General features: G+C 46.0%; 44 protein-coding genes (2 of these 44 only partly in view). 25 read left to right on the forward strand and 19 right to left on the reverse strand.

The window, feature by feature from the left end; translation table 11 throughout:
• Positions 1-1,373: the 3' portion of a 5-methyltetrahydropteroyltriglutamate--homocysteine S-methyltransferase gene (metE, locus tag SDE_RS03415; protein ID WP_011467121.1), read on the forward strand. Its footprint begins 925 nt before the window's first position; only the last 1,373 of its 2,298 coding nucleotides appear in the window; its start codon lies beyond the left edge, outside the window; the stop codon is at positions 1,371-1,373.
• Positions 1,374-1,602: 229 nt separating this feature from the next.
• Here metE and SDE_RS03420 read toward each other — a convergent pair whose 3' ends face one another.
• Positions 1,603-1,923: an MliC family protein gene (locus SDE_RS03420; protein ID WP_011467122.1), complete on the reverse strand. Its 321-nt coding sequence runs from the start codon at positions 1,921-1,923 to the stop codon at positions 1,603-1,605.
• A gap of 19 nt (positions 1,924-1,942) precedes the next feature.
• The gene (locus SDE_RS03425; protein WP_011467123.1) at positions 1,943-2,818 is read right to left on the reverse strand and encodes a pirin family protein; all 876 of its coding nucleotides are present in this window, start codon (positions 2,816-2,818) and stop codon (positions 1,943-1,945) included.
• 455 nt (positions 2,819-3,273) lie between these two features.
• On the opposite strand from SDE_RS03425, the gene SDE_RS03430 reads away from it, so the two are divergent.
• On the forward strand, positions 3,274-4,071 hold the full coding sequence (locus tag SDE_RS03430) for an SHOCT domain-containing protein (protein WP_011467124.1): 798 nt from the start codon (positions 3,274-3,276) through the stop codon (positions 4,069-4,071).
• 11 nt (positions 4,072-4,082) lie between these two features.
• On the opposite strand, the gene SDE_RS03435 is transcribed toward SDE_RS03430, so the two are convergent.
• From SDE_RS03435 to SDE_RS03455, 5 genes are all read right to left on the reverse strand, one after another.
• Positions 4,083-4,745: a hypothetical protein gene (locus SDE_RS03435; protein WP_011467125.1), complete on the reverse strand. Its 663-nt coding sequence runs from the start codon at positions 4,743-4,745 to the stop codon at positions 4,083-4,085.
• A gap of 58 nt (positions 4,746-4,803) precedes the next feature.
• Positions 4,804-5,283 (reverse strand): hypothetical protein, encoded by a 480-nt coding sequence (locus SDE_RS03440; protein ID WP_011467126.1) that lies wholly within the window; start codon positions 5,281-5,283, stop codon positions 4,804-4,806.
• Between the two features lie 215 nt (positions 5,284-5,498).
• Positions 5,499-7,292, reverse strand: coding sequence for an alpha/beta hydrolase (locus SDE_RS03445; RefSeq protein WP_011467127.1), 1,794 nt, complete (start codon positions 7,290-7,292; stop codon positions 5,499-5,501).
• Between the two features lie 365 nt (positions 7,293-7,657).
• Entirely contained in the window at positions 7,658-8,032 is a 375-nt protein-coding gene (locus SDE_RS03450; protein ID WP_011467128.1) for a hypothetical protein, read from the reverse strand.
• A gap of 316 nt (positions 8,033-8,348) precedes the next feature.
• On the reverse strand, positions 8,349-8,885 hold the full coding sequence (locus SDE_RS03455; protein ID WP_011467129.1) for a DUF2058 domain-containing protein: 537 nt from the start codon (positions 8,883-8,885) through the stop codon (positions 8,349-8,351).
• A 224-nt stretch (positions 8,886-9,109) separates the two neighbouring features.
• On the opposite strand from SDE_RS03455, the gene dbpA reads away from it, so the two are divergent.
• From dbpA to SDE_RS23255, 4 genes are all read left to right on the forward strand, one after another.
• Complete coding sequence (gene dbpA / locus SDE_RS03460; protein ID WP_011467130.1) at positions 9,110-10,504, forward strand: ATP-dependent RNA helicase DbpA; 1,395 nt, start codon at positions 9,110-9,112, stop codon at positions 10,502-10,504.
• Positions 10,505-10,518: 14 nt separating this feature from the next.
• Positions 10,519-10,881: a DUF1304 domain-containing protein gene (locus SDE_RS03465; protein WP_011467131.1), complete on the forward strand. Its 363-nt coding sequence runs from the start codon at positions 10,519-10,521 to the stop codon at positions 10,879-10,881.
• A 331-nt stretch (positions 10,882-11,212) separates the two neighbouring features.
• Complete coding sequence (locus tag SDE_RS03470) at positions 11,213-13,816, forward strand: glycoside hydrolase family 9 protein (protein WP_011467132.1); 2,604 nt, start codon at positions 11,213-11,215, stop codon at positions 13,814-13,816.
• Positions 13,817-14,395: 579 nt separating this feature from the next.
• Complete coding sequence (locus SDE_RS23255; protein ID WP_011467133.1) at positions 14,396-16,072, forward strand: cellulose binding domain-containing protein; 1,677 nt, start codon at positions 14,396-14,398, stop codon at positions 16,070-16,072.
• Between the two features lie 148 nt (positions 16,073-16,220).
• Here SDE_RS23255 and SDE_RS03480 read toward each other — a convergent pair whose 3' ends face one another.
• Positions 16,221-18,239 carry an OPT family oligopeptide transporter gene (locus SDE_RS03480; protein ID WP_011467134.1) on the reverse strand — a complete coding sequence of 673 codons (2,019 nt, stop codon included), beginning with the start codon at positions 18,237-18,239 and terminating at the stop codon, positions 16,221-16,223.
• Between the two features lie 215 nt (positions 18,240-18,454).
• Positions 18,455-20,164, reverse strand: a complete 1,710-nt coding sequence (locus SDE_RS03485) for a carbohydrate-binding protein (RefSeq protein ID WP_011467135.1) — start codon at positions 20,162-20,164, stop codon at positions 18,455-18,457.
• A gap of 428 nt (positions 20,165-20,592) precedes the next feature.
• Here SDE_RS03485 and SDE_RS03490 point away from each other — a divergent pair, with 428 nt between their 5' ends.
• Positions 20,593-21,684: a polysaccharide deacetylase family protein gene (locus SDE_RS03490; protein ID WP_011467136.1), complete on the forward strand. Its 1,092-nt coding sequence runs from the start codon at positions 20,593-20,595 to the stop codon at positions 21,682-21,684.
• On the opposite strand, the gene hemB is transcribed toward SDE_RS03490, so the two are convergent.
• Positions 21,681-22,682 carry a porphobilinogen synthase gene (hemB, locus tag SDE_RS03495; protein ID WP_011467137.1) on the reverse strand — a complete coding sequence of 334 codons (1,002 nt, stop codon included), beginning with the start codon at positions 22,680-22,682 and terminating at the stop codon, positions 21,681-21,683. The genes SDE_RS03490 and hemB overlap by 4 nt on opposite strands.
• Positions 22,683-22,956: 274 nt before the next feature.
• Here hemB and SDE_RS03500 point away from each other — a divergent pair, with 274 nt between their 5' ends.
• Both SDE_RS03500 and SDE_RS03505 read left to right on the forward strand, forming a co-directional pair.
• Entirely contained in the window at positions 22,957-24,654 is a 1,698-nt protein-coding gene (locus SDE_RS03500; protein ID WP_011467138.1) for an alkaline phosphatase, read from the forward strand.
• Positions 24,655-25,213: 559 nt separating this feature from the next.
• Entirely contained in the window at positions 25,214-26,737 is a 1,524-nt protein-coding gene (locus tag SDE_RS03505) for a cellulase family glycosylhydrolase (protein WP_011467139.1), read from the forward strand.
• Between the two features lie 69 nt (positions 26,738-26,806).
• On the opposite strand, the gene SDE_RS03510 is transcribed toward SDE_RS03505, so the two are convergent.
• Complete coding sequence (locus SDE_RS03510) at positions 26,807-27,700, reverse strand: LysR substrate-binding domain-containing protein (protein ID WP_011467140.1); 894 nt, start codon at positions 27,698-27,700, stop codon at positions 26,807-26,809.
• A gap of 166 nt (positions 27,701-27,866) precedes the next feature.
• Here SDE_RS03510 and SDE_RS03515 point away from each other — a divergent pair, with 166 nt between their 5' ends.
• From SDE_RS03515 to SDE_RS21115, 3 genes are all read left to right on the forward strand, one after another.
• Complete coding sequence (locus SDE_RS03515; protein ID WP_011467141.1) at positions 27,867-28,643, forward strand: ferredoxin--NADP reductase; 777 nt, start codon at positions 27,867-27,869, stop codon at positions 28,641-28,643.
• Between the two features lie 291 nt (positions 28,644-28,934).
• The gene (locus tag SDE_RS03520; protein ID WP_011467142.1) at positions 28,935-29,654 is read left to right on the forward strand and encodes a SapC family protein; all 720 of its coding nucleotides are present in this window, start codon (positions 28,935-28,937) and stop codon (positions 29,652-29,654) included.
• Between the two features lie 307 nt (positions 29,655-29,961).
• Positions 29,962-32,529: a sensor domain-containing protein gene (locus tag SDE_RS21115; RefSeq protein WP_011467143.1), complete on the forward strand. Its 2,568-nt coding sequence runs from the start codon at positions 29,962-29,964 to the stop codon at positions 32,527-32,529.
• Between the two features lie 11 nt (positions 32,530-32,540).
• Here SDE_RS21115 and SDE_RS03530 read toward each other — a convergent pair whose 3' ends face one another.
• Positions 32,541-34,148 carry an NAD-dependent malic enzyme gene (locus SDE_RS03530; protein ID WP_011467144.1) on the reverse strand — a complete coding sequence of 536 codons (1,608 nt, stop codon included), beginning with the start codon at positions 34,146-34,148 and terminating at the stop codon, positions 32,541-32,543.
• Between the two features lie 393 nt (positions 34,149-34,541).
• On the opposite strand from SDE_RS03530, the gene SDE_RS03535 reads away from it, so the two are divergent.
• The 3 genes from SDE_RS03535 to SDE_RS03545 all read left to right on the forward strand — a co-directional run bounded on the left by SDE_RS03535 (position 34,542) and on the right by SDE_RS03545 (position 38,748).
• The gene (locus SDE_RS03535; RefSeq protein ID WP_158303851.1) at positions 34,542-37,274 is read left to right on the forward strand and encodes a PAS domain S-box protein; all 2,733 of its coding nucleotides are present in this window, start codon (positions 34,542-34,544) and stop codon (positions 37,272-37,274) included.
• Positions 37,275-37,367: 93 nt separating this feature from the next.
• Positions 37,368-37,802, forward strand: coding sequence for a response regulator (locus tag SDE_RS03540; RefSeq protein ID WP_011467146.1), 435 nt, complete (start codon positions 37,368-37,370; stop codon positions 37,800-37,802).
• A gap of 22 nt (positions 37,803-37,824) precedes the next feature.
• Complete coding sequence (locus SDE_RS03545; RefSeq protein WP_011467147.1) at positions 37,825-38,748, forward strand: diguanylate cyclase response regulator; 924 nt, start codon at positions 37,825-37,827, stop codon at positions 38,746-38,748.
• A gap of 35 nt (positions 38,749-38,783) precedes the next feature.
• Here the strand turns inward: SDE_RS03545 and SDE_RS03550 are convergent, their stop codons facing one another.
• On the reverse strand, positions 38,784-39,251 hold the full coding sequence (locus SDE_RS03550) for a Dps family protein (RefSeq protein ID WP_011467148.1): 468 nt from the start codon (positions 39,249-39,251) through the stop codon (positions 38,784-38,786).
• Positions 39,252-39,467: 216 nt separating this feature from the next.
• On the reverse strand, positions 39,468-40,190 hold the full coding sequence (locus tag SDE_RS03555) for a PEP-CTERM sorting domain-containing protein (RefSeq protein ID WP_011467149.1): 723 nt from the start codon (positions 40,188-40,190) through the stop codon (positions 39,468-39,470).
• 435 nt (positions 40,191-40,625) lie between these two features.
• Between SDE_RS03555 and SDE_RS21120 the strand changes: the two genes are divergently transcribed.
• Positions 40,626-45,206 (forward strand): two-component regulator propeller domain-containing protein, encoded by a 4,581-nt coding sequence (locus tag SDE_RS21120; protein ID WP_011467150.1) that lies wholly within the window; start codon positions 40,626-40,628, stop codon positions 45,204-45,206.
• A 114-nt stretch (positions 45,207-45,320) separates the two neighbouring features.
• Complete coding sequence (locus SDE_RS03565; RefSeq protein WP_011467151.1) at positions 45,321-46,100, forward strand: DUF481 domain-containing protein; 780 nt, start codon at positions 45,321-45,323, stop codon at positions 46,098-46,100.
• Positions 46,101-46,177: 77 nt separating this feature from the next.
• Here SDE_RS03565 and SDE_RS03570 read toward each other — a convergent pair whose 3' ends face one another.
• Together SDE_RS03570 and SDE_RS03575 are read right to left on the reverse strand one after the other, a co-directional pair.
• Complete coding sequence (locus SDE_RS03570; RefSeq protein ID WP_011467152.1) at positions 46,178-47,281, reverse strand: phosphoribosylaminoimidazolesuccinocarboxamide synthase; 1,104 nt, start codon at positions 47,279-47,281, stop codon at positions 46,178-46,180.
• A gap of 126 nt (positions 47,282-47,407) precedes the next feature.
• The gene (locus SDE_RS03575) at positions 47,408-48,568 is read right to left on the reverse strand and encodes an HD-GYP domain-containing protein (RefSeq protein WP_011467153.1); all 1,161 of its coding nucleotides are present in this window, start codon (positions 48,566-48,568) and stop codon (positions 47,408-47,410) included.
• A 210-nt stretch (positions 48,569-48,778) separates the two neighbouring features.
• Here SDE_RS03575 and SDE_RS03580 point away from each other — a divergent pair, with 210 nt between their 5' ends.
• From SDE_RS03580 to SDE_RS03590, 3 genes are all read left to right on the forward strand, one after another.
• On the forward strand, positions 48,779-50,374 hold the full coding sequence (locus SDE_RS03580; protein ID WP_011467154.1) for a methyl-accepting chemotaxis protein: 1,596 nt from the start codon (positions 48,779-48,781) through the stop codon (positions 50,372-50,374).
• A 162-nt stretch (positions 50,375-50,536) separates the two neighbouring features.
• The gene (locus SDE_RS03585; protein ID WP_158303852.1) at positions 50,537-51,313 is read left to right on the forward strand and encodes a transporter substrate-binding domain-containing protein; all 777 of its coding nucleotides are present in this window, start codon (positions 50,537-50,539) and stop codon (positions 51,311-51,313) included.
• A gap of 374 nt (positions 51,314-51,687) precedes the next feature.
• A complete protein-coding gene (locus SDE_RS03590) occupies positions 51,688-53,403 on the forward strand; it encodes a DUF4153 domain-containing protein (RefSeq protein ID WP_011467156.1) in 1,716 nt (571 codons plus the stop codon).
• Positions 53,404-53,527: 124 nt separating this feature from the next.
• Here the strand turns inward: SDE_RS03590 and SDE_RS03595 are convergent, their stop codons facing one another.
• A complete protein-coding gene (locus tag SDE_RS03595) occupies positions 53,528-53,821 on the reverse strand; it encodes a YebG family protein (RefSeq protein ID WP_011467157.1) in 294 nt (97 codons plus the stop codon).
• Positions 53,822-53,913: 92 nt separating this feature from the next.
• Positions 53,914-54,246, reverse strand: coding sequence for a hypothetical protein (locus tag SDE_RS03600; RefSeq protein ID WP_011467158.1), 333 nt, complete (start codon positions 54,244-54,246; stop codon positions 53,914-53,916).
• Between the two features lie 147 nt (positions 54,247-54,393).
• Here SDE_RS03600 and SDE_RS03605 point away from each other — a divergent pair, with 147 nt between their 5' ends.
• From SDE_RS03605 to SDE_RS03620, 4 genes are all read left to right on the forward strand, one after another.
• Entirely contained in the window at positions 54,394-54,945 is a 552-nt protein-coding gene (locus SDE_RS03605; RefSeq protein ID WP_011467159.1) for a tRNA-uridine aminocarboxypropyltransferase, read from the forward strand.
• Positions 54,946-54,960: 15 nt separating this feature from the next.
• On the forward strand, positions 54,961-55,764 hold the full coding sequence (locus SDE_RS03610) for a polysaccharide deacetylase family protein (RefSeq protein ID WP_011467160.1): 804 nt from the start codon (positions 54,961-54,963) through the stop codon (positions 55,762-55,764).
• 19 nt (positions 55,765-55,783) lie between these two features.
• Positions 55,784-56,368 carry a thioredoxin family protein gene (locus SDE_RS03615; RefSeq protein WP_011467161.1) on the forward strand — a complete coding sequence of 195 codons (585 nt, stop codon included), beginning with the start codon at positions 55,784-55,786 and terminating at the stop codon, positions 56,366-56,368.
• A gap of 156 nt (positions 56,369-56,524) precedes the next feature.
• The gene (locus SDE_RS03620; protein ID WP_041324155.1) at positions 56,525-56,767 is read left to right on the forward strand and encodes a DUF6316 family protein; all 243 of its coding nucleotides are present in this window, start codon (positions 56,525-56,527) and stop codon (positions 56,765-56,767) included.
• A 44-nt stretch (positions 56,768-56,811) separates the two neighbouring features.
• On the opposite strand, the gene SDE_RS03625 is transcribed toward SDE_RS03620, so the two are convergent.
• Entirely contained in the window at positions 56,812-57,132 is a 321-nt protein-coding gene (locus tag SDE_RS03625) for a DUF3301 domain-containing protein (RefSeq protein WP_011467163.1), read from the reverse strand.
• A gap of 361 nt (positions 57,133-57,493) precedes the next feature.
• Between SDE_RS03625 and SDE_RS03630 the strand changes: the two genes are divergently transcribed.
• Positions 57,494-57,671, forward strand: partial view of a hypothetical protein gene (locus SDE_RS03630; protein ID WP_011467164.1) — the beginning only. 758 nt of this gene lie beyond the right edge of the window; the window shows 178 of its 936 coding nt (coding positions 1-178); it begins with the start codon at positions 57,494-57,496; the stop codon falls past the right edge of the window.

Here is a 57,671-nt window from a genome sequence, read left to right on the forward strand (position 1 = left end):
TACTCGCGCAATTAAAGCCCGTTAAAGAGCGGCTGGGCAATGGCTTATGGTTGGCGCCAAGTTGTTCGCTGTTGCATACGCCGGTAGATTTAGATAGCGAAGAGGCGTTAGATGCAGATATTAAAAACTGGTTGGCGTTTGCCAAACAAAAACTGCAAGAACTAAATATTTTGCAGCGCGCATTGGATAACGGCGAGACCAGTGTGGCGGAAGCGCTAGTACACAACGCTGGCGCGATTGCCGCGCGTAAAGCATCTGCAAAAGTAAACAACGCCAAGGTGCAGTCGCTAGTCAATAATATTAGCCCAAGCTTAAGCGAGCGCGAGTCACCCTTTGCTACGCGAATTGAAAAGCAACAGGCGAAATACAATTTACCAACACTGCCAACTACAACCATTGGCTCTTTTCCGCAAACAAGTGAAATACGAAAAAACCGCAAAGCGTTTAAAAGTGGGGAAATAAGCCAACAGCAATACGATAGAACCCTGCGGGCAGAAATAGCGCACGCAATAGAGTTGCAAGAAAAAATAGGTATCGATGTATTGGTGCATGGCGAAGCCGAACGCAACGACATGGTGGAATATTTTGGTGAGCAACTAGACGGCTACGTGTTCACCCAGTTCGGTTGGGTGCAGTCCTACGGCAGTCGCTGCGTAAAACCGCCAATTATATTTGGTGATGTTTCTCGCCCAAGAAAAATAACCGTAGACTGGGCCGAGTATGCCCAATCGCTAACCTCTAAGCCCGTAAAAGGCATGCTTACTGGCCCAATTACCATGCTGCAATGGAGCTTTGTGCGCGATGATCAGCCGCGCAAAATAACGGCTCAGCAAATTGCCTTGGCCCTGCGCAGCGAAGTGAATGATTTGGAAGCCGCAGGCATAACGATTATTCAAGTGGATGAGCCCGCGCTGCGCGAAGGTTTACCTCTGCGCAAAAAGGATTGGCAAAACTATTTAGATTGGGCTGTTGAGGCGTTCAAAATATCTACCGCAGGTGTGGGCGATACAACGCAAATACACACCCATATGTGTTACGCCGAGTTTAACGATATTATTCAAGCTATTGCCGATTTAGATGCAGATGTAATCACCATAGAAACATCTCGCTCGAATATGGAGCTGTTAAGCGCATTTGAACAATTTAATTACCCTAACGACATAGGCCCAGGCGTGTACGATATTCACAGCCCCAACATACCGGCTACAGAGCAAGTTGTGGGGTTAATTAAAAAAGCGGCAGAAAATTTACCGTTGCAACGCTTGTGGATAAACCCCGATTGTGGTTTAAAAACCCGCAAGTGGGAAGATGTAATACCAGCGCTAGAGAATATGGTGAATGCTGCTAAACAGTTGCGCGCAGAAGTGGCTTAGCGGTAACTTTAGTTGGCACTAAAGTTACTGTGTATAGTGAAAGTATAAAACGGCAATAAATAATTAGCGGAAAAGCTTTAGTAGGAAATTAGATTTTTCGCACGTGCTAGTGTTAAGCGTGTGCGTGCGGAAATTTTATTTATAGAGCGAATTTGTAGAGCTTGATACAGGCTTTAGTGCATGGTTTGATTTTTTTTAGTACACGGTTTGATTGTAGATTAGCGCTAAATTATTGCGCGTTGCAATCAAGTGGTGCCATGCGACCTATTTCTAAAATGATATTGTCGCCCTTACCGCGTATGCTAATTTTGCCGTTGCTATAAAGAAAGCCCGAGCCGGTGGGTTGTTGCGCGAGTGTGTGCTGTTCGCTGTTGCGAGTAAGTATGGCGGCACTTGATGTAAAAAGTACGTCAATGCTTTCGCCGCGTTGGCAATGGTAAGTAACGGTGGTACTTTTCTCTTCTTCTTTGTTTTGCTCATCATTTACTTTGCTGCAAGCAGTAATAGTAAAAAGCGCTAATATTAAAGTAATAGGTAATATGGTTTTCATTTTTTCTCCAAAGCTATTGTTAGGGGAGTGGAATAAATTCAATTTCATCCCCTACTACCTTGTCGAACTGCTGTAGTTGCCATTGCTTTTTTGCTGCATCTATTCGCGCTTGGCTGCTAGACACAAAATTCCACTCAATAAATCGTTTACCTACAGGTGAGCCACCTAAAATCGCAATGCGTGATTCTTCTTCTGCAGTAATATGAACATTTGTCGTATTGCGTAGTACGGTAAGTGAATGTGCAGCGAGCGGAGTGTTATCTATACACAATTTACCGCTCGCGATATAAACCGCACGTTCGTCGGCAGTGGGCAGCGCCAGTGTTTGGCCCGCTTGCAGGTGGGCTTCTACATACAGGGTGGTGGCAAAGGTTTTAACGGGGGAGGTAACGCCATAGGCAGAGCCGATCATTACGCGCAATGGCACACCGTTTACGGTTAGTTTGGGTAAATCAGCAGATGGGTAATGGTAAAAGGCTGGGTCTGTTTCTTCGTGCTCCTCTGGCAATGCTAGCCAAAGCTGTAAGCCGTGCAGGCTATGTTGCACGCTATTTACTTCTGGCCGCTCTCGCTCAGAGTGGGTAATACCTTTACCTGCAACCATAAGGTTAAGGTCACCGGGGCGAATGGCTCGTTTATTGCCAAGCGAATCGCGGTGAAGAATTTCTCCGTCAAATAAATAGGTCACGGTCGCTAGGTTAATATGCGGGTGAGGGCGTACATTCACGCCACTGCCAGCGGGAAAAACAGCTGGGCCCATATGATCGAAAAAGATCCAAGGCCCCACAGCTTGGCGCTTGGCCGAGGGCAAGGTTCGTCGCACAGTGAATTCGCCTAAGTCTTTTTCTTTAGGGGTAATAATAAGTTCGATCGCGTCGCTTAAATTCGGATTCATTGCTTGCCCTGTCATTGTGCTTTGTAGGTGGTGTGTTGTTGGTTTGTCGGTCGAAAGTACACTGGCTTAAGTTTGTATGGGAGCATTTACAAGTTTTACGACCCTAAATGCACCATAAAGATCCGCAATTCACACTTTATACAAGGTTTGCCACTTTTTACAGTTTGGTTTAACTGCAATTTTCTGTATTTTTTTGCCATTACCCGCAGGCAGAGCAATAAACAGTAAGTGGGGTATTTCGTAATCCCGAATAATAATTAAAAACTGTCACATCTATTTAGCATTAATGAGCGTATACTGAGCTTACATCTCTTCTTCGTTTCGCCTTTTCACGCGTTCACACTCTTCTTTAAGTACGAATTACTGTTTGTCACGCTTAACCACATCGCTGCGGTTTGCCATATGCAATGTGCATTGCAGCGCTATATAAATGATATGAATTTAGGACCGTTACCATGCAAAAACTCACAGATGTTGGTCAGACCCTTGTTAATAATATTAGCTCTCGCTATGGGCTAAGTAATGATGCCGTTATTCATATGTTGGTTGCGGTAAATAATGGCGGCGGTTCGATGGCGCAATTTTGCTGCCCTGAGCTGGGCGGTTCGGGCCAGTGGATGCGCGGCGGAATGACAATGGTTGGCGATATGTTTAACCACGGTTTAAAGGCTACAGTCGATAACCTGTGTAACGAGCTTGCTAATGTATTGGCCAATAATCAGGTTTTTCCGGTGGTGCCAGCGGGCACCCCTGGCAGCAATCAGTGGTGGCCAGCGCATTTAGGCAGCCCTTTTAGCAGTGGTGGGCAAAATAATATTCGCTATGCGGTGTTTCCTAATCGCTTGGCGGTAGAGCTATATGGGCAGGTATCTGTTTACGATACGCTTAATCATAATATTGGCGGGGTGAGCCAGCAGCAAGGCGGGGATACTTCGCTAACGTTTAGTAGCCAGTTCGGTACTATTTCAGTGTCTAGCCTACCATTGCTGTCGGGGCCGGGAATTGCGCCTGCACCGCAAACCAATTTTGCTCAAGCTAGCTCAAGTAATAGCAATAGCTATACGGCTAACAATGTAAACACCGATGTAAGCGTAGATATGGCTGGTGGGCAAATAGATGCGAGTAATCAGCCCGCAATGGATGTAAATACAGCGTTAGATTACATAGGTAAGCTAGCGCAATTGCGCGATAGTGGTGCGCTTACCGATGAGGAATTTAATGCGAAAAAAACCGAGCTTTTGCAGCGAGTTTAAAAACTGGTTTGTTATTGGGTTAGCATTAATTTGTATAACTGCGTGCAGTTTTGAATAAACTGTTGCAGTTCATGTGGCTCTACTCGTGATCTTTGTTTGTAAATGAGGAGCGTATCGCCTTGCCCTTCTACACTAAGTTTTGCGTGTTTTTCAAAATACTGAATAACATTGCGGTTAAATAGCTGGCGTATTTGCGCTTCGTTAGACCCGCGCAGCAAATATGATTTGGAAAAGCTGGGGTGGTTGTCGAAGTCGATATCGCTGTAGCCAAATACCTGACCTATTTTATGAAAAAAGTTTTCTGGGTTTAACTCAAAATTAGGTAAATTCAACTGCTTGTTTGTAACCGCAAATACGGTTTGCATATGAGTGGTTGAGTTTTTACCACTGCCCGTTACATAACGGTAGCCGAATACACATACTTCTTCATTGATATCTTTTCGCCACAATTCGTTTAAAAAGGATTGTGAGCGGCCGCGGTCGAACAAGGCGAAATTATTGAATCGTTGCGTGGTTTCTACCCTTGGCGGGTGTGAAAACTGCATGCCTAGGCTGCGCGCTTTTTCGGTAAGTGCCTGCGTGCGTAGCTTAGCTTTATGTCGCCCAACGAAAAAAGTTATTACGGCTATAGCAATAAATAGTAATAAAAACTGGTAGTTGCTTTGTTCTTGCATGGCTAATCCATTGTTAAGTTGGGTTGTAATGCTATTTTTTAGAGTGAGTTCGGTAGAACTATTTCAGTTTGCCTAGACGTACTTTGTACAGTACAGCCTCTTCTTCGAAAGAGAGCATTCGGCGCGAAACGGCCAAGCATATAAGAAAGCTAAAGAAAGGCATAAAAAATGAATAGACGGTAATCTGCTGTAGGGTAAATGCTAAGGCAACTATAGCAGCAACGATTAGCGATGGAATAATACGCATAACCATGGAGAATGGGCGAGCTAGAAATTTAATTGTAAAACCAGCAACTACGCTAGGAATAAGAAAGGCAAACATTGGTATACGTGGAAACCCAGAAGCCCATATCGCCCAAAATATAAATGGCGGTATGACCAAAGCAAAAAACACACATAGCAGAAAGCTCTGTTGTCTTTTTAGTCTAGCAAGTATTTGATATTCGCAGGCGTACTCAGGCTCGAGGTCGCTGGTTGGCGTAGCGTAAACTGCAGGAGAGATGGGGGTGTGATCGTTATTGTTAGATGGCGTTGTCATTATTTAATGTCCTAATCCTTTACCTGTGAGCGCTTTATAAATGCCCCATCGTACGACTAAATGGATTAATTTTAGTGGCGGCTCACAGTTCGAAGCATCTTCCGTGGGCTATTGTATAAAAAGTACATTTTACCAGTGGTAGGTTTGCCTGGCCAGATAGGCTGTCGAGCGGTTGACTAGGGTGCGATACGCACCCTGAAAGGAAAGTGATTTGATTACTGCTTGATATTGCGGAGCAATCTATTTAGGCGTTTACGAGCGTGCAGCTTGTGGTGATTTGAATGGACGCTATTAACCCAGTGTTTGCGTTGGCGTTCTATATTCGCAGGTGCTTTTATATCAGCCGTAGCTATATCTAAACTTAAATTAAATGGCGCTATCGATGGTTCGCACACTGTTCCGTGCTCTGGCAATTTGCCATTTATAAGAAACTCCGAACTCGCTTCATCTGCGCATTGCGAAGATAGAAACGACACATGTCCCCAGCCTTCTACGGGTAGCAAGTGAGAATTTGGCATTAATCGATTAAGTGCAATTGCGCCTTCTAAGGCGGTTGCAGGGTCGAAGTATGTGTTAATAATTAAAATGGGGTTCTTGGTCCAGTGCCTAAATGGCCCAGCATAACGCGAGCGCGAAGGCTTAATATGCGCACAGGGAGCGGAACTCCAATTCCAATAGGCTCCGGCTAAACCGTGTTTTTGTTCTGCTCTGTAGCTTGAGTCTATCCAGCTATATGGGCTGTAGGGGTTATTACTATCAGAGCACATCACATTCGGAAACCATTCAATACTCGTTAATATCGTCTCATCTTCTGAGTAATCCTGGAATTCTTCGAGGTCTGAGTCTTCGCCGTAGAGTTCTACTTTGTAATAATTGTAAGCAGTATTTACATTGGATAGCTGTGTTTCGGAATTCAATGGCGTAGGTTGGCTTTCAAGAAAATTATAAAGCGCTACAAGTTGACCAATTAAATTAGCGAAGCTTTCCCATGCTGTCGGCGAGTACATGGCGCTGATTGTTTCTTGCACGAGAATTTGTTCTGTTAATATAAATGTGTTGCCGTATATATCGGTAACGGGAACACTGTAGTCTTCTGTTAAAATAATTGCCGTCGCCATCGCTTGCTCAGGTGCTTCGCTTATTGCGCAATTGTCGTTCGCTAAGCTGCAAAGGCGATAGAACTCGTTCAGACTGTCGGCAGAGCTTTTATCGCTGCGGATACGCGATGTAACTGGCTCAAACCAACTCTGAAAGCCGCGGCCTGTGGCCCACGCGACAGGATCGATTACGCCATCAACAATAATACGTCCTACATTGCGAGGGTACATATTGGCGTAGGTTGCGCCTACATACGAACCGTACGACATGCCGTAAAAGTTAAGTTCATCGTCACCGAATGCGCGGCGTAGCCAATCTAAATCACGCGCCACATCCGCCGTTGTCATGTTTTTATATAGTTCTCCGCCTCGGGCTTCACAGGCGTTAGCAATAACGTCAGAGAGATCAATTTTATCAAGCTCTTCAATTGCAGTTCTTGGGTAGCTTGGTGTACTTAAGTAAGGCATAAACTCTTCGTATTGAGTGAAGCATTTCAATGGGGTGCTTTCACCTATGCCACGTGGGTCAAATCCTACGAGGTCGTATTGATCTCTAACTTCTTGGGTGAGCATTTGACTGCCAAGATAAATAGTATTTTGTATTGCCGGTCCACCAGGGCCACCGTAGTTAAAAAATAGTGTGCCTTTTTGGGCTTCAGGGTTTTGCGCTGGAATACGTACAAATTTTAAAGATATTTGGTTGTCCGAGGAAGGTTCACCTCCGTAATATCGTCTGTAGTTGAGTGGTGCAAGCACTTCACCGCATTGATAGTCACCTAAAAAAGAGAGTTCTGGGTAGCAATCACTCCATGCTATTTGAGGTTGATAGGAATCAAAGCCTCGATGTGCGTGTGCAGTGGGTAAAGTACAAATAAGGAGAGTAAACGTTGAGAGTAAAAATAAGTTTTTCATGAATAAAAATATCCTTTTTTATTGTGAAAAGTAATGTGCGAAAGCCGGTGTGTCCAAGGTTGGCGCGAAGCACTTTATTTTGACGATAGATTAATAAGTTATTGGGAATGATAATCCAGTATGTACTTTAACGTTACCTGTGTTTTAGTTGCAATGTGATTACAAAAGAATATGTTTAACGGTTTGATTTACGTGCTACTGGTTGAACGTTTGGTTGAGTGGCGGGAAAGAGCTGCTGCAGTGAAAGAGCGAAGCTGAGTGGCGCCGCAAGCGCTGTGTTAGATGCGGCGAAATAATTTTTAAGCGGTGGTGGTTGTTCAGTTTGATTGCGACGAATATGTTCTCGTCCCTATATTCCTGAGATGCTAGTATTTATTTTTTACTTCTTCTTCCTTCGGTTTTGTGGTGAATTTTACCCAGCGGCCACCACTATTTTTCCATGCTTCACCAGTGAGCTTGTCTACGCGTATTAAGCGCCAGTACATGCCAGTGCTCACCATTGTGTAGTCGTAAGTAGAGCGGGAGATTGGCTCAGGCTCTTCTATTTTTTGCCATTGTGTTGTGCTGCTCCACCATGTTTCGCCCGAGTGGATATTGTATTTTATGTGGCGCGTTTCGCCGTTTTCTAGCACAACCATTTTAACTTCGAAAGGCGCGCCCACGTCGGCATAAAGGTTGGTAGTGAGTAGCATGCACAGTAGGGCGGTAAGTTTAGTTACGTGTGTGGCAGGTAGTTTCATATTGATCTCGTTGCATTAGACGGAAGCGATCTATCAATAATAGCTGAGTAAATAATCAATGCTGGCTATAGAGATATAAAAAGCAGCTCACGCTGGGCTGGGGCGGAAGATGCGAAAATATTTTCAATTATTTAAATAGTTAATAGTGGTAGGCCTATGAATATTGAAGAAATAATATTTAAAGTAGGACTGCGCGCCAAATAAAATAGCTGAAATGAAGAGGGAGTGCTGCGAAGCCTAAGCAGCAGAAAATTTTTCGCATACTATTGTGCTTCGCTTAACTCATAAGCCTATTAAAGCGCCTGTTGGTTTTTTATTACCACATCAAGTCATCTGGGATGGCGTAATCTGCGTACGGATCGTCCTCAGCTTCCACTTCTGCGGTTTTCACTACCTGCGCAACAACGAAACTTGCATCGCGCATTGCAATTTTTTCGGCCACCACTGCTGGTACCACCTCGTACCCGTTGTCTAATTTGGCTATTGCCAGTTGCCCGCGGCTTAGTTGATCTACGAGTTTTTGCGAAACATGCACTTTTTTGATGGTTGTACCATCTTTGAAGTTATAGGCAATATCGCCATCTTTTGGCAGCTTATTCAGGCTAATTAATTGCTTGATTTGCGCCTGAATGGCTTTTTGCTGCGCTAGAGCATCGCGCTCTGCATTCAGCTGACGATCGCGCTCTGCTTTTTCTGCTAAAGCGCGCTTGGCGGCTTCCTTGGTCTCGTCTATATGTGGTTGGGCGGATTTACGCTGCCCTTTGGCCTGTTTCGCCTTCTCTTTTTTGGTCTGTTTAGCTTTTTTGGCATCTATTAGGCCGGCTTTAAGTAGCTGATCTTGCAGGCTGCTCATAGTGGAATCTCATGTTTCTAGCGAGGTAAGTGTAAGTGCAAAATGTAGCAGAAAAGGGCTGTTGTTAATAGTTTTAGGCTGGCTTTGCGCTGCGAATAAAACATACTGGGCGCGTTTTTATTAGTATATTGGCTATTTAAACCAGTTTCCCCTGTATACTCGCGCCGCCACTGTTTATCATAGCGGCTGCGCCGTTGGTGGCGCCTTTTTATAGGAATACTGTTTTGTCTGATTCATCCAATACCGCCTTTTCTTCTATTGGCCTGCAGCCAGGTTTAATGCAAAACCTAGAATCGCTTGGCTATAACACCATGACGCCCATTCAAGCCCAAAGTTTACCGAATATTATTGCCGGTAAAGATGTGATAGGGCAGGGTAAAACTGGGTCGGGCAAAACGGCGGCATTTGGGTTAGGGCTGCTGAATAGTTTGGATGTAAAGCGCTTCTACGTGCAGAGCCTTGTGCTGTGCCCAACCCGAGAGCTAGCCGATCAGGTAGCGAAAGAAATCCGACGGCTTGCTCGCGCCATTCACAATATCAAAGTGCTCACTTTGTGCGGAGGTATGCCCTTTGGCCCGCAAATAGGTTCGCTGGAGCACGGTGCCCATATAGTAGTGGGTACCCCTGGCCGTGTAGAAGAGCATGTACGTAAAAATAATTTAGACCTAAGCAAGCTTTCTGTATTGGTGCTGGATGAAGCAGACCGCATGCTAGAAATGGGGTTTCAGGCAGCGCTAGATGCCATTATAGAAACCATGCCTAAGCAGCGCCAAACACTGCTTTTTAGCGCAACGTTTCCTGAAGAGATACAAGCCATAGCCAGTCGCATAATGACGGCACCAGTAATGACGCAAGTTGAATCTACGCACGATACCAGCACGATTAAGCAGCGCTTTTACAAAGTTGATAACGACGATCAACGTCTATTGGCGGTGCGCTTACTTCTACTGCAACACAAACCTGAATCTGCCGTAGTGTTTTGCAACACCAAGCGCGAAACACAAATGGTGGCCGATGATTTAGCTGGTCATGGTTTTACTGCGTTGGCATTACATGGTGATTTGGAGCAGCGCGATAGAGATTTAACCCTAGTGCGGTTTGCCAATGGCAGTGCCACCGTGTTGGTAGCCACCGATGTAGCGGCACGCGGGTTAGATATTGAATCGTTAGATGCTGTTATTAATTATCACATAGCGCGCGATATGGAAGTGCACGTACACCGTATTGGTCGCACCGGCCGTGCGGGCGCAAAAGGTATTGCGTGCTCTATTTATAGCGAAAAAGAACATTTTAAATTAGCGCGGTTAGAAGAAACCATGGGGCAGCAAGTGGTTAACGATAAGTTACCGCCAACAAGCGTGCTGGATTACCCTGCACCCAAACCCAAAATGGCCACGCTGCAAATTGATGGTGGTAAAAAGCAAAAAGTACGGCCTGGGGATATTGTCGGCGGGCTTACCGGTGAGAACGGTATTGCAGGTACAGAAATAGGTAAGATTAGTGTTTTTGATAATTCGTCTTACGTGGCGGTTGCTTTGCCAGTAATGAAAACTGCTTTAAATAAAATTCGCGATGGAAAATTAAAAGGCCGCAATTTTCGAGTGCGCGCCATTACTTAAAAGGAGCTTTGAATATGGACGTGTTTGCATTAGTTCTGTGTGGCGTTGTGGCCTTACTGCATATTTATTTTTTAGTGTTAGAGATGTTTTTATGGGATAAGCCCATAGGGCTAAAAACATTTCGGTTAACCCCAGAAAAAGCGCAAGCCACCAAAGTGCTGGCTGCAAACCAAGGTTTGTACAACGGCTTTTTAGCTGCTGGCTTACTATGGGGGATTATACTTGCTGACGCGGGCGCGCATATACGAATCTTCTTTTTATTGTGTGTAGTGGTGGCTGGCTTATACGGTGCAGCTACTGTAGGTAAAAAAATACTTTATATTCAGGCGGCGCCAGCGGCATTGGCATTGGCGCTTACAATTCTATTTTCTATCTAGTTTTTTATCGCGACATATATAAGTGCTTGGCTAAATTGGAGTAGCTAAGCAGGCGAGGTTAAGTAATCTAAGCCTATTCCTTCTTTTTAATCATCATTCTCCTAAACAATCTACTTAATGTGACTAATCTAGCCTAGGTGAGCACAAGGTGATTGCATGTTGATATAGAAACCATTTTGCGATGAGGGTTCAATGTTTTCTGCGACGCCCCTCGCCGTATTGCAAATTAGTAACTGGTAAACTCTCCCCTTCTTGTTAGCACGCATTTTCTTTGCGTGGTGGTTCTCAAGCTTTATCTAAAATATAAAAAATTAACTAAAGGAGATTCGCAATGAATCTTACTTCAATCATGTTTGAACAATCAGTAAAAAAAGTCGCTAAGTCAGCCATTGCCGTGGCAGTTGCTTCGGCGGTTACCTTAAGTGCGGCGCAGGCCGAGGTGGGTAACCCACGTGTTAACCAAGTAGGCTATATACCCAATGGTGCCAAAGTTGCCAGTTATGTTGCGCCATCAAATACGGCACAAACGTGGCAGTTACTGCGTAATGGCAGTGTGGTTGCAAGTGGCACTACAACCCCAAAGGGTACAGATGCAGCCTCGGGTGACAATATTCACCATATCGATTTTTCTGCGGTGAGTGCAACCGGCGAAGGTTTTAGTTTGCTTGTGGGCGGCGATGAAAGTTACCCCTTTGAAATTTCTGCCGACGCATTTACACCGGTTTTATACGATTCCATCCGTTACTTTTATCACAACCGTTCGGGTATCGCGATTGAAACGCAGTACACCGGTGGCGGTAACGGTAGCTACGCGGCGAATGCTCAGTGGGCTAGGCCCGCAGGTCACATTAATCAAAATGCTAACCAAGGCGATAATGCGGTGCCGTGTTGGTCGGGCAGTGGTTGCAACTACGCCTTAGACGTAACTAAAGGTTGGTACGATGCCGGTGACCACGGTAAATATGTTGTAAACGGTGGCATTTCCGTATGGAAGCTATTAAACATGTACGAGCGTGCCTTGCACATTAGTGGCAGCCAAAATAAATACGCCGACGGTACATTAAATATTCCTGAAAGCGGCAATGGCGTGGCGGATATTTTGGATGAAGCTCGCTGGCAAATGGAGTTTTTATTAGCCATGCAAGTGCCAGAGGGCGAAGCGAAAGCTGGCATGGTGCACCACAAAATGCACGATGTGGGTTGGACAGGCTTGCCACTAGCACCCCATGAAGATAATCGCGAGCGCGCGCTTGTGCCGCCTTCGGTTACTGCAACCCTTAACGTTGCGGCCACAGGCGCGCAGTGTGCGCGTTTATTTGACGAAATAGATGCGAGTTTTGCAGCAAGTTGTTTAACTGCCGCAGAGCGCGCATGGGATGCAGCCCTGCAAAACCCTAACGATGTTTACACTGGCGGCTACGATAATGGCGGCGGTGGTTACGGCGATGAAGTGGCGGACGACGAGTTTTTCTGGGCTGCTGCTGAGTTATACATTACCACTGGCGATAGCAAATATCTTTCAACCATTAACAACTACAATGTAACGCGCATTGATTGGGGCTGGCCAGATACCGAGTTGCCTGCGTTGATGTCGTTAGCGGTTGTGCCTGCTAATCACACCGCAAATTTGCGTGCGACTGCTCGTGCAAAAATTGTAGAAATTGCAGATACCCATGTCGCTACCAGTAATGCTGCCGGCTATTTAACACCATCGTCCGCGCTGGATTACTACTGGGGTTCTAACAATGGCGTAGCCAATAAAATTGCGTTACTTGGTTTGGCATACGATTTTACTGGCGATGACGTTTACGCGAAAACGGTGTCGAAAGCAGTTAACTATTTATTTGGTAATAATACCTTATCGTTTTCTTATATTTCTGGGCATGGCGAAAATGCTTTGCAACAGCCGCATCACCGCTTTTGGGCTGGGGCATTAAATGGAAGTTACCCATGGTTGCCGCCTGGTGCGCTTTCTGGTGGCCCTAACGCAGGGTTAGAAGATGGCGTTGCCGCCGCCGCGCTAAGTGCTTGTGTTTCAACGCCTGCCAAATGCTATATGGATGATATTGAATCTTGGTCGACCAACGAAATTACTATTAACTGGAATGGTGCATTGGTTTGGGCAATGGCGTTTTATGATGACTACGCCGATTCGGGTAGCGGTTCTAGCTCGTCAAGTTCTTCTAGCTCATCTAGCTCTTCGTCAAGTTCTTCCAGTTCGACTTCTAGCTCGTCGTCTTCTAGTAGTAGCTCTTCGTCGAGCGGCTCGAGTTCTTCTAGCAGCTCTTCCACATCCAGTTCCAGCTCTTCGAGTTCATCGGGTGGGGAGTGTGTAGAAATGTGTAAGTGGTATCAAGATGCACCGCGCCCTCTATGCAATAACCAAAACAGCGGTTGGGGATGGGAGAACCAGCAGAGTTGTATTGGTAGAACAACTTGCGAAAGTCAAAGTGGCAATGGTGGAGTGATTAATTCGTGCGGCACGTCTAGCTCGAGCTCTTCATCTAGCTCTAGCAGTAGCTCTTCGAGTTCATCCAGCTCTTCTAGCAGTTCTTCCACATCAAGCTCGTCGAGTAGTTCGTCTTCTAGCTCTTCTAGTTCGACTTCAAGTTCTTCGTCGAGCAGTTCAGGGGGCGTTGCAGGTGTGGCTTGTGCGGTAACCAAAATGAACCATTGGGGCAGCGGATATCAATTAGATGTAACAGTTTCTAATAATGGTGCTGCAGCGGTAAGTGGTTGGAGTATTGAACTCGATTTTGGTGAATCGCCACAGCTTACTGGTAGTTGGAATGCTGCTGTATCGGCATCTGGTAATACTGTATCGGCTACTAACATTAGTTGGAACGGTAATTTAAGCGCTGGGCAATCTACCTCTTTTGGTATGCAGGGTAATTCAGATGGTTCGCTGAGCACGCCAAGCTGTTTAGTTAAGTAACGAGCCCCTTTCTTGTTGTACCCCCTTAGCCCGCCGAGTTGCGGGCTTTTTTTATATTATTTTTAGAGCGCAAACACGTATGAATAAATTATTTTTGTGGCGACTTCTAAAAACGAATAATTTGTAGCGTAATTTCACCTTTATATGACTATAAATAGGTTGAAGTGTCGCGTGGTTTTTTCTTTTTTTAGTGCGCTTTATGAATCTATACAGTGCGGCTTAGTTAAATTAAACCAACTAAAGTGTTAACCATCTCTCGTTCTGCGGCTTGTGGTTGTAGTAGCGCTACCTTAGTATTTCGCCGCCGTTTTTAGGCCATTTGTTACAACAATAAAAATAGTTACATTGCTTATACTAAAAACATTAAGTCAAACTAAATGCTAGTTTAGAAGGTTATTTGGCAGAGTTTGCAGGTAACAGCTATCTAAATATTTTTCTCGATTATAATGTTCTTTATAACGTAAAAGCGATGAGTCCGTTTTTGGTTGGTGTGACTATTAGGTGCGGTGTGTATTAGTAAAAAATTATCAAATAATAAAATTAAAAAATTATAGCCATCATGTTTGCTGGAGAAAGTTTATGTCAACCCAAGGTAAACCTTGTTTAAAAAAATTGTGGCCGGCGTTAGCGCTTGCTGCTGCTGTAGCTAGTCCGAACGCATTTTCTGCGTGTGAGTATGTTGTATCCAATCAATGGGATTCAGGGTATTCGGCGACTATTAAAATTCATAACGATACAAATTCAACCATTAATGGTTGGAATGTGAATTGGCAATATAGCGGCGATAACCGCGTAACCAATTTATGGAATGCGGCGTATGTAGGTAGTAACCCATACTCTGCAAGTAACCTTTCGTGGAATAGCACCGTTGGTGCCGGTCAAACTATCGAGTTTGGTTTCCAGGGGGCCAAAAACGGCGGCAGTGCCGAAGTGCCCGTTGTTACGGGTGATGTGTGTAGTGGTGGTGGCAGTTCTTCTGGTTCATCATCTAGCTCTTCATCGAGTAGCTCTACAGGTAGTTCTACAAGCAGTTCTTCAAGTAGCTCTTCAAGTAGTTCCACAGGCGGTTCCACAAGCAGTTCATCAAGCTCGTCTTCTACCGGTGGCAATGGTGGTGCACAGCAATGCAATTGGTACGGTGAAATTCGCCCACTGTGTAACAATCAAGATAGCGGCTGGGGTTGGGAAAATCAGCAAAGCTGTATCGGTCGCGACACCTGTTCCAACCAAAGTGGCAATGGCGGTATAATTGGCGGTAGTTCTTCTAGCTCGTCCAGTTCTTCAACCGGTTCATCGAGCAGCTCTTCGAGTTCTTCGTCAAGCTCATCCAGCTCTTCTAGTTCAACGTCAAGCTCATCCAGCTCTTCTAGTTCAACGTCTTCAAGTTCTTCGTCGAGTTCATCATCTAGCTCTTCAAGTTCTACAAGTAGCTCGTCGTCTTCGTCTAGCTCATCGAGTAGTTCTTCAAGCAGTTCGACGTCTAGCAGTAGTTCTTCATCTTCGAGCTCTAGCAGTTCATCTAGCTCTTCAAGCAGTTCTTCTAGTAGCTCTTCTTCAAGTGGTGGCGGTGTTATTTTTAGCGCAGACTTCGAAAGCGATAGCGATAGTACACAGCCAGCAGGTTGGGATAATTTTATTGGCTGGCGTCAAAACGGGCCAAACCCAAATGGTTCGACATTTGCGTTGGTGGAATCAGGTCGCGCACACAGTGGTAACAACGCTGTGCACTTCAGTGGTGGCGCAAGCCCAGCTATGATTGCTCGCGCTTTGCCTGCAGATTTAGATACTTTATATGTGCGTGCTTGGGTGTATATGACTCGCCAATTGGGTATGAACCCCGGTGATAACCATGAAACGCTCATCGCCTTGCGTGGCTCTGCTGGCAATGCAAACAACGAAGTGCGTTTTGGTGAAATTAAAGGGGTAATTGGTACTAACGAAGTACCGAGCGATAACATTGCACCTACTATGGCAAGCTGGGGTGGTGGCCCTGCCTATGCATCAGATACTTGGCATTGTATCGAAGTGGCATTTTTATCGCAGCCAGCGTACGACACTGTAAATGCATGGGTTAACGACGCGCTTGTACATACTATTGATGAAGGCTCTGACTGGAACAATGGTGCCTTAGAGGCGGATTGGTTAAGTAATAAATACGTAGAGCTAGCCTTCGGCTGGCACAGCTTTAGCGGCAACGATGTAGATGTATGGATGGATGATATCGTTGTATCCACAACCCCAATCGGTTGCGACTAAACATAAAGTTTTAAATTAACATAAGGCTACTGCGTTAAATGCAGTAGCCTTTTATTTCCCCGCAGTACAAAATGTCCACTGTCCACTGTCCACTGTCCACTGTCCACTGTCCACTGTCCACTGTCCACTGTCCACTGTCCACTGTCACCTATCCCTTCCTTGCTTGATAATAAACAACGCCTGCCAAAGCCAATAACCCTGTTGCCCAAGCAAAGCTTGCTGTGTGTGCTAACGGCATTATAAATGCCGCGACTATCGCAATCGCAACGCCCATTAACGCTTCGCCAGTTATTAAACCAGAGGCAACAATTAAACTGCTGTTTTCGCGTTGTTGCTGTGTGCTTTTGTCTATTAGTTTGTTTTTATTTTTAAGTCTGTGCGCAATAAGGCCGCCAATAAAAATGGGTACAGATAATCCAAGGGGTAAATAAATGCCTACCGCTACAGCCAGTACGGGAATACGAAAGTTCGAGCCACGTCGCTTTTGAATTTCATCTAAAACAATAAGTACAACTGCGAGGGCAAAACCAATGTATATGAAGGTCCACTGTAAACCTGCGCCAAACATACTGCTGGCAAGGTCTTTCATTAAGCTGGCTTGTGGTGCAGACAAATAACTGCCTGTGGGATTGTTTTCGGCAGGGCGGCCAATGCCATAGCCTGCATCTAATATTTGCAAAATAAGTGGAATAATAAGTGCGGCCGAAGCTACACCAATTACTTGGAAAAGTTGCTGCCGCCAAGGTGTTGCGCCAACAATGTGGCCACATTTTAAATCCTGTAAATTATCGCCAGCTATGGCTGCGCCAGTGCAAACCAACGCCGCTAAATAAATAACGGCAATAGGCCCAAGCTGGCCCGCAAGGCCTTGGTTACCCATTAGCTGTAATAAAATAAAAGCAGATACCACTACGGTGGCAATTGTTACTCCCGAAACAGGGTTGTTTGAATTGCCTATTAAGCCGGCCATGTAACCAGCAACAGATGCGAAAATAAAGCCAAAAAACAGCATGAGCATGGTCATAACTGCCGCTATTAGTGCTGCGCTGTTGTAGCCCGCGAGTGCGTTATAAAACACTAGAAATAAGGGAATAGTTGCTGCCAGCGCAACCCATAACACATAGTGGATTGGGGTGTCGTGTTCGGTGCGTAATACCTCATTGCTGCCGGCAGCGCTTGCCGTTTTATAAGCCGCAATACTGGATTTCACCCCGGCAATAAGGGGCTTAGCTAAAGCAATGAGTGACCAAATGCCGCCTACCAGCATAGCGCCAACGCCAATGCGACGGTTTTGGCTCCACGCTTGGCTTGCAATATTGTTCCAATCTGTTTGGCTAAATTCACTGGTAGGGGTATGTGCAGCTATACCGCTTAGGCCCATTAATTCGTTGCTGTTTAGCCACCAATTTAGCGGCACGCCTATTAAGGTTCCAATCGCGCCACCTAAAAATATAAGCAGCGCAATATTTAAGCCTACTACATAACCCACGCCCACTAGCGCTGGGCTAAGTGCGAAACTACCCGTAAATAAAAAACTGCCAGCAAACCACGCTTTGGTGGTAGCCACACTACCGGCCAGTAAACCAAAGCCAGATTCGAATAATTTAAACAGGCCGCTAATACCTGCAGCTTGTAATAGGTTTTTAAAATCTTTTTCACGTGCGGGGTTGGTGTTTGTGGCCGCTTGGCTTTTGTCTGTCTCTACGCCGCCGGTTTTTAATACCTCTGCGGTAACTACGCCTTCGGGGAATTTTAATTGTGCTTCTATTATGAGTGCGCGGCGCAACGGCACGGTGAATGCCACACCTAATATACCGCCGATAATCGCGATAGTTACGCACGGCCAATATTGATAGGTATCCCATGCCTGCATCAATATAAGTGCGGGTACGGTAAATATCATACCGGCCACAAGGGATTCGCCCGCGGATGCGGCTGTTTGCACCATGTTGTTTTCTAAAATGTTCGAGCGCTTGAAGAGTCGCAATAGCCCCATGGAGGCTGCAGCGGCAGGGATAGATGCAGAGACGGTTAACCCAACCAATAAACCAATATACGCGTTCGCAGCGCCTAGCAGCATGGCTAATACAATGCCAAGCACAAGTGCTTTAATGGTTATTTCTGGTAAATCGCGGTGAGCGGGAACTAGAGGTGGTGGCAAACTCATGGCGGCTTCCTAAGTAGCATGGAATATGCGACTTAGGTTAGCATTTGGTGCTAGTAAAATCAGTACTTGTTAAATAAGTAGCCAGATAAACACCGCCCCATCAGGTGAGAAAAGCCTACAGTTCTCAGTAAACAGCTTACAAATACCCAGCTCAAACAATCCCTTTAAGCTGTCTGTAAGCCGTTAACTGTCCTCTGTAAGCTATCCCTTAACCCTTACTGAATCACCCGCACATAGTCAATGTAAAAACGTTGGGTAGTAAAGTTGGCGTGGTCTGGGTCGCCGGGCCAGTTGCCTCCCACCGCTAGGTTTAGCAGTATCCAGAAAGGTTGGTCGTAAACCCATTCGCCGTACTGTTGCACTTGCCATTTTTCTACGCTGTAGAAGTTGGTGCCGTCAACAAACCAGCGAATACCATTGGTATCCCATTCTACTGCGTAAACACGGTAGCCAGAATCAATGCTTGCACCGTGCTCCAAATGGCCGGTAATGGGCGTATTACCGCTGTAGCCTGGGCCGTGCAATGCACCCGATGTGATATTGTTGGTGCCTACGTGCTCCATAATGTCTAGTTCGCCACCTTGAGGCCAGCCTACATTATTAAAGTTGTCACCTAGCATCCAAAACGCTGGCCAAATACCTTGGGTACGCGGCAGCTTCATACGTGCTTCTATACGGCCGTATTGGAACGATTTTTTAAACCGCGTGTTCATGCGGCTAGAGGTGTAACCGCAATTGCCGCCCCACCAACATTGGCCACCGGTTTCTTTGCGGGCTTCGATAACTAACACATTACTACCGGCTTGCGGGTCGAACTGAATGGAAGCGTTTTGGCCGTCGGTGTAGTATTGCAATTCGTTGTTACCCCAGCCGCCGCCACCGGTTTCAAAATTCCAAACATCGCGGTTGATTGTGTCGAATTCATCGCGCCAAGTGATGTTGCCACCACCGCCACCATTATTGCCGCCGTCGCCACCGGCAACGACTTCTATCCAATTTAGGTTAAAGCCACTAGTACTAACAAAGGCGCCGAGCGTATAGGTTCCGGCATTAATGTTGGTGCTCAATTCTACGGTTTGCCAATTTTGCCAACCGCCAGTAGCGGGTATGTTCATTGTGCCAAGCACTTGGCCGCCGCCGTTTAAATCAAACGATAGTGCGCCGCCGTTGGGGCTAGCTACACGCGCTTTAATGATGTAGTTGCCGTTACTGGGAATAGATAAACCTTCGTAGGCAAGCCATTCGCCGTTTTCCATCCAGCCTATATTGTGGCCGCCGTTGGCATCGCTTGTGGTTTCTATATCTACACCGTCATTGCGATAGGCGCCGCCAATGTTTTCGGGTGTGGTGTCGGAGTAGTTGCTGTAGTCTTCCGCTTGAAAGAACGTGGCTGAACCGCCGCCATTGCCACCACCGTTATTAACGGGTGTGACTTCTATCCAGTTAAAGTTCCAGCCGCCGGTAGAGGCGAATACGCCCATATCGTAGGTGCCGGCAGTTAAAGTAACTGTTTTTGAAACGGTTACCCAGTTTTGCCAACCGCCAGTGTTGGGAATATCGAACTGACCCAGTGGAATAGAGCCTGCATTAAAGTCGACAGAAAGTGCACCGCCGCTTGCGCTCGCCACGCGTACATTAATTACATAGTCGCCGGTGGTGGTGATATTTACGCCTGGGTATACCAGCCATTCGTTGGCATCTATCCAGCCCACGTTATAGCCGCCGCCGTTATCATTGGTGGCTTCTATATCGACGTTATCATTGCGGTAGGCGCCGCCAGTGTTACCCGCGGTGGTGTCGTAGAAGGCGCTGTAATCTTCTGCTTGGAAGGTGGCAGCATTGACGCCTGAGGGTAAAAGTAGGGCGCAGCCTAAGCTAAGGGCTGCTGCCCACTTGGCTGGTGTGGTTTTGCATGTTTTTATCATTGTAGCCTCCATGAATGGAAGATGTGTTAACTACGCCACCGAGTGTGGGTGTTGTATTTAACGAGTGAGTAGCAATTGTGATTGATACCCGTGCTAGGCTTTATAGCTAGCGGTGGGCTCAAACATTGAACGGTTTATCGGTTTATTATGCTGTTACCGATTAACTGAAAATACGAAACTTTTGGCTCTGATGCGCCCCACTTAATGAGGCTGATAAACTGGCACCGTCTGGTTTTTAGTTCGGCTGCCTAGAAAAAGTTCGCACTTGGTACTGTTTATTGCCAATTGGCGTGCAAGTAGTAACGTGAGGTAAGCTTTGTTGGTGTACTGTGAATTTACTAACGCTCTGAATAGTTTTTCATAGCGAAGTTTTATAAGTAATATTTGGTGGGCTCAGTTCACAAATACTGGAAATAATTGAGGTGAATATGTTTTTAGCGCGGTTTATAAAGGTTGCATTTTGGCTGGTGTATAGTTGTTTTGTATGCGGTATAAGCGCTGGTACGCATGCGCTGGTTGTATTGCAATATCATCACGTATCCGATAAAACCCCCGCAGCCACATCAATAAGCCCCAAAGTTTTTGAAGAGCATCTCGATTATTTAGCAGAGAATAAATTCAATGTTATCTCAATAGAGGAGCTGCCAGACTTGTTGGAATCGGGCAATGCCTTACCTGATAGAAGTGTGATTATTACATTTGATGATGGTTACGAATCTATCTACACCACCGCTTACCCGCTACTTAAAAAGCGCAAATGGCCGTTTACGGTTTTTATAAATACCAAGCCCCACGACGAGAAAAACCCGCAATATATTCAGTGGGATGAACTGCGTGAAATGGCGAAGCATAAAGCGACCATTGCCAACCACTCCGATAGCCACCCGCATTTAATTCGCAAAGAGTTGGGGTTGTCTGTTAAAGAGTGGCGCGAATGGCGCATCGCGCAAATAGAATTTGCGCAAAAGCGAATTAAAAAAGAAATAGGTAAAGCGCCGCCTTTTTTTGCTTATCCATTCGGCGAATACGATGCCGAGCTTGAGCGCGAGTTGAAAAAAAGTGGCTACCTAGCTTTTGGTCAGCAGTCTGGGCCGGTTGCGAAAAATTCCAACCCGCAAAGCTTACCGCGCTTCCCTTTTGGCGGTGTTTACGGCGGGATGGATGACTTTATTACTAAAGTGTGGAGCTTGCCCTTGCCGGTGACCTCGGTAAAAGTACTCACAGAAAAAGGCGTACTTATCGATAACCCAGAATTACCCATGGGGGTGGATATTCCCGAGCTGGAATTGGTTTCGCCAATCGCGGCGTATATTCGAGGTATACAGTGTTTTGCGTCTGGCCAAGGGGCAATTGAAACCCAAGTGCAAACTAGCACCATACGCGTAAAAGCTAAGCGGCCTTTGCCGGTGGGGCGCAGCCGCTACAATTGTACCGCCCCAGCGGGCGGTGGCAGGTTTTATTGGTACTCAAGCTTATTTATTAAGCGCAAGCCTGATGGCACCTGGTACCAAGAGCACTAACTGTTTTGTTGTTTAAGTTTTTGCGCGGCGGTTTTGGCAAAGTAGGTAAGAATACCATCGGCCCCCGCGCGTTTAATTGCCATTAAAGATTCGAGAATAACCGCCTCAGATAGCACACCCGCCTGTATGGCTAACATGTGCATCGAGTACTCACCGCTCACTTGGTAAGCGAATGTGGGCACACCAAATTCATCTTTTACGCGGCGCACAATATCTAAATACGGCATGGCGGGTTTCACCATTATCATGTCGGCGCCTTCGTCAATATCCATCCGTACTTCGTGCAGGGCCTCGTTAGTGTTTGCCGGGTCCATTTGGTAGTTGAACTTGTCTGCTTTGCCTAAGTTGCTAGCCGAGCCAACAGCGTCGCGGAAGGGGCCATAGTAGGCGGATGCGTACTTTGCCGAATAAGCGAGAATTTGGGTGTTAATAAATTTAGCTTCGTCTAAGCTGCGGCGAATAGCGCCTACACGGCCGTCCATCATATCTGAGGGGGCGATGACATCGGCACCGGCTTCGGCACAGGTTAAGGCTTGTTGGCTCAAGGCAGTTATGGTCTCGTCATTTAATACGTAACCATTTTCGTCTACTATCCCGTCCTGCCCGTGGCTTGTATAGGGGTCGAGCGCGCCGTCGCAAATTACGCCCATTTCGGGGAAGCGTTCTTTAAGCATACGTACTGCGCGTGGCACCAAGCCTTCTGGGTTAAACGCGGCATCGCCGTTTAAGGTTTTTAAAGCGGGATCGATATTGGGGAATAGGGCAATGGCGGGAATATCCAGCGCCAATAGCTCTTCCACTTCGCGCGCGAGCTCATCGAGGGTTAAGCGAAACTGACCGGGCATAGAATCGATAGCTTGGCGTTGATTCTTACCGTCGATAATAAACAGCGGGTAAATAAAATCGTGGCTGGTTAACGTCGTTTCACGCACTAAATTGCGAGAAAACTTAGCGAAGCGATTGCGGCGTAAACGGGTTTGCGGGTAGCTGCGGGACATAACGTATTAACCTTTCAATTAACCAGTAGTGAGTTACAGTGTTTCGCTATTGGTTTGGTGTGTTGCTAGTGCACTTACAGTGGCTGCGAGTAAATGCCTGCGAAGTAAGCGCAGGCCATACGCAGTTAAAAAGTGCACGGCAAAAATAAAAACGAAGCATAAGCAATGCCGTGGCTGCCAGCAAGTAAACCGCTGGCAAGGCGCAAAAATATCATGTGCTGCAGTACACGCGACCACAAATAAAGCACATTATGTGTACAACTGAGGATACAACATGGCAGAGCTTAACAGCTGGGTGGTAACGAAAGTGAAGAAACAGGTAGCGACTCAAATAATGAACAGAGCAAAATTAGGTTTTTGCGCAGTGGCGTTGGCATTAGCTGGCTGCGGGCAAGATAAACCCGTTGCGCCATCTAGTGAAGCGCTGGCAAAGCTAGTTCCGCCAACAGAAGCAAGTAAAGGTTGGTATTACGCTGGCCAAAATAAAATTGCCGAAAAGGCGCAAAGCGTTGGGCCGTTGGCGGGCAAAGGCAAAGCGCGAAATGTTATTTTATTTGTTGGTGATGGTATGGGGGTTTCAACTATCACAGCCGCACGTATTTACGCCGGTCAGCAGCTAGGTAAGTTAGGTGAAGAGCACGAGTTGAGCTTTGACACTATGCCTTTTGCGGGCTTGAGCCGCACTTACAATACCGATCAGCAAACCCCCGATTCCGCAGGCACCATGACGGCCATGATTACCGGCGTTAAAACCCGTGCCGGGGTGCTATCTATAAGTGAGGATGTGGTGCCTAACCACTGCGGCAGTGGCAAAGGGCATGAATTATTTACCGCATTAGAGTTAGCCGAATTGAGCGGCAAGGCCACCGGCATTGTAACTACGGCGCGTGTCACCCATGCAACCCCAGGGGCGACTTATGCCAAATCTGCACAGCGGGATTGGGAAGACGACAGTGAGCTAAGTGCCGAGGCAAAAGCAGCAGGTTGCGAAGATATTGCCAAACAGCTTATTACTTTCGAAACGCGCTTAAAAAGTGTGGCCAGCGAACAGTATGTTGATAATGTAAACGGTATTGAAGTTATTATGGGCGGTGGGCGCCGGCATTTTTTGCCGAGGGACGCTGCCTTTAATACCCCCGACGCGAGCAAAAAAATTGAGGGTAAACGCAACGACGATGCAAACCTTATTGCCGAATGGCAAGCGCAACACCCGCAGGGGCAAGTGGTATTTGGCAAAGCCGCGTTCGATAAATTAGCGCCCAATGCTCAGAGCCATGTACTGGCTTTATTTAGCGAATCCCATATGCGCTACGGGGCGGATAGAGGCGCAGATAAGCTTGGCGAACCCACATTAGCCGAGATGACAGACAAGGCGATTGACCTATTAAAACAAGATCAAGATGGTTTCTTTTTGATGGTCGAGGCCGGGCGTATCGATCATGCTCACCACGAGGGCAATGCCTACAATGCCCTCGCTGAAACGGTTGAGCTTTCGGATGCGGTCGCGGTGGCGTTAGAAAAGACTAGCGCGGAAGACACGCTTATTATTGTGACTGCTGACCACAGCCACGTGTTTACCATGGCGGGCTACCCCGCACGCGGCAACCCCATTTTAGGTAAGGTACGCACAGGTAGCGGCAAACTAATATTGGATGAAAATGGCCTACCGTTTACTACGCTTGGCTACCATAATGGTATGGGCTTCGCGAATATTGTCGATGGCGAAGGCGAGCGCGGTGCAATTAACGTCGGTCGCCACGATATTTCTGATATTGATACCGAGCATCGCGGTTACCATCAAGAGGCTTTGGTGCCGTTGGAATCGGAAACCCACGGTGGTGAAGATGTGGCTATTTACGCAAGGGGCCCAGGTGCGGTATTGGTTTCTGGTAGCCACGAACAAAATGTTATTTTCCATGTGATGGATTACGCAGCAGGGTTAACCCAAAGCGCGGCAAAAGCGGTGCGATAGGTATTCTGTAGTTGTGTTTTTGTGGCCCTGCTAATTCTGTGGGGCCTTTTAATTCTTCATATTCCTCTTTGTCTTTCCTGTCTTTTTTCGATTATTTAACGGGCTTTTACAAGGGCTCTTTAGTGCGCGCTTTGCAGTTATTGTGCTTATGTGGGATAACTTTGCCTTTTGCTTGGCAGACGAAAAAGGAATATAAAAGCTTTTCCTTCCTAACTAAAAAGCATTTGAGTGGCGATATACAAACGCTTAAATCGCCGTGAGAGCCATGTGGTTACTGGCGCCGACTTTATTTGGCTAAGTGGTTGCGTTTGTAACCGTATACATTCTTTGTGTATTCATTATTTTGATGCTATTGCTTACTATCAATTAGCCATGCTAGCTTAAATAAGGGCTCTAACGTGGTGCCATTGTGAAGGCTGTATAATTTGAGGCATTTTTTTACCCTAAAATGTAACCGGTTGCACTGGTTTTTTTGCCCTTGCTCTACACATGTAGAGAGGATACTGCGTCGCCAGACGCATATCCAAAACCAATAATAATGAATAACGAGGAAGTCAACATGAGAATATTTTCTATAGCGCTTGCGCTATGCGCCGTGCTTTGCGCGGGTCAATCTTTAGCTGGGTTATCTATTCAGGGTACGCGACTTGTGGATGGCAATGGCAGCACGGTTGTGCTGCGCGGCGTGAACCATCCCCATGCGTGGTATGCCGGTGAAACGGCGGCGGCTATCCCTAAAATTGCTGCAACAGGTGCTAACTCGGTACGGGTAGTGATGGCTATGGGCACTAAGTGGAGCCGCACCAGTGCCGCAGAGATTCAAACCATTATTGACCTGTGCAAACAAAACAACATGATTGCTGTACTGGAATTTCACGATGGCACTGGCTGGGGGGAAGAGAGCGGTACTGCGCATATATCTGATATTGCCGATTACTGGGTGAGCAGTGATGTAATGGCGGTAGTTAAGGGTGAGGAAGACTACGTAATTATAAATATTGCCAACGAACCCTTTGGCAACGGTGTATCGGCAAGCACCTACACCAACGACACGATTGCGGCTATTCAAAAACTGCGCAACGCCGGTTATACCCACACCCTTATGGTTGATGCGGCAAATTGGGGGCAAGATTGGCAGAACCTAATGCGTGATAACGCACAAACCATTTTTAATGGCGACTCACTTAACAACACTATGTTTAGCGTGCATATGTATCAGGTGTATAACACCTCGGCAAAAGTGCAAAGCTACATGCAAGCCTTTAGCGACAAAGGTTTAGCGTTAGTTGTAGGCGAATTCGCAGCAGATCATTTTAGTGAAGATGTTGCAGAAGCAGCCATTATGCAATACGCCGAGCAATTCGGTTTTGGTTACATGGGTTGGAGTTGGACGGGTAATAGCTCGGATTTAGCATCGCTAGACATAGTAAAAAGCTTTAGCGATAACACCTATACAACCTGGGGCAACCGCTTAATAAACGGCAGCAACGGTATTGCGACCACTTCGCGTATAGCCAGTGTGTACACAGGAACGTCTAGCGGCGGCAGCTCTAGTTCTTCGTCATCGTCTAATTCAAGTAGCAGTGGCGGTACATCAGCGTGTTCCACTGGCGGAAGTTGTGATTGGAGTGGTACAAGCTTTCCATTGTGTGAAAACGGTAATACTAACGACTGGGGTTACGAGAATGGCCAAAGTTGTGTAGGTGTAGGTTTATGCGATTCTAACCCCGATGCTACCACTCACTGCGGTACTTCTTCTGGCGGCGGTTCTACAAGTTGCGGCACTACCAGCGACGGCCACCCTGTTTGCTGTGATGCAGCCTCAGACCCAGATGGCGATGGCTGGGGTTGGGAGAACGAAGCCAGTTGTGTCGTTGAAAGCGGTAGCTCTTCGAGTTCATCAAGTTCTAGCTCTACGTCTAGTTCAAGTTCGTCGAGCTCTTCAAGCAGCTCAAGTGGCGGTAGCAGCGCCACGTGTAATTGGTATGGCACTCAATACCCAATGTGTACTTCTACCAGTAGCGGCTGGGGGTGGGAGAATAACCAAAGTTGTATTTCGCCTTCTACGTGTAGTGGGCAATGACCGCTAGTTAACAGTAGGGAGTTAACAGCTGACAGCGAAAAACCGACAGATTTGTTTCTGCCGGTTTTTTTAATGGGCGTTTATGTGGTTGTGTTTTTCGCATAGTTCTAGCCAGCGTTGAATGCCGGTGCTGCGAAATTTTTGTTGATGGATCACTAAATAAAAGTGGCGTTTTAAATCGAGGTCGCAGGTAAGTGGCACCAGTGCGCCGCGAGCAAATGCATCTTTTAGCGATATGATAGATAAACACGAAATGCCAATGTCTGCTTCTACCGCCCGTTTAATGGCTTCGGTGTGCTGCAATTCTAGGGTAATGTCTAATTGAGACAGCAAACCACTTACGGCTCGATCAAAGGTTTGGCGGGTGCCCGAGCCGGCTTCGCGCAGTATCCATTTCTCTTTTAAAAAGTCGTCTTTACTTATATGGCCTACACTCGCCAAGCGGTGTTTAGGTGAACAAAAACACACAAGTTCGTCTTCCATCCACGGAATTACATCGAGCTCATCGTGCTGAAATTCGCCTTCTATCATACCTAGGTCTATATCAAAATTGAGAATTTCCTCGGCTATACGGCGTGTATTCGCTACCTCAAGGCGCACTTTGGCACCGGGGTGGGTTTTTATAAATTCATCAATAAGTTTTACACACAGGTAGTTACCAATGGTGAGCGTGGCGCCTATGTTCAGCTTGCCTACCTGGTTGTGCTGGATTAGGTCGCGCTCTAGGTCTTTGGCTTGGGCTACTAGAGCTTCGGCCTTGGGGCGCAGTCGGCGCCCCTCCTCGTTGGTTTGCAAGCGCTTACCTACTCGGTCGAACAGTTGAATATCAAATTGTGATTCAAAGTCTTTAAGGGCGCTGCTGCAGGCCGATTGCGACATGGCGAGCTCATCGGCGGCCTTAGAAACATTTTCGTAGTGGGAAACAGCTAAAAATACTTCAAGTTGTCGCAGGGTGTACTTCATGGTTATTGCTCATATTTGGTTTTTATTTGGTAGTAGACAGGTGCAGTATTTAACTTCTTATCGGTAAAACAGAATACGGATACAAATATAATCAGTTTTACCTGTATAAGTCCAGTGGTTATTCTGTGTTCAATCTTTAAATATTAACGCTTGGAGAAGCCACCCAATGAGCACCCTATTAACCGAAAGAGTTCTCGATGTTCGTCACTGGAATGACAATTTGTTTAGTTTTACCACTACGCGCAGCCCTAGCTTCCGCTTTCGCAATGGCCACTTCACTATGATGGGGTTGGCGCAGGATAGCGGTCGGCCGCTGTTGCGCGCCTACTCAATTACTAGCGCTAACTATGAAGATACATTGGAGTTCTTCTCCATTAAAGTGCCCGATGGCCCGTTAACCTCGCAGTTACAGCATATCCAACCCGGTGATGAGGTACTGGTTAACAGCAAGTCCACGGGTACACTGGTGGCAGACAACCTATTGCCGGGTAAGAACCTGTACTTAATAAGCACGGGTACGGGCTTGGCGCCGTTTATCAGTATTATTAAAGACCCAGAAATATACGAGCAATTTGATCGCATAGTGCTAACCCACGGTGTGCGCTACAAAAGTGAGCTGGCTTATCAAACCCTGATTAATGAGGAATTGCCGCAAAACGAATTTTTTGGCGATTTGGTAAAAGAAAAATTAGTGTATTACCCAACTGTTACCCGTGAGGCCTACATCAATAATGGGCGATTAACCGACCTGCTCGCATCTGGCCGTTTGGCGCGCGATGTTGGCTTGCCGCCTATCAACCCAGAAGACGATAGGTTTATGCTGTGCGGCAGCCCAAGCATGCTGAAGGACTTTTGCGGCATCTTGGATGTAAATGGCTTTAAGGAGGCGCGTGGTGGTAAACCCGGCAGTTATGTTATTGAGCGCGCCTTTGTAGAAAGCTAAGCGTAAACAGGCTTTCTCTCCGTTTTTATGAGTGCTACAGGGTATGTGTGCGCTTACTATTATAAGGTTTAAAGCAGCCCATTGGGCAACCATGGGGTGGTTGCTATTAAACTTCATATCCTGCTACTATCGCTCGCTATCATGCATTGAAGCCGCATGAGCGCGAGCGCTCTGCCTGCCCAAACACGGCACTGTTTCGATGTGTAGAACACGCCCAAAGCGGCTAAGTGGAGAGAGCTTGCCCGCTTCTGGACTATTCCATAATTAAAATTCAATAAAAGATTTACCTATATGTCTACACAACTGTTGTTTTATAAAGAGCCTACCGTACTAGAAAAAGACAAGCACGCAGACCTTACCTTCAAGCGCGAAGGTAGCTACTCATTTGCTTCTGCTATGAACTCTGCCCCTTTGGCGGGTGTTGAATTCACCCAAGCTTGTCACGATCACCCCATTTTGTTTGTTAAAAACGAAAAGTCTGGTTTTATCCCTGTTGTATTGCTGTCACTAAAGAAAGACAGCCACGATCTAGGTGATGACTGGGGCGGCAAATACGTCCCCGCTTTTATCCGCCGTTACCCTTTTGGTGTAACACCAGAAGGCGCAATTGTATTCGATAAAGAAGCGCCACACTTCTCTGGCGGCGGCGACGCTATTTTCGACGAAAACAAAGAACCTACCGAAACATTGAAGCAAATTGTTGGCTTTTTGCGCTCAGTAGACACAGGCTACGCAGAGACTGAAGAGTTTTGTCGTGCCCTTGCTGAAAAAGAAATTCTGCAACCGCTAAACCGCGCACTTAAATTTGGAGAACAGCAAGTAAACCTTACCGACCTTTACCGTGTAGACGAAGCAAAGCTGTACGAATTGGACGAAAAAGAATTGCACACATGGTTTAAAAACAAGTGGATTGCTTGGTGTCATTCACACCTTCACTCTTTGGCAGAGCTAAACGGTGTTGCTAAGCGCCATATGGATGCCCTAGAAGCACAAGCGCCAAAAGCTGAATAACGCTTGTAGTTATCGATATACCCTAAAGCCGCATATTGCGGCTTTTTTTATGCCTAAAATATGATGCGCTGGCTTATTTACGTACAAATGGTGCTCGGAAATGGGGATAAAAAATGAAAGGTGCGATAAATCTATGCCGCTCGGTTGCCTAGCTAGCAATGTCTCCTACACTTTAGAAGGAGCCCTTGTCGTTAGGGCGTTACTTTTAATAAAGCCAGCATTTGGAATATTCAGTGATAAGTGTCAGCAGACTAATGGCTAGCCAGTCTTCTACTAGTGTCTCCTGTTGTAAAGGGGAGGTTTTTTAGTGGTAAAAGCTGTGGTTGGAGCGGGCTTGGGTGAACAGCCCGTGGATATTGCTGTACTTAGCCAAGCCGGCGACGTTGTATTTGTAAGCAAAGGCTGGCTTGCAGGCTTGCCCCTATTCAGCGATCAGGCAAGTGCGGTAGGTGAGCTAAAAGCACCTAAAATTGACTGGGTTGGCAATAACTTTTTCGCACTGTGTCGTGAGTTTATTGGCCCAAGTGTACAGTGGGTGGCGAAATCTTTTGGTGCGCAAGAAAATAGCTTAACCGATCACATCGAGGCGATGCTCGAATTGGTATTAAATGGCGCAGATACGCAGCATTGTTTTTACGCAATTGAAAAAAACGGCGTGCTTCAACATTATGAGCTTACCGCAGAGGCCTGCAGTAATACGGCGCTGGGGGCGGTTATCCGCCATCGAGCTCGGTCTAATTCAATTTTCCTGGCTGCGGGTATACCGCTAGATAGCAACTTCTACGAAGCGTTGTTCAACAATCTAGTAGACGGCATTATTTATCAAAACCTAGAGGGTTATATAGAGCTGGCGAATGAGGCCGCCCAAGAAATACTCGATTTTAAATTCGAAGGGAATAATCCCGATGAGCCAAATAAACAGTCGTTATTATCCGATTACTGGACGTTTTTAAATGAAGATGGCCAGAAGCTTTCACTTGCGGATAACCCCATTCTGCGCGTGCTAACAAAAGGCGCGGGGCTGCAAAACCTCACTTTGGGGGTGGTGCGCCCAGATAAAGAGTTGGTGTGGCTAAAACTAAACGTTGCCATTATTAATAGCCCCGATACCAATATTCCCCACGGTGTGCTCATTTCTTTTGTGAATATTACTGCAGAGACGGAAGCGCATACCGCATTAGAGAAGGCTTCAGAACGTTTGCGTTTGGCGCTAGATGGGGCGTCGATTGGTATTTGGGATTGGTATATCTCCGACGCAGAAATGATTTGGGATGACCAAATGTACCGCCTTTATGGCATGGAGCCACGTCAGTACATATCTGTAAGAGAGGCGTGGGAGCATGTAGCCCACCCCGATGATAACCAGCGCGTGCTGGACGAGCTTGGTGAGTTACTTAAAACCAAGAAAGATACTATAAGCGAATTCCGCGTATTATTGCCCGATAAATCTATTCGTCACCTGCGCGCCTATGCGCGTGCAGTGCTGGACGAAGACGGCCTCGTGCAGCGGGTAGTTGGGATGAACTGGGATGTAACCAAAGAAGTGGAGGCCGAAGAGCGCTTGGCGCATATTGCCTTTACTGATGAGCTTACCTCACTGCCTAACCGGTTAGCGTTTAGCAAAAAACTAAAAAACACCATGAAGCTTGCCGAGAAATACCACGGCAAGGTGGCAATGTTAATTGTAGATTTAGATCACTTTAAAGATATTAATGATAGTTACGGTCACCCAGTGGGCGACTCACTAATTTGTGAAGTTGTTACGCGTTTAAAAGAAGTGCTTGTGGGTGATGAGTATTTGGCGCGCATTGGTGGCGATGAATTTGCGCTTATTTTAGATAACGTACGTTCACATGATGCCGCCTTGCATTATAGCCGGCGCATTCAGAAAATAATGGCCGAGCCTATTTATCTAATGGAAGGGCCTGTCGTTAATGCGCGGGTTTCCATGGGGGTGGCACTGTTCCCCGATGACGGTGAGGATGCAGTTGCCCTTATTAAAGCTGCAGATCTGGCCATGCATCAGGCCAAAAAAAGTGGTCGCAATACGGTATTGCCATACAAGCAAGAGTACTCTTCGTCGTTAGAGAAAAAAATATTCTTGGAAGAAGAGCTGCGCTCTGCCATTCGCGACGAAGAATTAATGCTGTATTACCAGCCCATTATTGATTTAAGCACAGAAAAAATCGTGGGCTGTGAAGCTTTGTTGCGCTGGATAGATCGCGCAGGCAAGTTCGTCTCGCCGGTAGATTTTATTCCCGTTGCCGAAGAGAGCGGCCTAATTTACGAATTGGGCAACTGGATTAATGCCACCGCCTTTAAACAGCTCAAGCTATGGCAAACCTTGCATACCGATATGAAATACATTTCGGTGAATGTTTCGCCTCACCAGTTGCAAAACGCAGACTTTGTAAAAGATATTCAGCGCTTACTCGATATACACAATGTTGATCCACGCCATATTCAGCTAGAAATTACCGAGGGAACGTTTTTACAAGAGTCGCTAAATACCCAAAGCCAATTGCGCATACTTGGCGAGATGGGTTTTAGGTTGGCTATTGATGATTTTGGTACGGGTTATTCGTCGCTAGCGTATTTAAAACGCTTTGCGGTAGATGTAATTAAAATTGATCGCAGCTTTGTTATGGATTTAGAAGACGACCCTGCCGATAGAGATATTGTAAAAGCGATTATTGCAATGACTACAAGCTTAGGGTTCGATACGCTAGTTGAAGGCGTAGAAACCCGAGAGCAATCGCTAATAGTGGGGGCGCTTGGGTGTGGCTACGGGCAGGGTTACCTGTACGGTAAGCCCACCTTTGCCGATGATTACGCCGAGCAATATATAGGGTTAAAGTCTGTCGCAAACCGCTAACTTAACCGTTGTTAGTAAAGCGGGTCGTAAAGCTCTGCAGTTAATAATTCCTCGAAATTTTCCGGCACGGGTTCAGATGTTAAGCCTGTGCGTTCTGCATCGCGGGCAACCGCTGCAGCAATTTTTACCGACACGTTTCTAATCTCATCTAAAGGAGGGTACAAGCAGCCGTGTTGGATCTGCTTGTCGGAAACGCTGCCAGCTAATTCTTGCGCGGCAGTAATAAGTTGGTCGTCGGTAATACGCGTAATTTTACCGTGAATAGCGCCCAAGCCTAAACCGGGAAAAATATAGGCGTTATTGCCTTGCCCTGGCACTTTAATTTCACCATTTATATGTACCACATCAAACGGGCTACCACTTGCAAAAATTGCGCGGCCATCGGAAAACTTATAAGCATCTTCCGCTGTGCATTCGGCCTTTGATGTGGGGTTGGAAAGCGCAAAAATTGTAGGGTTTCTGTGGCAGCTTGCAACAGTGTGAATAATCTCTTCTGTAAACACGCCAGCGGTACCCGAGGCGCCGATCAGGGCGTTGGGTTTTATTGTATCGATTGCTTGCTTTAGGTCCATGGGCGGCATGTTGGCAGCAAAAGGTGCCACATGGCCGGGTAGATCATCGCGACATTGGGTAACTAAGCCTTTGCGGTCTATAAAAAATAGGCGCGCGCGCGCTTCGTCGGTGGTTATACCTTCGCGCTCTAATGCCGTGGTAAGCAGGTGGCCAATACCGGTTGCAGCCGAGCCGGCCCCTAAAAATAAGAAGCGCTGTTCTTGCAAGGGTATTTTAGAAATGCGAGTTGTAGCCATTAGGCCTGCAAGCACAACAGAAGCGGTGCCTTGAATATCGTCATTAAAGCACAGTAGCTGATCGCGATATTTTTCCAACAAGTTTACGGCATTGCCGGTGGCAAAATCTTCAAATTGCAGCAGCGCATTGGGGAATTGCTTTTCAACCGCGCGCACAAACTCTTCTAAAAAGTCGTCATATTCGCTACCGCGTTTTCTTGGCTCGGGTACACCTAAATAGAGTGGATCGTTGCGAATGCTTTCGTTGTTGGTGCCAAGGTCTAGCATAATAGGTAGGCACTGCTCGGGCTTTACCCCAGCGCAGGCGCAATAAAGGGCGAGTTTACCTATAGGAATACCCATGCCGTTTGCGCCTAAATCGCCCAAGCCTAATATGCGTTCGCCATCGGTTACCACAATAAGCCTTACATCTTGCTCTGGCCAATTGGCCAAGCGCTTTTGTATTAAGCCTTTGTCTGCATAGGAAAGATAAAACCCGCTGGTTTCACGAAAAATACTGGCAAATTCGAGACAGGCTTGACCAACCGTGGGGGTGTACACCAATGGCATAAGCTCTTTGGTATGATCGATAAGTAGGCGGTAATACAATCTTTCGTTGCGCTTTTGGAGTGCAGATAAAAATATATAGCGGTCTATATCAGATTCTTTGCGCCGAATACTCGATAATGCGCGTTCTACCTGCTCCTTCATTGTGCTTACATGTGGTGGAAGTAGGCCACTAAGCCCAAGTTCTTCTCTTTCTTCAAGTGTGAAAGCTGTCCCCTTATTGAGGCGCGCGTTATTGAGTAGTTCGTGAACCTTGAGCGTCATTCTGGGGCTATCCTATTCAAAATAATTACATGTTAAGTATAGTGGGCGCGGCTGATATGTGCGGCTTACCTTAACCAAAGCACACTTTGGTGTTGTGGGCGCTACGCTAAAATTACTTGGCCACGCTTAAAGTAGCAAGATTAAAGCCATTTATACATGTTTCTGCTTTGGGGAGGTACCAAAGCATTAAGTCAGCCTAGAGTTATTACGTATAAGAGGATAGCAGAGTAGGCGATTGTGGCGCACTATTCGTTAATCATTGGGTGGTAACTTCTCCTGCGGAAATTTGCATGGGGTATATACTTATTACTACCGGCTAATTGCCATTGCTAAACTTTGGTATGTTGCAGGTGTTTTTATTACCCCCCTATGGTGGGTGACCGGAGGCGCGGCTTGATAGACGCATTGTTACAATTTTTTAGCGAAGAATATATGCCCCACGGGCATTGCTACTTATGGCGCCCAGATATTCTTTGGACACATGTCGTATCCGATAGTGTGATTGCGATCGCTTATTTCAGTATCCCGTTGGGTTTGGTGTACCTTAAAAAGAAACGCTCAGACATTCAATTTAGTTGGCTGTTGGTACTCTTCTCGTCGTTTATTTTGTTGTGTGGCCTTACTCACGTTTACAGTATTTACAATATTTGGGTGGGTAGTTACGGCGGCCAAGGTGTGCTTAAAGCTATTACCGCGCTGGCATCAATAGGTACTGCGTTTGCGCTTATTCATGTTCTACCGAAAGTCGCCACCATTCCCACAACAGAAGAGCTTGCAGAGGCGCGTGAAAGCGCTAGCCAAGAAACAATTCGCCGAATTCAATTAGAAGCGGCACACCGAGAAGAAGCGCATTTGCGCGAAGCAACCAATGCTTCACCTGTAGGGTTATTGGTGTCCGATGAGCGAGGGAATATAACTCTTGCCAACAACGCTCTCGCAGAGCTGTTTGGCTACGACGCAAGTGAGCTGAATGGTCAATCTATTAATATGCTAATTGATGCAGAGACGAGTCAGCATCACGGCAAATTGGTAGGTCAATTCCTCGAATCCGAAGAAACAAGTCGTGTAATGGCGTCGGGGCGTGTTGTTTCGGGCGTACGTAAAGATGGTGCCAAAATACCCGTAGATATTCGCCTAGCGAAGCGAGAATCGGAGGGCGAAGTACGCATTTTTGCTGCTGTTACCGATCTATCAGAAAAGCTGGCTGCGCAGGAGGAGATCCGCGAAGCCAATATGCGTTTTGAGCGCATCACCAAAGCCACCCAAGAAGGCTTGTGGGAATGGAATATCGAGACTAATACTATGTGGTGGTCGACAGTTGCATGGCAGCTACTTGGCTATAACGAGACCAGCAGTCACGCTTCAATGGACCAATGGTTAACCCATTTACGCAGCGATTTTCGTCATTCCATTAACGCGGCATTGCAGGATCATTTGCAGCGGGGCCTGCCATTTGACGAAGAGTGCGTCGTAACAACATTGAGTGGTGAAGAGCGCTGGATTCACATTTTTGGCAACAGTGTATACGATAAGTCTGGGCAGCCGATTGTTATGTCTGGGGCCATGCAGGATATTCAGCTGCGCAAAGACATGGAGCTAGTACTGCGAGAAAAATCACAATTCTTAGAATCTATTTTTCAGGGTACGTCTTACAGTGTATTTGTGCTCGATGCGGATAAACAAGGCACGTTGCGGTATTCTGCTTTTAATAACGCGGTGGAGCAGCTAACAGGGATTGCCGCCGCCGAGTGCTTAGGTAAAACGCCTCTCGATTTGGCGCCTGATTATGTGCCAGAAAAAACTGCGCAAGAAATACAATCGCGCTACAACCTGTGCTATATGAGTAAGCGTCCAAGCAGTTATGTTGAGACGATAGAATTTAAGGGGCGTGTCACCTGGTGGAAAACAGCATTATTTCCCTTGTTAGATAATGAAAATAGGGTTTACCGCATAATTGGCTCGTCTACAGATATCACAGATTTAAAACATGCAGAGCAAAAGTTAACTGAACGCGAATCGTTTTTAAAAAATGTGGTCGATCTGTCAATTAGTGGTTTGTATATCTTTAATTTAAAAACCAATGTCAATACTTTTATCAACAATCAGTACACCCGTATTACGGGTTATACATTGGAGGATTTACGTTCTAAATCCGATTTAATGCAATACTTTCATTCTGAAGAACAACAGTTAATCATTGATCATATAGAGCGAGTGATTGTAAGTCGTGAAGGTGAAGTGCAAGAGCTAGAGTACCGTTTTAAACACAAAAATGGTCGCTGGATCTGGTGCCGGTCTTTCGATGCGGTTTTTTCACGTGACGAAGAGGGCAAACCCATTGAAATGATCGGCACGTTTATTGATGTTACATCTATTAAGGAATATGCGCGTCGTTTGGAAAAGTCCAATGAAGAGTTAGAGCGATTTGTGTATGTTGCCTCGCACGATTTGCAAGAGCCACTGCGTAAAGTAATTGCTTTTTCTTCTCATTTAGAGAGCAATATTAAGCGTGAGCAGTTAAGTGATGAGGATTGGTTTGTACTAGGGCGTATTGTCGATGGCGCATCTAGAATGCGCGATCTGATCACCGACATGCTAAGGCTATCGCACGTTACCAAAGCAGAGCTCAAGCTGGAAGAGGTTGAGCTAGAGAATATGGTCGAGAGTACGCGAGATATGCTGGCTGCTGAAATATTAGAAACCCATGCAAGTGTAGAATTACGATATTCTCAAAAGGTTTATGTCGACAGGGCGCTATTTATCCAATTGTTGCAAAATTTGGTGGGTAATGCCCTAAAGTACCGTCGTCCAGAGGTTCGCCCGCGTGTGGTTATAGAAGTTATCGACTATATTGATGAGAGTGGCGAAGTTTTTGATCAGGTAGTAATTAGTGATAACGGTTTAGGGTTTGACAATTCTCAAGCCAGTGATATTTTTCGACCGTTTAAGCGCTTGGTTACCCGTGCGACACACCCCGGGTCGGGTATTGGCTTGGCGATATGCGAGCAAATTGTCAAAGCACACAGGGGGAATATCACGGCGGAAGGGCGACCGAATGTTGGCGCAAGAATATACATAAACCTTCCCAAAAAGAATATAACGCTAGATACGCAAGCAAGCGTCTAGTGTAAACGGAGTGCCAAACTGCATGAGCAGTAAAGCATACAAAGTACAACAGCCAGTGGCGCGGGGCGCTAAATATTACGGTAAGGGCGTGCAATGAGTGTAGATAAACGGTTCGTGGTATTAATCGTCGATGATGACGCCGACGATGTCTTTCTCGCTAGGGCTGCGGCTCAGCAGGCGGGAATTCCTGTCGAACTGATAAGCGTAGAAAACGGTGATGAGTTGTACGGCTTTCTAAATCAGAAGGGGCGCTACGCAGGCGTGAGGCGGCCCGATTTAATTTTGTTGGACCTGAATATGCCCGTTATTGATGGGCGCCAAGTGTTGCAGGAGCTAAAGCAGCCGGATGGCGAATTTAGAAGTATTCCAATTGTTGTACACACTACATCGGGTAGCCCCGACGATGTGAAATTTTGCTACGAAGCGGGTGCTAACAGCTACCTCGTTAAGTCGGCGGACTTTAATCAGCTTAAAAGCGCCATGGATAACTTATTAAAATATTGGTTTGTTACGGTGTATCACCCCTAGGGCTCCTTGGAGCAAGTCGTTTATGGAACTAAAAAGTATTACAGTGTACCTTGTGGAAGACGATCCAGATGATCAATACCTCCTCAAGTTGATGCTGCAAAAGGACCCGCAGTTTGAATACCGAGTGCACTGTTTTGCTAGGTTAAATGAATGCTTGGCCTCCAGTGATGAAGAAACACCAGATTTAATCCTACTCGACCTTATACTACCCGACAGTACAGGCGAGGAAACGTTGGTGACTGTGCTAGACAATTACCGCCATACCCCAGTGATAGTATTAACGGGGGTCGACATGGGCGATATTGGTGAGCGCGCAGTTGGCATAGGAGCACAAGACTACCTGCGTAAAAATGAATTAAGCCAAACGGCCTTGGGGCAATCCATTCGTTACGCGTTAGAGCGCCACTCTTTAGTAAAAGAGTTACACCACAGAGCAATCACCGATTACCTTACCGGTTTATTAAATCGCTCTGCGTTTATAGAGCGTTTAGATCACGAGCTGGCGCATGCCGAGCGTTACAAACATATGTTTGCTGTAGCAAGTATCGATTTAGATAATTTTAAACAGGTGAATGATACGCTGGGTCACGGTGTTGGCGACAAGGTGCTTATCGAGTTTGGACAAATACTTGAAAAATGCACCCGTCGTAGCGACACGCCGGCGAGGTTTGGTGGCGATGAATTCGTTGTGTTACTTACTCGTTTAGAGTCAGTTGACGATGCTTTAGATATTGTTGCTAAAAAGCATCAAGAGCTAATTGCAGCTCTTGATGAATATGTGATTAGTCAGGTGGGTGACAAAGTGGATTTGGGATTAAGTATTGGTGTGGCTGTTTACCCCAGTGATGGCACGAGTGTAGATCAATTACTTATTGCTGCAGACAAAGCATTATATAAAAGTAAGCGAGCAGGCAAAAATACCTTTTATCTTACTGGTAAGGCGTAAAGCGTACCTATTAACAAGGTACGCTTTATTGATTATTACCCTTTTAGAGAGCGCAGCATCCAGGCATTTTTTTCATGCACTTCGATGCGTTGTGTAAATAAATCTGCAGAAGATTGATCATCTGCTGCTTCCGCTATTTTCATGCCCTCGCGCGCAATACGCACCAGTGTTTCTTGACCTTCTAGCAATTGTTGCACCATATCTTCGGCACTTGGTACTCCTTCCTCTTCCTTTAAAGAGGTGAGGGCCATAAATTGCTTGTACGACCCCGGTGCAGGGAAGCCAAGTGTACGTATGCGCTCAGCAATGGTGTCTAGCGCTGTCCAAGCTTCTGTGTACTGATCCATAAACATGTTGTGTAATGTTTGAAACATAGGGCCGGTTACGTTCCAGTGGAAGTTATGGGTTTTTAAGTACAGTACGTAGCTGTCGGCTAGCAGGTGAGATAGCGCCTGTACAATGTCCTTTCTGTTTGACTCGCTTATACCAATATTAATTGTCATATATCCTCCGATTGCACTTAAATGAAAAATCTAGTGAGTGGTTTCTACTCATAGGGCTAAGTTTAGCTAGGGGTATGGCAATAGGCTAATTGAGATAAGCTGTACCTCCCATAAAAATATGCAATGGTACAAATAAGCTAGCAGTGTGCAGGTGTCGAAAGCGTAGGCAAAAAAAGGGGCCGAAGCCCCTTTTTTATAATATGTTTTAAACTGTTACTAAGCGCGTGTTTTTCTACGCGATATAACAAGACCAGCTGCGCCAATCATGAACAGTGCCAAAGTGCCTGGCTCTGGTACGCTAGCGAATACAACGTGACGGAACAGGTAGTCGGATTCGTCGATATTTGGAATCATAGCAGCGGTTAAATCGAGGTTAGCAGTTGCTAAGTTGCCAAATGGGTTAAGAATAGTGAAGCAGCCGGAACCACCTTGTGCAGTAGCACCTGGAGAGCAAGATGTTACTTCGCCAACCAAGCTGCCATCTAAATACCATTTGGCAGAATCTTCTTTGGTTGGGTCTAGCTCTAAGCGACCAACGTGACCATCAATAAAAATTTCAGCAATTTCATGTTCGTTGCTGTACTCAGGGCCGTTAAACAACAAGCTGAGGCTAAGTTCTCCAATAACAACATTGTTAGCGAAATCGAAAGCCATGGTTTCTGAATCGCCTTGGCCATTGCTGTTGTAGTAGAAGTCGATTTCGTTATTGCCGTGGCCGCGAATACCCATGCCTGCAACGCCAGCCTGAGTGCGACCGCCGAAGTAAGCTACTTCTGTTTGAGCGGTGTTGTTCCAAGCGGAAACCGTGGTCCCATTAACAGTGTTCGAATGGCTGCCGGCCACTAGATCTGTGTAACTAATAGTGTCTGCATGCACAACGCCGCCGATTAGCAAGCTTGCAGCGGCAATCCAATTGCGTGAATTTGAGAAAAGCGACATGGTGGAGCTCCTTTGGGGTATTTATTATCTTCTCGCCGTTGAATAGTGGCTTAAGATATTGCTGTAATGTATAGCATTATTCGTGCCAATGTGTGAATTTGTTTTTATCTTCCATTAAATCAAAGGGTTGCGAGTTTGCGGTGATGGAGGGGGTCATATTTGTGTAAAAAAAATCGTCGCCATATACCCTTTGTTCTCCAGTGCGTGTTTTTGTGCCACTTTGAGTTGACTAAAGAAAGCCTAAGCTTGAGTGAGGCAGGGATGATTGGTTGCTTTTAGTTGACTATAAATAGTGTTTAATAGCGCTTCTAGCTGTGCGCTTAGGCGCTTTGTAACTAAATTAGCTAGCTGAATAATAAAAACAAAAAACGAAATAATATTGAGTTCGGCAGAAGATCGAAACCTAAGGTGTTGTTCCGTCCGTCAGGAGAAATCATGTTGTTCGAGTGTAAAAAAAATCGTAAAAAGCTCGAGGTGCGAAGTGTATTAAAAACTTGGCTTATTGCAATCTGGTGGTGGTTGGCAGGTATGTATCTGCAAGCTGCTGTTGCCGCGCCGCCTGCGAGCCTGTCGTTTAATCATATTCTTGCAAGTGAAGTGGAGAGCGTTGGCTATGTGGTGTCGATCGCGCAAGATAATGACGGTTTTATGTGGTTTGGCGGCGCCAATGGCTTGGCGCGTTTTGATGGGTATGAACTCACTATCTACCGAGCCGGCGAAGGGCAATCCACACTTAGCCACAGCTACATCAACCGTATTCTTATGGCATCTGATGGCCGTATGTGGCTCGCTACACGCAACGGTGTAAACCTTTTTAACCCCGCCTTAGATAGTTTTACCGCTTACCGCTACGACGATCAAAATAGCCTTACTCTTAGCGCAAACGATGTAAACGATATATTAGAAGATTCTGAAAAAAGAATGTGGCTAGCTACGCGCGGAGGCTTTTTTTCGTTTAACCCTGATACCGGTGCGTTTACCCATGTGCCTTTTAAACAGGTATTGGAGCTAGACGCAAAAGCGCAAGCTACCGACGAACTTGTTTGGAAGTGCGTACAGGATAAAAACGGCATTATTTGGTTGGGCACCCATGCCTACGGTGTGGTGCAGTTTGATCCCGCCAGCAACACATTTAAACATTACGCGCATAATAGTGGCGACGACAACAGTATTAGTAATAACGATGTGCGCGAGCTATTTGTCGATTCCAAAAATAATGTGTGGGTTGGCACTTACGGTAGTGGCTTGCATGTTTATGATCGCGAGCGCGATCAATTTAACCGTTTTGAGCATCACTCCGAAGAAAAGAGCAACATCATATGGGATGTGTTGGAAGATAGCGCAGGGAATATTTGGATAGGTGATGGTTCGGCTGCACATGTTCTCGACCCAGTGACGGGCGAATTTTCACGATTTAGGCATTCGGAGAGCGACCCCTCGTCGCCGGGCAACCATGTAGTGAATTCCTTGTTTGAGGATAGTGCCGGCGATATGTGGTTAGGTTTTTTCCCATCCGGGGTGGATGTTGTCGATAAGCAGGCGTCGGCATTTCGCAATTATCGTCACAACCCGTCGAATATAAACAGTGTTGCTTCGGGCGGCATTCTTACTGGCTATGAAGATACTAAAGGCAACCTATGGGTAGGTGCTGGCTATGGGCTTAGTTATTTTGATCGAGCCGCTGAGCAATTTAAACACTATGTACACGACCCAGAAGACTCGGCTAGTTTAAGTGCGAATACAATTTTATCTGTAATAGAAGATAGCCAAGGTACCCTCTGGGCGGGGGTATGGGCAGGCGGCTTAAATAGATTGGATGCTGGCAGTAATAGTTTTATTCGATATTTACCCGAAGAGGGCAATCCTCAATCTCTATTAGGGTGGGAGCCTTGGTCTGTAATTGAAAGCCATGATCAAGCTATTTGGATAGCGTCGGACAAAGGTATAAGCCGATATAACCGCGCTACAGATGACTTCACTCGCTTCGAGCCACCGCTGAATATGCTAGATGGCGATAAAAGTTTATATGCGCGGGTTATTTACGAAGACAGCTTAAATCAAATTTGGGTAGGGTCCACCCGAGGTCTGTTTAAACTTACTCCTGCAACAGGTGAGTTTATTCGTTATAAGCATATTGAAGGAGATACAACTAGTTTAAGCGCAGATTTTGTGAAGTCGGTGTATGAAGATAGCCGCGGTGTATTGTGGGTGGGTACAGATGGCGGGGGCGTAAATAAATTTGATGCAGCCACGCAAACCTTTACTAGTTATACCGTAAAACATGGGCTGCCCAATAATGTTGTAACCGGCATAATTGAAGATGACGAAGGCTACCTTTGGTTTAGTACACAAAAAGGTTTGTCTCGCTTTTTACCGGTTAGTCAAGAAGTGCGAAACTACTCAAGTAAAGACGGTTTAGTGGGTAACCTTTTTAACAGAAATACGCCAGTTAAAACGCGCTCGGGCGAATTGTTTTTTGGTAGTAGTAAAGGCTTTACCTTATTCAACCCGCGCGACCTAAAAGAAAATGAATACTCGCCACCGGTTGTATTAACCGATCTACAAATATTTAACGTTCCGGTTAAATTGGGGCAGCCAGATTCGCCGCTAACCAATACATTGCACTACTCGCAGGCAATCACTTTAGATTATACCCAATCGGTATTTATGTTTGAGTTCGCTGCATTAAATTTTCGCTCGCCAGAAAACAATCAATACGCCTATAAATTGGTAGGGTTTGATGGTGGTTGGAACCACGTAGGAAGTAAGCGTACGGCAACCTACACCAACCTCGACCCAGGCAGCTATCAATTTAAAGTAATAGCGTCGAATAACGAAGGTCTGTGGAATACCGAAGGAACATCAATAAACATTGTTATTTTGCCGCCCTACTGGAAAACATGGTGGGCTTACACCCTATATATTATTTTGTTTATTGTGCTGCTCACTTGGTTTATTCACCAGCAAAGGCAAAAAGTAAGTTTTGAACGACAAAAAGTCGAGCAAGAGCGTTCGGTGGTTCGACGATTAAAACAGCTCGACAAGCTTAAAGATGAATTTTTAGCAAATACATCCCACGAACTGCGTACCCCTCTTAATGGCATTGTTGGGTTAGCCGAATCCTTAATGGATGGCGTAACAGGCCCGCTTTCCCACAAAACCAAGCAAAACCTCGCCATGATAGTAAGTAGCGGAAAACGTTTAGCAGGGTTAGTAGACGACCTGCTCGATTTTGCGCAACTAAAACATAGGGGCATGGCGCTTAACAAAAAAGCTGTAGATATACATGTATTGGTAGACGTGGTGCTATCACTTACTTTACCCATTATTGGTGCGAAGCCAATTGAGCTTGTAAACAATGTAAGTAAACAGTTACCTAAAGTTGCGGCAGATGAAAGCAGACTGTTGCAAATATTGCATAACTTAGTTGGCAATGCGGTTAAATTTACCGATGAGGGCAGCGTTACCATTAGTGCAGAAGTACAGGGTGAAGAAATATGTATATCCGTTGCTGATACTGGTATTGGTGTGCCTGAAAATCGTTTTGAAGAAATTTTTGACTCGTTTAGGCAGCTCGAAGGGGCGTCTAATCGCGTGTATGGTGGAACAGGGTTGGGGTTATCCGTTACCAAGCAATTAGTTGAATTGCACGGCGGTACCATTGGGGTGCGCTCTACCCTAGGTAAAGGTGCCACCTTTTATTTTTATTTACCTCTTAACGCAGCCATAGAAGATGAAGCCGATGGCCAAGAGCCGGAAACTAATAGTGCATACCATGCTCAGCCATCCTGCCCTGAAGAAGAGCTAAACGAGCCGGTAGAAATAAGAGCGCAGGCAGAATCGAAAAGCGATACGGCGCGTACCTATCATATTTTAATTGTGGATGATGAGCCGGTTAATAGGAAAGTATTGGCTAATTACTTATCGTTAAAATACTACACAGTGCACGAAGTGCGATCGGGTATGGAAGCCATTACCTATGTACGTAATGGGCCAAAAGTCGATTTAATTCTGCTAGATATAATGATGCCAAAAATGTCTGGTTACGAAGCGTGTAAACAATTGCGGCAGCAATACTCTGCGAATGAACTTCCCATTATTTTACTTACCGCACGTAGCCAAGTGAGCGATTTGGTTACGGGGTTTAATAGTGGTGCCAATGATTTTATTACCAAGCCTATTGCCAAAGAAGAGTTACTAGCGCGAGTACATACGCACTTGCAGCTGCGCGATATTACCTTGCACTTAGATTCTAAAGTGGCTGAACGCACAGCCGAGTTAGCAGTAAAAAGTGAGAAGCTTGAAGAAACAAAATTAATTTTGCAGGAGGCAAATGACAAGCTCGAACAAGCGAGTTTGACCGACTCGCTTACTGGGCTGCGCAACCGTCGCTTTTTAAATAATTCCATTGTTGCCGATATTGCCATCGCAAATAGAGCCTACAAGGGGTGGGTAAAAGGCGACGCGCCGCTTGCTAGCGATCTTATTTTTATCGTTTTAGATATTGACTGCTTTAAAGAAATAAACGACACCTATGGGCATAGGTCTGGCGACAGGATGCTCGAACAAATAAGCCAGCAGCTACGCTCTTTGTTGCGCGAATCTGATTATGCTATTCGTTGGGGGGGGGAGGAGTTTCTACTTGTTATTCGCTTTGTGGCCAGAGAGGGGGCGGAGGAAGTGGTTGAGCGTATTCGCAGTACCATTGAGGCTTTCGAATTCGAGCTTGATAACGGTGAGAAAATTAAACGCACTTGCTCAATGGGGTACGCTTGTTACCCATTTATCCGAGCCGAGCCAACTGCGCTGAGTTGGGAGCAAGTGATAGATGGGGCCGACCGCGCGCTTTACATAGCCAAAAGTAGCGGGAGAAACTGTTGGGTGGGTATTTCGCAAGGGCCAGCCCCATCGAATGAGCCGCCTGGAGTGTGCCCAGATTTAGGGCTGCGTGTAAGCCAAGGGGAATTTGAGTTAAAGGTCTCGGCGAGGGTCAAAGAGGTGAGTTACGAAGGTTAGTGGTTGATGGCTTGATCGATGGTTGCTGCACTGCGATAATGGCGACCATCTAATGTATTCATTTCGCCTATCTCAACCAAGTAATTGGTATTACTTTCTCAAAAGGACCTTCCTATGAAAAAATTAGCCGTATGCGTTTTGTCAGCGCTCAGTGTTTCTGCGTATGCAGAAGACGATAGCAAAACATGGAGCGCAGATGCTGAATTTGGCTTAATCTCAACGTCTGGTAACACGACTACGTCGTCGGTTAAAGCGAAGCTGGATGTTAGCCAAGAATTAACACAGTGGCGTAACCAGTACATTTTAGAGGGCTTGTACAAGCAAGATGAAGTGGACGTGACGGAAGATAGCGTTACCACTAAAGAAAACCAAACCACAGCACAGAAATATTTTGCTTCGGTACAAGCAGATTATAAGTTGGATGCAGAGCACAAAGGTTTGTTTGTGTATGGGTCTTACGAAGATGACCGTTTTAGCGGTTACGCTTACCAAGGCACCTTTGCGCTGGGTTATTCTGATCGCTTATTTAAAACAGATAAATCGCGTCTAAACTACAGCGTGGGTCCTGGTATTGCATTTAGTAAAACAGAAGACACCGTAGAAGACGATGTGGTTACTGAAGGCGTTGAAAATCAGAATGCGGTAGTGCGTTTTTCTGCTGCGTATTTGTATCAAATTAGCGAAAACGCAAAATTCACTCAGTCGCTAAGTAGTGATGTATCTGCAGACAGTGGTGAAAACTCAAAAACCAAAGCAGAAACAGCATTAACGGCAAATATTAGCAGCGCATTTGCGCTTAAAGCATCGTTTACCGTTAACCACAATACGCACGTACCCGAAGAGAAAAAACACGCAGATACGCAAACGGCAATTACGTTAGTATTTAGTTACTAGGGTTTACAGTCGCTAGTGACTAGTCACTAGTTGCTAGTAATTAGAGTTAAGAAAAGGCGCTCATTTGAGCGCCTTTTTTAAATTATCACATCAAAGTCGCGAGCGAGAATATCGATAATTTCTTGTTTGGGGTTTTCTGAAAGTACGATTTTCTGGCCGGTAATTTTCTCGGCGATATCTAAATAAGTGGAAGACAAATCCATAAATACATCAATGGGCAGGGCGTTGTCTTGCGCTAATGCTTGGCGCTCTGGCATGCGATCTTTATTTAAAAGTATATCTGGGTCTGGAAAGTGACTAAGTAAGGTTTGGCGGAAACCTTCTTTCGACTTTTCAATAATTTTACCGTTGCGATAGTTTTCACCATCCCAAATGCGTGATGAGTCGGGCGTGCCTACTTCATCCATATAAATAAGCTTATCGTTGCCGCTGGCATCTGTTACATAGCCAAATTCAAATTTGGTATCTACAAAAATTTGATCTAGCTCTTCAAGCGCCCCAGAAATTAAATTGAAGCCTTCTTTTAACAGCTTTTCGTACTGGTCTATATCGCTTTTTTGCTTAAATTGAAACGCGGCAAAATTGTTTTCGATATCTGCACGGGTGATATTTACATCGTCTACTTCGGGTACGCCGGGTACACCCTTTAAAATGCCCTTGGTAGAAGGGGTGATGAGTAGCTCTGAGAGTTTCTGGTCTTTTTGCAGCCCGTCTTCAAGGTTAATACCACAAAAGTTGCGCTCACCTTTGCTGTAAGCGCGCCACATAGACCCTGTAATATACTGGCGGCAAATGGCCTCAATCATTACCGGTTTGGCTTTTTGCACTATCCATATAAACGGGTGGGGTATATCTAAAATGTGGCTATCGGCCAAACCGTTTTGACGGAACAGTTCAAACCAATGGTTAGATATGGCGTTAAGCGCCGCCCCTTTGCCGGGTACACCACGTACGTCGCCTTCAGCGTGCCAAATGCAGTCGAATGCCGAGAGCCGGTCGCTAATTACCATTATGGCCAGCGGGGCATCGGCGGCAACGTTATAGCCTTTTTCTTTAATTAAACGAGCACTGTCTTCGGCGGTTAACCAATAAACAGACCGCACCTTGCCGCTGTGTACGGGTTTATCCGTGCGGATGGGCAGGTCGTTGTTAACGGCCAAAACTTGGTGGGCGAGGCTCATAATTGGCTTCCTATTAGGGGCCGCCGCAATGCTGGGCGGTAGGGGTTGTACAATTGGGTAAGCAAAGGCGGCGATAATAACAAAACACAAGCAATCTGACACGAATTGTAGTGTAGCGGGCGATAATTACATAAAGTCGTTTACGTTTATACCCAATGCGGTGGCCTCGTGAATACCCACTATGCGCAGGTCCACCTGAGGCTTAGCAAGATCGATAACAGAGGGGGATTCGTGGTGTTTCGAGCGGTTGTTAAAGAACGTGCGTACTACGGGTTGGTCTGGGGAGCCTTGGCGTGCTGTAATCACAACGCCTATTCGCCCGTTGCTAAGCTCTACAATAGAGCCAACGGGGTAAACCGACATGCAGCGAATAAAGCTGTACACCAAGTCTTTGTCTAGATGGGTGCCGGCTAGTTCATGTAGCAATTTCATGGCTTTAAATGGGTTGCGCCCCTCGTGGTATATGCGAGTGGCTGTAACAGCGTCATAAATATCTACCACCGAGGCAAGGCGCCCATACACGGATATTTCATCTGCTTTGAGTTTATTCGGGTAGCCGCTGCCGTCTAGTTTTTCATGGTGTAGCGCGCATATTTGTGCGGAAATAGGATGAATACCTTTGGTTTGGGCGAGAGTCTCAACACCGTACTCCACATGCTTGCGCATATGCACCCACTCTTCATCTGTGAGCCTACCGGGCTTATTGAGCACGTTGTATGGCACCTTAATTTTACCAATATCGTGTAGCAACCCTCCTGTAACTAGCTGATGAACGGTTTCGCGGTCGTAGCCCAAGTAGCGGGCGAAAACACCTATTAATATGCCTACATTAATAGAATGCTCTAACAGGTATTTGTCTTTATCTTGAATTTGGCTGAGGCACAGTAGGGCATTGGGGTTGCGCAGAATAGAGTTGTTAATTTCGTAGGCCAGCTCTTCAACTGGGCCCAAATCTATCGCTTTGCCCAATTTTACGTTAGTGAGAATGGAACCCACTAGACCGGTGGCGTCACCGTAGACTTTTTCGGCCTTGCGGCGCTCTTCTGTAAGGCTGGTTGTTGGCTCAAGGTTGATAGGGTGATCGAGTACAGGTAGCGCGAAATGAGAGTCCTTACCCTTGGATGTATCAATATATAACTCACCAATGTCGTTGCTACGCAGCTTGGTGATGGTCTCTGTTCGGCGGATCATCCCTTGCTCTAGTAAGCCTGCAGCCTTCAGGCCGGGAGTACTAGAGGACACATACATGCCAACTTCCACTTTGTTAATGGGAATTCGTTTGATCATAGGGGTCTGCAGCTACCTTTATTTGTTCGTTTTATGAGTATAGCAACGCCATTGCGCCGCTGCCGCGCGAGCAGGGTAAATCTACTAAATTTTCTGCGCTATTAAATCGCCCGACTATACTTAAATGAGAGCTTTCCCTAAGCGGAATGTGTTGCACCCCCTATTTTCATCCACATTGTTATTTGATCCCCCTTTATGCAGAGGTACTCAATGCGTTATCAGTTGGCCAATCTTTTTAATAGCTTTCTAAGAGGCTGTGGTATTCGTTCCATAGACGGACAGTTTGCTTTGTCGTTTGCACTTATTATTAGTATGACTTTGGCGTCGCTGATTTCGCTTTATTTATCAATGAGTTCGAGTGCAAATACAGTGGATGTGGCTGGTCGGCAGCGCATGTTAAGCCAGCGACTAGCCAAAGAGGCGCTATTGGTTGGGGCGGGTGTAGAGAGCCGAGCTACCATGCAATCTACCATCGATCTGTTTGAGCGATCACACCGCAAGCTGATATCAGGTGATCAATCAGATGATATTCACCCTCCAGCCACTCAGGAAATAAAGCAAGCCCTTGTGACAGTTGAGAAACAGTGGGCAGAGTACAAACGTTTGGTTAATCACTACGTGTCTGCTAAGGACCCTTCCGTGCTGCCGCAGCTACAGAGAAAAAGCACAGAAGTGCTCACCACTATGAACGGTGCGGTAGGGCTAATGGCGCAAGCAGACGCTGAAAGCATTTATGGCCAGCAATTACTCACGCTGTTTTTCGCCGTAATTGTGTTGGTTGTGGCACTTGTTAGTCGGTTTTTAGGTATGTATTGGCTTATGAATCAGCTGAGATTGCTGCAAACAAAGTTAGAGAAAATGGCCGCAGGAGATTTTTCTACACTCATTAACGAACAGGTGAGCGATAACGAAGTGGGGCGAATGTTCAATGCCTACAACACCATGGCATGCAGAATGGGGGATACCGTTAGAAAACTTGCAGGTTTAAGCGAGGGTATAGCCGGCCGTTGTACCTCCCTTATGGGGGCAACCGAAAATTCTGAAATTGAAGTGAGCAAGCAAACGCGAGAAATAGAGCAAGTAGCAACTGCAATGAATGAAATGAGCACAACCATTTCTGAGGTGGCAGGCCACGCCGCCTCCGCTGCAGATAGCGCTACACATGCTACTAACGAAGCGAGCGCTGGTCGAAGCGTAGTTGAAAAATCGGTAAAGAATATATCGGATATGTCGGCCTATTTGGACGGTGCAGTAACGGTTATGGATCAGCTGGATAATGACAGCCAAGAGATTGGTAAAGTACTAACGGTTATTACCGGTATTGCAGAGCAAACCAATTTACTGGCTTTGAACGCGGCAATTGAAGCTGCGCGAGCGGGTGAGCAAGGCAGAGGTTTTGCTGTGGTGGCCGACGAAGTGCGCACCTTGGCTAAGCGCACGCAAGAGTCAACAGAAGAGATACAAAAAATAATAGAAAGGTTGCAGGCGCAAACGAATAAAGCTGTGCAAGTAATGGAAAGCAGTACTGGCGCCGCGCGCGACAGTGAAAGCCAAATTCAAGAGGCAAGTGCTTCGCTACATCGAATTGCTAGTGCAATTGAAAAAATAGTTGAAATGAGCACCTTAATTGCTACTGCATCGCAGCAGCAATCTCATGTGTCGCACGAGGTTGATAGAAATGTAACGAATATTGCCAACTCTGCAAGCGGTACCCGAGAAGAGGTTAAAAAAGTAAAAGACGCAGTGCATTTATTTAATCAAGATGTTGTTGATTTAAATGAAATGCTGTCTCATTTTAAGGTTTAATAAACTACGTGCTGCACAGCAAAAAATACAATAGGTAAGAATATGATACTAAGATTCCTTTTCGTGCTTGCAGCTCTTGGCCTGGTGTCAGCTAATTGCTTTTCTCAAAATACCATTAAATCCCCAGCGCCAACCCCTTCGGGCTCTAATGTCGCGTTGTTTGTGCTGCATAAAATAGCCGAGGTGCAGGGGGGCTATGAAGTAGTTTACCCATACGAAGGTCAAGAGCGGCCATCATTTGCCAAACAGCTAGCCGACTTCGAAGCTGGTGATTTAGATGTGATGTGGACGTTAGCTAACCGAAAATACGAAGAAGACTACCAAGCAATTTATTACCCATTGTATTACGGCATGTTTGGTTTGCGTTTGCCAATAGTAAAAAACGAGAACTTACATATGTTTCGCGGTGTTAAAACCCTTAACGACCTAAAGCGATTTAAAGTGGGGCAGGGCCTAGGGTGGGCCGATACCGATATATTGCAGGCCAATGGTTTAGATGTTGTTCCGGTAACTAAGTACCCTAATCATTTTCCTATGCTGGAAGGTGAGCGTTTTGATTATTTCCCGCGCGCGATGCACGAGCCTTGGAGTGAAGTGAAAGCATGGTCCAAATACAATTTAACTGTCGACCCTCATATTGTTATTCGCTACAAAGTTGGTTTTTATTTCTTTGTTAAAAAGAAAGATGTAGCGCTAATAAGATACTTAAATGAAGGCATGGCAAAGCTTGAAGAAAACGGTATGCACAAGCAGATATTTCTTGCTGATGAGGAAGTGCAAATGGCATTTAGAAACTCTAACTTGGAAAACCGTATAGTCATTGACTTGGCTAACCCAGAGTTAACGAAAAATACACCCTCAGACGATAGCGGCCTATGGTTAGATATTAATAACCTAGACGAATGGTTGCGCGGGCAGGGCGGGGCGACGCAGGAGTAATTGATTTTTATTCGCTAATTAATTTTTATCAAAGAATAAAAGTTTTTATGTGTCAGGGGCTTTATGCTAGTGGAGTTAAGTAGTCGGCCCCTTTTGCTCTATTGCTACAGTTGGTTTTCTTGCGCTGAAAGACCTTAAACTTAACCCATTAATGAGCCTGTTGGTGTTGTGCTGATAGGGCTAAACATAATGTTCCTCTCTCGGCAATGTTTATTATTGCCCAGCCTAACAATTGAAGTGGCCACTTTCCTCAATTAACGGCTATTCACTGTTCAATTTAATAGTGTTCGCCCATGGTAACTTCGTTTACTATCAACGGCTTATCGCAACCAGCGATAGCATTGGTATTGAAGGATGACAATTAAGGAAAAGCCATGACTCCCCACACAGCAGCCCCGTTACACAAACCACTTCTTTTACTCATATCCCTATTGCAGGGTCTAGGGTTACTGGTTTTACACGAATCGGTTGAATATTCATTTTGGCCGGGTACCTCGTTTGGCCCATTGTTTGGCTTAATTGCATTTGCGCTTATTGCGCCTACTATGCTGTTGCTTACGTTAACCCGTGAAAATGGTGGGCTAAGTGCGAAGTGGATAGCGCCATTTTCTCTTTTGTGTGCAGGGTTAGCTTACTACGTGGGCGTGCAGGCAACGCCGCCGGATAAGGTAGAGTCGGGTGCGCTTATATTTACGTTGGTGGTTACCATGGGGCTGGCAAGTTTTAAGGCGCTTATGTATATCCAGCAACGCGCTGGTCGGCAACACATTACTTACGGCGCATTGTTCACATTATCTTGGCAAAACTTCTTAGTACTTGCGCTAGGCGGGCTGTTTACCCTTGTTATTTTTGGCCTATTAAAGCTATGGGGTGGGCTGTTTAACATTATTGGTATCGATTATTTTAGCGATCTATTTAAACAAAAATGGTTTTTATACCCTGCGCTTTCTTTAGGCTTGGGCTTTGGCATTATTTTATTGCGTAGCCAGTTAGCCATTATTAGTACTATCGCTAATATTTGGCACGTGCTCACTAAGTTTCTTTTGGTATTGTTGGTATTTATCGCGCTTCTCTTTTTGTTGTTCCTTCCCTTCGAGGGGTTGTCTGCGCTGTGGCAAACAGGCAAAGGTAGCTTGTTGCTTTTGTGGTTAATGGCGCTGATTTTATTTTTTATTAATTCTGTATACCAAAGTGAAGAAACCAATAGAGCCTACCCCATTTGGTTGCACCGTTTTATTTATGTCGGCATTGCCTGCTTGCCTATATACAGTGTAATTAGTTTTTACGGTTTATTCGCCCGTGTAGGCCAGTATGGCCTTACGTTGGAGCGCTGCTGGGCGTGGCTAATATGGGGCATGCTTACTTTATTTGCTGCGGGTTACTGTGTAGGCATTATTCGTAAGCGCGACAATTGGGTGGCGCAATTAAGCAAGGTCAACATTGGTATGGGGTTAGTGGTGCTAATGGTTACATTATTAGTAAACAGCCCATTGCTAGATTTTAGAAAATTAAGCGTAAACAGCCAGCTGGCCCGTTTAGATTCGGGCCTTGTAACCATAGAAGAATTCGATTTTCATTATTTTAGAAACCACCTGGCAAGGCCTGGGTATCTCGCGCTTATAGATCTAAAGGCCCGTTATGCCGAGAGCAAACCCGAGGTGGCGCAGCGCATTGAAGAGTTGATGGTAAATAGATGGAGCCGCGCAAGCGTAATTAGCAGCGACCGATTTGCTACGCGTGTTGAGGTGTATCCGCACGGTTACGTGTTGCCAGCAGAATTACTAGATCATATTTACTCTTACCATAAAGACGATTGGCAATTTAAAAATAGTCAAAGTGAGCTGCTAATTGCAATAGATTTAAATGGCGATAATAACGATGAGTTTGTTGTTATATTTAATCAAAAGTTTAGTCGCTACGCTTTTATGCATATTAAAACGGATAGCGGCTGGCAAGTGCAAAACCTTCAGGCCCATAACGTAGGTAATAAGATAGATTTGCTCGAGGCAATAAAAGCTAACCCGCCACAAGCAATAGAGCCTAAGTGGAAAACACTACAAATAGGGGAGCTTAAGTTTCAAGTGCAATAGCCTGCTAGCTGGGGCAATTAGGTAAATGGGTAGCTAGGTAAATGGTTAATTAGGTAAATGTGTAATAGGGTAACCACAAGGGAGTAGACGTTAGCCCCCAAAAGGGTGGGGGCTAGGTTAAATCTTAGCCTGCAAGTGAGGTTACATTGCTGGCAGATTCATCTTCAGCGTCGCCATCAAGGTTGGCCAAAAGTACTTCGGGCTTACCTTTACAGGCTTTGATTAGGTCGTCGCTACGTTTTGCTAAAAGCAAGCCGATGGTCTCAACGTCGGCTTCGCTTACGCCGGGTACGTTAGCTTCAATTAGGCGAGTAATGCTCTCGGCTAATTCCAGCATTTTATCGTGCGCATCTGCTAGTTTTTTGTCTTCAAACATACTGCCATCCCGATCACATTTCCAAACAGCGATTACTGCCATAGTTAAATCCTCGTAGTGATATTTAATGCTGTACGAGTATACAGTATATTGTGCCGTGTGCAACAAGCTCGTTGACGGTGCACCTCGAAGCCTTAGCCGTTGTGAATACGGTCAAACTTTTTAGAGATTAGCACCATCACTATTACGGTTATACGCTGCAGCACATCGTCGCTTACCGGCGGGGCGGTAGAGGCGAGGTTAAAGTGTATATGAATGAGGTTTTGCACTTCTTTAAAACGCTCAGGCCCTTGGCTTTCTAGCTTGGGTAACGCGCGAATTACCGCCTGCATAACCGTGTTGTAGTCGGCGTTGCCTTTGCTGCTAAGCAGTTTAGTGGCGTGGCGTTCTAGCTCTTTAATTTTTAACTCTGCTAGCGCTGGGGCAAGCTTAGCTTCTGAGGTGGAGAGTATTTCGTGGGTCTTCATGTGGGTACCGCAGGCTTTAAAGGGGGCTAGTGTATATAAATGGCCGCCAAGATTGAATACAGTTTATTGCGGTAGGGCTGTATCTCAATGTAATTATTCGACGTGTTAGACGCTGCAAGCAGGGCAATAACTCGGTAAACTGGGCCCATGCGTCCACTTTGTTCACACTGCTTTCGTCCGGTCTCTGCTTGCTATTGCCAGGTTGTTAATCGCATTGCTACCCGCGTGGAGGTTGTTATTTGGCAGCATCCAAGCGAGCAAAATCATCCCAAGGGCACAGCGCAGCTGTTGCATATGTGCTTGCCAAATAGCCGACTTGTAGTGGGGGAGCAATTCAGTAAAAGTGATTTGAGCTTGCGCGACTGTGCTTTACTGTACCCGCACTCCGAAGACTGTAAGCTCGTTACCCAGCCAAATAGGGTAAATCAGTTGCTGGTTATAGATGGCACCTGGCGTAAAAGCCGCAAAATATTGCACCTTAACCCCTGGTTATTAGCGTTGCCTAGGCTAAGTATTCATGCTCAGCAGGGTAATTACACTATTCGCAAAGCGGAGGCGGCACACCAACTGTCTACCTTCGAGTCGACGACCAGTGCGCTAAATTTACTCGAAGGCGGTGCGCAGTTAGCAGTGTTAGATGCTGTGTTTGCGCAATATATTGCAAGTATTCAAAAATTTAGACCAACGAATAATAAATAAAAAGTGAGAAAACTTATGTGGAAGCGAACTTGGCAATTACCTGTATTTTTATTGGCGTTAAGTGTTGCCGTTAGCAGTGTTGCCGCCGATCAGTGGCAAGGCAAGCGCGCAGCGGTGGTATTTATCTACGACGATACCTTAAATGTACACCTCGATAAGGTAGCGCCAGCGCTGGATGCTCACAATTTTAAGGGCACGTTTTATTTGGCAGTAGGTTACCCCAATTTTCAGGCGCGCCTAGACGCTTGGCGCGCGCTGGCAAATAACGGCCATGAACTGGGCAACCACACCATGTTTCACCCCTGCGAAGGGGGCATGCCGGGGCGCGAGTGGGTGAGTAAAGAGCGCGATCTAAGCACTTGGTCGGTAGCGCGTATGGTGGACGAAATCACCATGACTAACACAATGCTACAAGTGTTAGATGGCAAAACTAAGCGCACCTTTGCCTACACCTGCGGCGATACTAAAGCGGGGGGCGAAAGCTTTGTTGCACCTATTAAGCAATTGTTTGTGGGGGCGCGCGGCGTTAAAGCCGAATTGCAATCGCCGCAGCAGGTAGATTTATTTGATATTCGCTCGGTAGTGGTTGCGGGGCAATCGGCGCAGCAGTTAACTGCAATGGTAGATGAAGCAATTGCCGCAGGTGGTTTATTGGTATTTTTGTTTCACGGCGTCGGCGGTGAGCACCCTATAGATGTTGCCTTAGAAAGCCACAATGCTTTGCTAGATTATGTTCGCGCAAAGCAGCAGCAACTGTGGGTGGCCCCCATGGTTGATGTGGCCGAGTATATCCAAGCCGCGCAAGCCCAAAGCAAATAACTACATTCAGGAGAATAAAATGGCGTTAACCGAATCCACTATGATGGCGCTGGGCAGCCCAGCCCCAAGCTTTTCGCTGCCTTCTACCGATGGCGAGCAAGTAACCTTGGCTAACTTTGAAGGTAAAGCGGGCTTGGTTGTGATGTTTATTTGTAATCACTGCCCGTATGTTATTCATATAGCGCCTGCGCTAGCCAAACTGGCGGCCGAGTACCAACAAAAAAATATTGGTTTTGTGGCTATTAGCAGTAACGATGCGTCTACGTACCCAGCAGATAGCTTCGAATTAATGAAAGAGGAAAAAGCCAAGCAGGGCTACACCTTTGCTTACCTTTACGACGAAAGCCAAGCGGTAGCGAAAGCCTACAATGCCGCCTGCACGCCAGATATTTACTTGTTCGATAAAGAGCAGAAACTTGTTTACCGCGGCCAATTTGACGATACGCGTCCACACCGTATTTCTTCTGGCAATTACGACTCCTCTGCAGCGCCCGCAACCGGTGCCGACCTAAAAGCCGCACTCGATTTACTGCTGGCAGGGCAAGCTATACCTACCAAACAATACCCTTCTATTGGCTGCAACATTAAGTGGAAGGACTCGTAGGTTTGGCGCCTAAAACGTCAAAAAACTTTACAGTTTTATGTGACTAACATCACGCTTTTAAGGCTAACCCTCTGATTTTAAAAGGGTAGTAGTGTTTGGCGTGATAATTGCTCTTCTAGGTGGAATGTAGTGTGTTTCATAGGAGAGGTAATAAAAGTGATTTTTAGAGAGGGAGAAAGTAAGAAAGTGTGGTTTAGAACAGACCGCTGCTTTCGCGTAGGTGACCAATGGTATGTCGCCACAAGGGAGGGCAAGGACGTAGGCCCATATAATAGCCGCGTTGCAGCAGAACGCTCTGTACCGCGCTATGTAAAAATAATGAAAGAAGACAGTCGTTACGATATGTACGCTAGAAAGCTAGCTTTGAATGGTATTTGGGCATCTAACGACTACGCCTAATAGACGTTAAAGCTGCGGCCCTGGGCCTATACACAGGGCCGTGTCTATAGCTGCTCGGTTTTAAAGGGCTGCAGCTCTACTTTGTGTAGGCGTGGCCCATTAAACACCACAGATCCTCGGTAGCGTGTGTCGCCAATGGTAGAAAATTCAAACTGAAAGTGGCGTTCTATAGCAAATAATGAGTGGCGAGATTTCACTAAGCGCACACGTTTAAGAATTACACTCTGGTCTAGAAGTACTACCCCTTGTTTTTCTGCATGTTGCTTAGCCGCGCCGTAAGCGCGGCGGCCTATGGCTGTGTGCTGCCATATTAACGCAGCAAGGGCAGCGAGTAGAAAGTAAACAGTAAGTTCTGGAATTGTCATTAACCGGCCATTCTATCTAGTGTTGTCGCTTTGTATTTGAGTGGGCGCCATCATACCAGCTTGCTTCAATCAGGTTGTATTGTCTTTTCCCTGTTTGTGCAGCGGATATTGGAGGGGATACGCCATTGAAGTGTTATAGCTAATAAGAATTCGCGGTGAAAAGAGTGGGGGAGACGCTCTTTTATGCTGTGTTGTTTAAAGAGTGTTTGAAAACACCGAAATATACATTGCTTTTTGAGTTGGTTGTTATGCGTTTAACGTGCGCAATCGTTTAAACCGGGTTTATTTAAAACGTGTTTACTTAAACAAAAAGCGCCATTGATTGATCTTTTCACCAGTTTTGGTGAAGGCAGGGATAAATATGAAAACATTAAAATATTCAGTATTCATTAGCTGTATTGCGCTTGTTATTAGTGCGTGTGGGGGCGGTGGCTCTACTTCTGTAGATAAGCCTAATTCTAGCAGTGGTTCGAGCGGCGGTGTAACTGCGCCTGCCGGTAAAAAAACTTATCGCTTAGACAAGGTTGAGTTGTTTGATG

It is taken from the genome of Saccharophagus degradans 2-40, from assembly GCF_000013665.1.
Lineage (GTDB): Bacteria > Pseudomonadota > Gammaproteobacteria > Pseudomonadales > Cellvibrionaceae > Saccharophagus > Saccharophagus degradans.

Bases quoted from the DNA above. Each gene is read 5' to 3' on its own strand.
- SDE_RS21120 (WP_011467150.1), top strand. From the start codon at position 40,626: ATGTTGTTCGAGTGTAAAAAAAATCGTAAAAAGCTCGAGGTGCGAAGT.
- SDE_RS03505 (WP_011467139.1), top strand. From the start codon at position 25,214: ATGAGAATATTTTCTATAGCGCTTGCGCTATGCGCCGTGCTTTGCGCG.
- SDE_RS03555 (WP_011467149.1), bottom strand. From the start codon at position 40,190: ATGTCGCTTTTCTCAAATTCACGCAATTGGATTGCCGCTGCAAGCTTG.
- SDE_RS23255 (WP_011467133.1), top strand. From the start codon at position 14,396: ATGTCAACCCAAGGTAAACCTTGTTTAAAAAAATTGTGGCCGGCGTTA.
- SDE_RS03455 (WP_011467129.1), bottom strand. From the start codon at position 8,885: ATGAGCAGCCTGCAAGATCAGCTACTTAAAGCCGGCCTAATAGATGCC.
- SDE_RS03425 (WP_011467123.1), bottom strand. From the start codon at position 2,818: ATGAATCCGAATTTAAGCGACGCGATCGAACTTATTATTACCCCTAAA.
- SDE_RS03510 (WP_011467140.1), bottom strand. From the start codon at position 27,700: ATGAAGTACACCCTGCGACAACTTGAAGTATTTTTAGCTGTTTCCCAC.
- SDE_RS03530 (WP_011467144.1), bottom strand. From the start codon at position 34,148: ATGACGCTCAAGGTTCACGAACTACTCAATAACGCGCGCCTCAATAAG.
- SDE_RS03610 (WP_011467160.1), top strand. From the start codon at position 54,961: ATGTGGAAGCGAACTTGGCAATTACCTGTATTTTTATTGGCGTTAAGT.
- hemB (WP_011467137.1), bottom strand. From the start codon at position 22,682: ATGTCCCGCAGCTACCCGCAAACCCGTTTACGCCGCAATCGCTTCGCT.
- SDE_RS03580 (WP_011467154.1), top strand. From the start codon at position 48,779: ATGCGTTATCAGTTGGCCAATCTTTTTAATAGCTTTCTAAGAGGCTGT.
- SDE_RS03465 (WP_011467131.1), top strand. From the start codon at position 10,519: ATGGACGTGTTTGCATTAGTTCTGTGTGGCGTTGTGGCCTTACTGCAT.
- SDE_RS03450 (WP_011467128.1), bottom strand. From the start codon at position 8,032: ATGAAACTACCTGCCACACACGTAACTAAACTTACCGCCCTACTGTGC.
- SDE_RS03575 (WP_011467153.1), bottom strand. From the start codon at position 48,568: ATGATCAAACGAATTCCCATTAACAAAGTGGAAGTTGGCATGTATGTG.
- SDE_RS03435 (WP_011467125.1), bottom strand. From the start codon at position 4,745: ATGCAAGAACAAAGCAACTACCAGTTTTTATTACTATTTATTGCTATA.
- SDE_RS03615 (WP_011467161.1), top strand. From the start codon at position 55,784: ATGGCGTTAACCGAATCCACTATGATGGCGCTGGGCAGCCCAGCCCCA.
- SDE_RS03625 (WP_011467163.1), bottom strand. From the start codon at position 57,132: ATGACAATTCCAGAACTTACTGTTTACTTTCTACTCGCTGCCCTTGCT.
- SDE_RS03430 (WP_011467124.1), top strand. From the start codon at position 3,274: ATGCAAAAACTCACAGATGTTGGTCAGACCCTTGTTAATAATATTAGC.
- SDE_RS03445 (WP_011467127.1), bottom strand. From the start codon at position 7,292: ATGAAAAACTTATTTTTACTCTCAACGTTTACTCTCCTTATTTGTACT.
- SDE_RS03600 (WP_011467158.1), bottom strand. From the start codon at position 54,246: ATGAAGACCCACGAAATACTCTCCACCTCAGAAGCTAAGCTTGCCCCA.
- SDE_RS03515 (WP_011467141.1), top strand. From the start codon at position 27,867: ATGAGCACCCTATTAACCGAAAGAGTTCTCGATGTTCGTCACTGGAAT.
- SDE_RS03420 (WP_011467122.1), bottom strand. From the start codon at position 1,923: ATGAAAACCATATTACCTATTACTTTAATATTAGCGCTTTTTACTATT.
- SDE_RS03590 (WP_011467156.1), top strand. From the start codon at position 51,688: ATGACTCCCCACACAGCAGCCCCGTTACACAAACCACTTCTTTTACTC.
- SDE_RS03485 (WP_011467135.1), bottom strand. From the start codon at position 20,164: ATGATAAAAACATGCAAAACCACACCAGCCAAGTGGGCAGCAGCCCTT.
- SDE_RS03490 (WP_011467136.1), top strand. From the start codon at position 20,593: ATGTTTTTAGCGCGGTTTATAAAGGTTGCATTTTGGCTGGTGTATAGT.
- SDE_RS03470 (WP_011467132.1), top strand. From the start codon at position 11,213: ATGAATCTTACTTCAATCATGTTTGAACAATCAGTAAAAAAAGTCGCT.
- SDE_RS03480 (WP_011467134.1), bottom strand. From the start codon at position 18,239: ATGAGTTTGCCACCACCTCTAGTTCCCGCTCACCGCGATTTACCAGAA.
- SDE_RS03500 (WP_011467138.1), top strand. From the start codon at position 22,957: ATGGCAGAGCTTAACAGCTGGGTGGTAACGAAAGTGAAGAAACAGGTA.
- SDE_RS03540 (WP_011467146.1), top strand. From the start codon at position 37,368: ATGAGTGTAGATAAACGGTTCGTGGTATTAATCGTCGATGATGACGCC.
- SDE_RS03440 (WP_011467126.1), bottom strand. From the start codon at position 5,283: ATGACAACGCCATCTAACAATAACGATCACACCCCCATCTCTCCTGCA.
- SDE_RS03605 (WP_011467159.1), top strand. From the start codon at position 54,394: ATGCGTCCACTTTGTTCACACTGCTTTCGTCCGGTCTCTGCTTGCTAT.
- SDE_RS03595 (WP_011467157.1), bottom strand. From the start codon at position 53,821: ATGGCAGTAATCGCTGTTTGGAAATGTGATCGGGATGGCAGTATGTTT.
- SDE_RS03520 (WP_011467142.1), top strand. From the start codon at position 28,935: ATGTCTACACAACTGTTGTTTTATAAAGAGCCTACCGTACTAGAAAAA.
- SDE_RS03550 (WP_011467148.1), bottom strand. From the start codon at position 39,251: ATGACAATTAATATTGGTATAAGCGAGTCAAACAGAAAGGACATTGTA.
- SDE_RS03545 (WP_011467147.1), top strand. From the start codon at position 37,825: ATGGAACTAAAAAGTATTACAGTGTACCTTGTGGAAGACGATCCAGAT.
- SDE_RS03570 (WP_011467152.1), bottom strand. From the start codon at position 47,281: ATGAGCCTCGCCCACCAAGTTTTGGCCGTTAACAACGACCTGCCCATC.
- SDE_RS03565 (WP_011467151.1), top strand. From the start codon at position 45,321: ATGAAAAAATTAGCCGTATGCGTTTTGTCAGCGCTCAGTGTTTCTGCG.